Here is a 57671-nt window from a genome sequence, read left to right on the forward strand (position 1 = left end):
CCGGGACCCGCTCGAGGGCCATGACCGCGACGGCGCCGGCGTCCTCGGCGATCTTCGCCTGCTCGGCGGTGACCACGTCCATGATGACGCCGCCCTTGAGCATCTCGGCCATGCCCCGCTTCACGCGCGCGGTGCCGACCTGGGCGAGCGAAGCGACGGGGGACGATCCGGTGGGCGTGGTGTCGGCGGTGCTCACTGCAGGTTCTTCCTTCGTTGTACGGGGGTGGGGGAGTGATGCGGGTGCTAGTCGGTCGGTGCGGCCATGCCGTCGAGGAAGACGGTGATGCAGTCCTTCGACAGCTCGCTGATCGTGTAAGGGTCGTCCGGCTTGCGCCAGTAGACGGTGAACCACACCGAATCCCGGAGGAAGCGGTGGAACACCTTGGAAGGGACGTCCTTTCGGAGGACGCCGGAGTCCTTGCCGGCCTCGATGGCGTCGAGCCAGATCGTCTGGATCTCGTCCGCGATCGTGCGGGCCTCGGTGAAGTCGCGCAGGCCACGCAGGTTGGGGAACTCGGCGTGATAGACCTTGGTCGCGTCGGGGCGCGCCGCGCCTGTTGCGAGTGAGACGTCGACGATCGCCTTCAGCCGGGCGCGGGGCTCGAGCTGCTCGAGTGTCATCGCGCGATAGTTCGCGAGGAGATCCGAGAGGAACACCGTGACCAGTTCGTTGACGATGGCGCCCTTCGACCGGAAGTAGTGGTAGAGCGCGCCGGCGTTGAGGCCGACCTCGTCGCCGATCTCCCGCATCGACGTCCCCGCGATGCCGCGCGCTGCGAACAGGGTGGCCGCGGCGTCGAGGATCTCGGACTTCCTGTCGTGGGGTTCCGCCACCTCAGTCCCTTCCAATTTGAACACTCATTCAACGACATTAACCGCGAACGCGGCATCGCGTCAAAGCGGCACCGCGCCGACCTCGGGGAGGTCGCCGAACCTGCTTGTCGGCGTACGGGTTCGGTGATGCGCGCCGCGGCGGCCCTGTCCCGGCCCCGTCTTGACGGCCCGGATTCCTCGACCTATATTCGCCTTGAATGAACGTTCAATACGAGTTTATTCCGGTATGGGGGTGGCGCCGCTGGCTGATGCGGCCCCGCGACTGCTGTGACGTGGTGCCCGCACGAATGTGACGCCTGCCCATGCTCTTTCCGCCCGGTTCGTGGCGCGAGGCCCCTCGGTCCGCCTGCGAACCGCCGCCGCGGACACCTTCCCGAAATCGACGAGGAGATCCAATGACCAGGGTTGTCTACGCCCGCAGTGTTCACGACGAGCGCGAGATCGAGGCCTGCCTCGAGGTACTGCGCGGTGGTCCGTTCGCCCTGAAGATCGGCAAGAACGTCGCCGAGATGGAGCGCCGGGTCGCCGACCTGTACGGCAAGAAGCTGGGCCTGATGTGCAACTCGGGCTCGTCCGCGCTCTACCTCGCGCTCGAACTGCTCGACCTGCCCAAGGGGTCCGAGGTCATCACGTCGCCGCTCACGTTCTCGACGGACGTGTCGCCGATCGTCCGTGGCGGGTGGGTCCCGGTGTTCGTCGACGTCGAGCCCGACACCTACAACGTCGACGCGTCCAAGATCGAGGAGCTGATCACCGACAAGACCAAGGCGATCCTGGTTCCGAACCTCGCCGGCAACGCGCCCGACTGGGACGTCATCCGTGAGATCGCCGACCGGCACGACCTCAGGGTGATCGAGGACTCGTGCGACTGCATCGGAACGACGCTGCGCGGCACCAAGACCGGGTCCCGCTCGGACATCACGGTCACGAGCTTCGCGATGTCGCACATCATCACGGCCGCCGGCAACGGCGGCATGGTGTGCCTCGACGACGAGAAGCTGCGCGACAAGGGCCTGATGCTGCGCCGCTGGGGCCGTCGCTCCGAGCCGCACCTCTTCGGATCCGAGCAGGCGCGGACCGGGCGCGTCTTCCGTGAGGATCTGGACGGCATCGCCTACGACAACGACTTCATCTTCGACGTCCTGCCGTGGAACTTCGAGCCGTCCGAGCTGGGTTCGGCCTTCGGGCTGGTGCAGCTGAGCAAGCTCGAAGTCAACTACAAGCGCCGTCACGAGATCTTCGACGCGTTCAGCGCGGCCTTCGGCGCCTACCCGGAGCTGTTCCGTCTGCCCAAGCCGTTGGACGGTTTCTACACTGCGTGGCTGTGCTACCCGGTGACGATCCGTGAGGACGCCGGCTTCGAGCGTTCGGATCTGCAGGAATCGCTCGAGGGGGCGGGTATCGACACCCGCACGGTGTGGAGCGGCAACGTCACGCGCCATCCGATGATGCGGGGCGTCGAGTACCGCATTCCCGAGGGGGGCCTGCCCAACGCCGACGAGGTCTTCGAGCGCGGCATGTCGCTCGGCATGAGCCACGGCATGAGCGACGAGGAACTCGATCACGTCGTCGCGAGCATCCACGCGTTCGCCTCCAAGTTCGCGACCTCGAAGCGGTAGCGCTCCACACTGCGCACGAGCCCCCGGCCTCCCGGTCGGGGGCTCGTGGCGTTTCGGGCGCCGCACCCCGCCTCTTCGTGAAACCCGGTTCTATGCGAACTCGCGCGTCCGTCTTGACATGCCCTTGATCCGCGCTACCCTCGAACCAATCGCATAGAACACGGTTTCAATAAGTCGTCGATCAGGAGTGCCGTAGTGACGAACGAAACGCCATACATCCTCATCTCTGCCGACAGCCATGCCGGCGCCGATCACGCCACCTACCGCGAGTACCTCGATTCCGAGTGGCGCGAGGAGTTCGACGCCTGGCGCGGCAAGTACAAGAACCCCTACCGCGACCTGGTTGACGACGGCCGAACCCGCAACTGGGACAACGAGCGTCGCATGCGTGAGACGCAAGGAGACGGCACCGTCGGTGAGGTGCTCTTCCCGAACACGGTGCCGCCGTTCTTCCCGAGCGCCGCCGTGCTCGCCGGTCCTCCCCGCGCCGAGGACTTCGCGAAGCGCCTGGCCGGCATCCGCGCCCACAACCGCTGGCTCAAGGATTTCTGCGACGACGCTCCCGCGCAGCGTGCCGGCGTCGCGCAGATCTTCCTCAACGACGTCGACGAGGCCGTCGCGGACGTGAAGTGGATCAAGGAAAATGGACTGCGCGGCGGCATCCTGCTCCCCAACCTTGCGCCGGACGTCAAGTGGGTCAAGCCGCTGTACGACCCCGAGTACGACCGCCTGTGGGAGGTCTGCGAGGACCTCGGCGTGCCGGTCAACAGCCACGCCGGCACCGGGCTACCCGACTACGGCCGCTACAAGACCTCCTCGATGCTCTACATCAACGAGGTGGGCTTCTACTCGATGCGCCCGCTCGTACAGATGATCCTCTCGGGTGTGTTCGAGCGGTTCCCCAAGCTCAAGTTCGCCGTCTCCGAGCAGGGCTGCGCGTGGGCGCCGGACCTGATGCGCCAACTCGACACCGTCGACCTGCGGGTCAAGCGCACCGGCCGGATCGGTGAGCTGTTCTACAGCGAGGACGAGCAGTTGCCGCTGCGTCCGAGCGAGTACTTCCGCCGCAACGTGTGGGTCGGCGCGACGATGCCGTCCGCGCAGGACATGGCCTCGCGGGACACGCTCGGCGAGGGCAAGTTCATGTGGGGCAGCGACTACCCGCACAACGAGGGCACGTACCCGTTCACCCGCGAGTGCATCCGCCAGGTCATGCACGACGTCGAGGAGGCGGAGCTGCGGAAGCTGTTCGCCGAGAACGCGGCCGAACTGTACGACTTCGACCTCGATGCGCTGGCACCGCTCGCCGCGAAGTACGGCCCCACGCCGTCCGAGGTCGCGCGGCCGCTCACCGAGCTGCCCGAGAACCCCAACGATGTGCTGCTGAGGGAGTCGTTCGCCAAGCAACTCGAAGCCGAGTTGAGCGCGTGACGCGGCGGTTCGAAGGTCGTCGGGCGATCGTCACCGGTGCCAGCCGCGGCATCGGAGCGGCGATCGCCCAGCGGCTCGCCGCCGACGGGGCCGCGGTCGCGATCGTCGCGCGCACGGTCGACGAACCGGACCGCGGGTTCGAGGGCACCCTCGCCTCGACCGCCGACCTGATCCGCGCGGGCGGAGGCACGGTCGCGATCGTCCCGGCCGCCTTGGAGGATCCGGAGTCCCGGGCCCGGATCGTGCCGGCGGCCGAGGAGGCGCTGGGCGGCCCGATCGACATCCTCGTCAACAACGCGGCGGCGGCGATGTTCCAGCCGCTGCGGAGCTACCCGGCCAAGCGCGCGCACCTGACGTTCGAGGTGAACGTGCACGCGCCGCTCGATCTCGCGCAGCGCGTGATTCCGGGGATGCGCGAGCGGGGCGAGGGCTGGATCGTCAACATCACCAGCGGCACCGCGCGCATCCGCCCGGTCGATCCGCTGCCCGACGGCGAGACCGATCTGGACGCCGACATCCACGGCACCGCCCTCTACGGCATGAGCAAGGCCGCGCAGGACCGGATGACGGCCGGCCTGGCCGCCGAACTGAACGGCACCGGAGTCCGGGTCAACGCGGTGCGCCCGCGGTCGGCGGTCGCGACCGCCGGCGCGATGTCGGTGGCGTCGAACATGGTCGGCTCCCAGTGGTTCGTACCGGAGAAGCTCGAGGAAATGGTCGAGGCGGTGACGTGGCTGTGCGGCGCCGCACCGCACTACACCGGCAACATCGAGGCGAGCCTGGACATCCTCGAACGTGAAAGGCTCACGGTCCGGGATCTTCACGGCAGTCCTCTCGCGAAGGAGCAGAACGCATGACGCCCTACGACGGCATCCCCATCGTCGACACGCACATCGGTTTCCGGGAGGCCGGGTACGACGAGTACGCGTTCATCACGCGACAGACGAAGGACCGCGAGAGCCGCGACGAATTCAGCATGCCGGCGCAGTACATGTTCAAGGGCGTGCCAGACGATCTCGCCACCGACGATCCGATCTCGGTGACGTTGCACGAGATGGACAAGCACGGCATCGAGATCGGCATGGTCAGCATGGCCAAGGAATCGGGGCAGCGCGCGGTCCGCATGTTCCCGGACCGGTTCGTCCCGCAGGGTTCGGCGGTCGACCCCAACGACATCATGGGCACGCTGAACCGGATGACCTGCGAGTACGAGGAATTCGGGATCGTCTCGGTGAGTTCGTTTGCCGCGGGAACGTTCCCGCAGGTCGCGCTCAACGCCCCGCAGATGTATCCGATCTACGCGAAGTGCGTCGAACTCGACATCCCGATCTTCGCGTGTGCGGGAATCGCGGGACCTCGGCTCAAGTCGGCGGTGCAGCACGTCGAACTGATCGACGACGTGATGTTCGATTTCCCAGATCTGGTATTCGTCACGCGGCACGGCTGCGAACCGTGGGAGGATCTCGCCGTCAAACTAATGATCAAATGGCCCAACCTGTACTACTCGACCTCCGCGTTCGCGCCCAAGCACTATCCGAAGGCGATCGTCGACTACGCGAACACTCGCGGCGCCGACAAGATCATCTACGCCGGGTACTTCCCCGCGGGGTTGACCCTGGACCGCATCTTCGGTGACATGCCGGACGTGCCGTTCAAGGACGAGGTGTGGCCCAAGTTCCTGCACGAGAACGCCCGCAAGGTGCTCAAACTGAAAGGTTGATCGGACATGCCGATCGGTATCGGAGCAGATCACGACGCACTCGCCGACTCGCTGGCGCGGTTCGCCGCCAGGGAGACACCCGTCGAACGCACCCGCGGACAGTTCGCGGAACTCGCGCGCGGCGATCGACCCGTCTTCTGGGAACAATTGGTGAGCATGGGGATTCCGTCGCTGCACCTCGCCGAGGAGTACGACGGGGCGGGCGCGGGCCTGCTCGAACTCGCGGTGGCGCTGGAACAGTCCGGGTACGGGCTCGTTCCGGGCCCGCTGCTGCCGACGGTCACCGCGAGCGCGGTGATCCAGTCCCACGGCACCGACGCGGCGCGGAAGGCGTTGCTCCCGCGCCTGGCCGGCGGTGCCACCGGAGCGGTGGCCCTCGGGACGGGGACCGTCACCGTCGACGGTGACGGCGACGAGGTGGTCGCCACCGGAGAGACCGTGCCGGTCCTCGGAGCCGTGGGCGCCGACATCCTGGTCCTGGCCGGCCAGTGCGGTGAGCGGCCGGTGTGGTTCGCCGTGTCGGCGAGCGACGTCGGTGTCGAGACCGTCGCCGAGGAGGGCGTCGACCTCACTCGGGATATCGGACGGGTGCGTCTGTCCGACACGCGGATCCCTGCCGAGAACGTCCTGGGGGCGGGTGCGGACGAGGTCGCGGCGCTCGCCGCGGTGCTGCAGTGCGCGGAGGCCGTCGGCGTCGCGCGGTGGGCGCAGGAGACCGGTCTCGCGTACGCGAAGATCCGCGAGCAGTTCGGGCGTCCCATCGGTTCGTTCCAGGCGATCAAGCACAAGTGCGCGCAGCTGTTCATCCGGGTCGAGGTGATGACCAGTTCCGTGTGGGATGCCGCGCTGGCCGCGGACAGCGGTGACCGGCGGCAGTCGGCGCTCGCGGCGGCCCGGGCGGCGACGGCGGTGCGCCGCGAGGCGGTCGACGTGGTGCTCGAGGCGCTCACGTTGCTCGGCGGTATCGGCAACACGTGGGAGCACGACATCCACCTGTACTGGCGGCGCGTGGTGAGCCTGCTCGCGCTCGGCGGTTCGCCGGACACGTGGGCCCGCCGTGCCGGCGAGCTGGCGCTGACCACCGAACGGGAATCGGTGCTGGGTGTCCCGGACCGTCCGGAGTTCCGTGCCGGGGTGGCGGCGTCCATCGCCGAGGCCGCGGCGCTCGACGATGTGGCCGCACGGGTGCTGCTCGCCGATCGCGGGCTGGTCGCGCCGCACTACCCGGCCCCCTACGGCCTGGGGGCCGACACCGCCGCGCAGCTGATCATCGCCGAGGAGTTCGAGCGCGCCGGGATTCCCCAGCCCAGCACGGTCATCGGTGAGTGGTCGCTGCCGTCGATCCTCCAGTACGGCACCGAGGAGCAGATGGACCGTCTCGTCGCGCCCACGCTGCGCGGGGAGATCGTCTGGTGCCAGCTGTTCTCCGAGCCCGGCGCGGGATCCGATCTCGCGTCGCTGACGACGTTCGCCACCAAGGTCGACGGCGGCTGGCGTATCGACGGCAACAAGGTGTGGAACTCCAAGGCCTACGAGGCACACTGGGGCATCTGCCTCGCGCGGACCGACCGCGACGTCCCCAAGCACCGCGGGATCAGCTTCTTCCTCGTCGACATGTCGGCGCCGGGCGTCGAGGTCAGGCCGCTGCGGGAGGCCAACGGCGACAGCATGTTCAACGAGGTCGCGCTCGACGGCGTCTTCGTGCCGGACGCCGACCTGGTGGGTGCGCCGGGGGAGGGCTGGAAGGTGGCCCGCACGACGCTCGCGAACGAGCGGGTCGCGATGGGCAATACCCCTGTGGCGGGCGGGTATCGCTTCGACCCGGTGGAGGTGGCGCGGTCCCTGGACCCGGACTCCAGGTACGACGCGCTGCCGGCGCTCGGCCGGATCACCTCGACCACTGGCGCCCTCGACGCACTCGCGCACCGCGGCGTCCTCAAGCGATTGTCGGGGCTGAACCCGGGCGTCGAGGCGAGTGCGCTGAAAGCCGCGTCCGCGCAGCACATCACCGACGCCACCGCACAGGTGCTCGAATGGTTCGGGCCGGAGGCGGCCGTGGGTAGCCTCGGCGCCGACGTCACCGGCGGTGGGCGCGCGGCCAAGGCATACCTGGCGACGCCGAAGCTGCTGATCGGCGGCGGCACGCTCGAGATCCAGCTCAACGTCATCTCGGAGCAGATCCTCGGGCTGCCGCGGGAACCGCGATGACCGGTCGACTCCTGGGCGGTCGCACCGACTCGTCGCGCTCGCGGTCGAACGGTTCGGTCGGCTCGACATCCTGGTCAACAACGCCGGCATCATTCGGGATCGCATGGTGTTCAACATGTCCGCCGACGAATGGGACGACGTGCTGCGAGTCAATCTGCGCAGCACGTTCCTCACGACGCGCGCCGCGACCGACCACTGGCGGCGCCGCGCGAAGGAGGCGGGGGAGCCGGTCTACGCGCGCATCGTCAACACATCCTCGGAGGCGTATGCCTCGGGTCCGCCGGGCGCCGCCAACTACGCCGCGTCCAAAGCAGGCGTCGTCGCCCTCACCATGTCGACTGCGCGCGGATGCGCGGCGTTCGGTGTGCGGGCCAACGCCATCTGCCCCCGTGCCCGGACGGCCATGACCAGTGACGTGTTCGGACCGGGGCCGACGGCGGGGGAGGACCCGCTGTCCGTCGAACACGTTGCGCCGCTCGTCGTCTATCTCGCGTCGCCCGCCGCGGAGTCGGTCACCGGGCGGGTCCTGGTGGCGTACGGGGACCGGATCGACGTGATGTCGGCGCCCACCGTGGAGGCGAGTCTGAGGTCGGCGTCGCGGTGGAGCCAGGACGAACTGCACGATGTCCTCGGCGCGTATCTCGTGCCGTCGTCCCCGGAGCCGGAGTCGGCGGTGGCTCGTTGACGATTAGGCTGCCTGCGTGACCGAATCCGTGGCCGTGCCGATGAGCCCCGACGACATGACCGACGCGCAGCGCGCGCGTCGGCGGCACCTTCTCGACACCGTGATCGGGATGCTCGCCGAGACGAGCCCCGACCGGATGCAGATGCGCGAGGTCTCGGAGCGGTCCGGTGTGGCCCTCGGGACGCTCTACCGGTACTTCCCCGCGAAGCAGCATCTCCTCGCCGCCGCGATGGTCGCCTGGAACGACATTCTCGCCGAACGGCTCGAGGAGGAGAAGGCCACGGGGGGACGTGGGCGGGCGCACGATTCGGTCCTCGAACGGGTTGTCGACCTGTACACGCGACAGATGAAGGCGTTTCGACGGGGCCCCAACTTCGCGCGCCTCGAGGTGGAACTGCAGACCTCCGACGATCCGTACGTCCGGGACACGCTCGACGAACGATCGGCCGTCAACCGGAAGGCGTTGTTCGAACTTATGGAAGGCGTGCCCGCCGAGCGGGCACGCCTCGCATCGCTGTCGATCGGCAGCACGATGCTCAACTCGCTCGTCCTGTGGACGACCGGGAGGATCGGATTCCCCGAGGCGCTGCGCAACGTCCAGGACGTGAGCCGACTGGTTCTCGGGGACTACGCGTAACCGTCAGAGACCCAGCGGGATCGCGGCACCCGAGATCGGGGTCGAGTCGTCCGAGAGCAGGAACGCGATCACCTTGGCGATGTCGGCCGGGGCGACCCAGTTGGCTCGATCCGAGTTCGGCATCGCCGCACGGTTCGCCGGTGTGTCGATCACGCCGGGCAGCAGGGCATTCGACCGGATGTGGTCCGCCTTGTACTCCACCGCGATCGACTCCGCGAGCGCGAGGACGGCGGCCTTGGACGTGCTGTAGGCCGTCCCGCCCGGGAACGGCTTCAGGGCGGCGCCGGACGACATCGACACGACCGAGCCGCCACCGTTCGCGACGAGGTGCGGCAGTCCCTCGCGCAGAACCGCATACGTGGTCCGCACGTTGAGATCCAACTGGCGGTCGATGGCCTCCGCGTCGGCCTGGTGGGTGCGCGGACCGGACTCGAAACCGCCGACCAGATTGACCAGTGCGGTCAGCGGCGCGCCGGAATCTCCGGCGGCCACAGCGACGGCCGCGGAAAGCTCGGCCGGAACTGACACGTTGCACCGGACCAGTTCGAGCCGGTCGTGCTCGTCGAGTCGCGACGCCTCGGACGGGGTGATGAACGGGACGACGACCCGCCAGCCCAGGGACAGCAGATGGTTCGTGACGTGGACACCGAGGGCGCCCGTGCCACCGGTCACGAATGCGGTTCCTGCCATGGGAATCTCCTTTGCCGGTTCGGCTCAGCGGTTGTCGGACGTGACCCGATCGTCGTACCGGAAAGTCGACGAAACTCGTCGAATCGGAATGCCACCGTGGCCGACGCAAAGCTCTGGTCATGATTGCAGCAAAACGCATGTGCCGCAACCGGTCCGAACCCCACTCGCCGTGTCGAGCGGTAGGCATCGGACCGGCCGCGCTTCGTCCCGCGCGCGAATTCGTCTCCCGCGCGCGCAATCGTGCGCGCGTGGGGTCGATTCGCGCGCGGGACGAACGTGGCTACTCGCAGGCGATTCCGTCGTTGTCACGATCGAGGTGAGGTGCGTATCCGGCCTGGCCGCGGTGGATCGGGGTCACGCCGGCATTGCGCGTCCGATGACACGTCAGCCGTGGCCACGACAACACCAGCCATGTCGGTGGTGAGACCGGCGGAGAGTGCCGCCTCGGTCCCATTCCCGACGATTCCTGTCGAGTCGTCGGTACCGGCGCAGGCTGCAGTCCCAGCACCTGCTGACCGCAGCGGACGCTACTGGTCGTCGAAGTCGTCGAATAACGACGGCTGGATGGGTTCCTCGACCGGCGCCGGCTGCGCAGGCCGGATGTCCGACGCACTGTCCCGGTCGGGGTCGATCTTCTCCGGCGTGGTCTCCGCCGGTGGCGGCGGCGCATCGGGCGCGTCGCCGATGGTGACGGGAGGTGCGGGCGGGAAGTGCAGCTGCCCCCCGAAGTGGGTCGCGAACTCGGCGTCCACCCCGCTGAGGAAGTCGCCGAGGTGCTCGACCATGTCGGCGAGGTGCTGCGGGACGAAGGGGTCGGCGAGCATGTCGATCATGACGCGCAGCCGATCCTCGTAGAGGCCGAATCGCAGGTACGGCCAGCGCCGGTTGAGGTCGGTGATCAACTCGGACGCCCGGGTCCGGCCGCTGATGTCGCGCACCAGGGGCGCCCACAACTGCACCTCGGGGGTGCTCTCGTTCGCGATCACGAGCGCGAGGGCGGAGCCGAACCGCAGGACGATGTCGCCGTCGGAGTCCCGTTCCGGAATCTGGCCGTACATGTCGGTCAGGGTCAGCGCGATCACCTCGCGGAGGTGATCGGTGTCGCGCGGCCTGATCGCGACGTGCCGGTCGAGCGCGATCGTCGGCGGCGCTCCCGCTCCGGTCTGGGCGGGGTCGGCGTCGCCGTCGGCTCCGAGATGGTGGAGCGCCAGGAAGGCGGGGTGCGGGACGTTCCACGTGTCCCGGAACACGGACACCGTCATCGCCGCGAGTTGGTCCGCCCACCGGGGTGCCTTCTCGACGACGAGCGTGGGCTCGTCCTCGCCGAACTCCTCGAACAGGGGCGGCTCGACGACGACCGGCGGCGGGGTCCAGCCCTGCTCGAGCAGGCGTGTGCGGTCGGCGTCGGACAGCCGTCGGCGCGGGGGCAGGTGCAGGTCGGCCGGAATCTCGCAGCGGACGAGCGGGCCGGTGGGGCCGGCGACGATCTGGCACTGCACGAACGGCACGCGACCGTCGGCCTCGTCGGTCTCGCACGTCGTCTCGAGGACCAGTTGATCGTCCGCGGAGATCGCCGCGATCTTGTCGGCGAGACGCGCCCGGTAGGAGCCCCAGGCGTCTTCGATCGATCCGTCGAAGTCGCCGCTGGCGAACCTGCTCGAGAACTCGGACACGACATATACGGTATCGCGCCGGTGAAGGAGGGCCGGAACAGTGGGTCTGCGTTCCCGCGGAGACGGCAGGTTCGGGGCGAATGTCTGGTTTGTGAGGGACGTCGCCTAGGGTCGGGTCTCGAGATTCGAGACCGGGAGGTACTGGGTGCAGGCGATACGCGAGGAGGGTCGGGGGAAGGTCGGCGGGCGCGGCCCCCGGCGTGGCCGCGGCCGGGGCGTGGCCGTGATCGGCGCGGCAGCGACGGCTCTCGTCCTCGCGGCGGGGACGGCGTCGGCCGGCCCGGGCAGTCTCGGGAGCGTGGGCGCCGGCAGCACCGGCAGCCTTGGGAGTGTGGGCGCCGGCAGCACCGGCACCGGCAGCGTCGGGTCGGGCTCGTCGGTGCCGCCGGGGCTGCAGGAGGACCCGGGGCCGGTGCCTCCCACCCGTGACGACATCGTGACCCCGGCGATCGTCGGCGAGCGCGTGGTGTCCGAGCAGTTGGTCCAGTACACGGTCGCGTCACCGGCACTGCGCCGCGAGGTGACCGTGCAGGTGCTGCTGCCGGCGGACCGTTCCGCGCCGCGGCCCACGCTCTACATGCTCGACGGTGTGAGCGCGCGCAACAACAAGAGCGGCTGGATCTCCCGAGGCGGCGCCCCCGAGTTCTTCGCGGACAAGGACGTCAATGTCGTGCTCCCCAACGGTGGCCGGGGCAGCATGTACGCCGACTGGGACCAGGACGATCCGAAGCTGGGACTGAACAGGTGGGAGACGTTCCTCACGGAGGAGTTGCCGCCGCTCGTCGACGCGAAGCTGAACACCAACGGCGTCAACGCGATTGCGGGCATCTCGATGGGCGCGCAGTCGGCGATGATGCTCACCCACCGGCACCCGGATCTGTACCAGGGTGTGGCGGGGATGAGCGGGTGCTACTCGACGAGTGATCCGCTGGGGAGGCTCATCGTCCAGACCACCGTGACGTCGCAGGGCGGTGACCCGGCGAACATGTGGACCGACCCGGAGGGCCCGGAGTGGGTCGCGCACGACAGTGTCCGCAACGCGGAACGGTTGCGCGGCAAGCCGATCTACCTGTCGGTGTCGAACGGTCTGCCCGGGCAGTTCGAGGAGGGCTCGGACGACACCCGACGCCTGGTGCTCGGTGGGACGATCGAGGCGGGCTCGAACGTGTGCACCCGGATCTTCGAGTCGCGTCTGCGTCAGCTGGACATCCCGGTGACCGTGGACTACGAGGGGGCGGGCGTCCACGACTGGGAGTACTGGCAGATCCAGCTGCCCAAGGCGTGGCCGACGCTCGAACGGGCCCTGGGGCTCGCCTGACGATCAGGAGGTGACGGCCTGGACCGACAGCTGGTTCAGGCCGGCACCGGTTCCGCGCAAGCCCTTGGTCGGGTAGGGCACGAAGATCGACCCGGTGTCGTTGGGCGGGTTGACGCGCAGTCCCGGTCGACACGAGATCGTCACGCCACGTAGCCCGCACGTAACACCGTCCCACCTAGCGTATACGGCGAGGTATACACGGTTGGGCCGTTGTCCGCGGTCCATGCGAGAAAGCGGTCGACGATGACGACGACACTCGACATACCCACCCCGACCGACAGCGTGCGTGCGGCCCTCGCTCGGATCGCCGCGTCCGGTCGCCCGGAGGTCTGGATCTGCCTGCGTGCCGAGGCCGACGTGCTCGCCGACGCGGCCGACGTCGAGGCGAGACTCGCCGCGGGCGAGGTGCTGCCGCTCGCCGGAACGGTGTTCGCGGTCAAGGACAACATCGACGTCGACGGGCTGCCGACCACGGCGGCCTGTCCGGAGTTCGCCTACGTGCCCGAGATGTCCGCGCCGGCGGTGACGCGTCTGCTCGACGCCGGTGCCGTGCTGGTCGGCAAGACCAATCTCGACCAGTTCGCCACGGGGCTGGTCGGTACCCGCAGTCCGTACGGAATCGTCCGTGCGGCAGGGCATCCGGAGCGGGTGTCCGGCGGCTCCAGTTCCGGGTCCGGTGTCGCGGTCGGACTGGGACTGGTGGATTTCGCGCTCGGTACCGACACCGCCGGCTCGGGCCGGGTGCCGGCGGCGTTCAACGGCGTCGTCGGAATCAAGCCCACCGTCGGCCTGGTGCCCACCCGCGGGGTGGTGCCGGCGTGTGCCGACTACGACTGTGTCACGGTCATGGCGCCGAGCGTGGACCTCGCGGCACGCGTGATGTCGATCATGGTCGGCCCCGACGCCGCCGACCCGCGCAGCCGGGTGTGGCCGCCGGACGTGACGCTGTCCGCCCCGACCCGCCCCCGGGTCGGTATCCCGCTCGGGGCGCAGCTGGAGGTGCTCTCGGCCGGCTACCGGGACGCCTTCGCGGCGGCCGTCGTCAGGGCGGAGATGGCCGGCATGGACGTGGTGTCCGTCGACATCGCTCCGCTGCTGGAGGCCGCGCGGCTGCTGTACGACGGCGCGCTCGTCGCCGAGCGGTTCGCGGCCGTCGGCGAGTTCGTCGTCGCGCATCCGGACGCCGCGCTCGACCCGACCGTTGCCGCCATCGTCCGGGCCGCCGCCGAGAAGCCGGCGCACGAATTCGTCCAGGACACAGGCACTCTCGTGTCCGCCAAGCACTACGCTGCCAACCTGTTCGCGGAGGTGGACGCGCTTCTGCTGCCCACGACGACCGAGCATCCACTCGTCTCCGACGTGGTCGCCGACCCGGTGGAGATCAACCGTCGTCTGGGCACGTTCACGAACTTCTGCAACCTGCTCGACATGGCCTCCGTCGCTGTGCCCGCCGCGGGCGCGGCCGGTGAGTCGTTCGGGGTCATGACCGTGACCCCGGCGTTCGATGACCAGGTCGCGCTCGACGTCGCGGCCCGGGTGGCGGGGAGCGAGACCGCCGTCCTGGCTCCCGGCGCCGGGGTGCTGCTCGCGGTGTTCGGGGCGCACCTGCGTGGTCAGCCGCTGCACCACCAGCTGGAGACGCTGGGCGCGCGGTTCGAGCGGGCGGTGTCGACCACGGACGACTACCTCATGGTGCGCCTGGACTCGACGCCGCCCAAGCCGGGCCTGGTGCACGTGCCGGGTGGCGGGGGACGATCCCTGCCGGGGGAGTTGTACCGCATCTCGCCGGCCGGCCTCGGTACCTTCCTGGCCGCGCTACCGGAGCCGATGGCGCTCACCGCCATGACCCTGGCCGACGGCACCGCCGCGGTCGGGTTCACCTGCACCCCGGCGGCGGCGGCATCCGGAGTCGACATCACCGAATTCGGCGGCTGGCGTTCGTTTCTCGCCGGGGCGAACGCGTGACATGACCCACGGCACGCCACGCCCGGGGAAGGAGACCACGAGATGACCACCGCCGGTGAAGGATCCGGTGTCGGGCTGGGGGAGAAGGTCTACCTGGAGCTGCGGGAGCGGATCATGAGCGGGCAGGTCCCAGCGCACGCGAGGCTGGTGGAGGGGCGGCTGTGCGAGGCGCTGGGCGTGTCGCGGACTCCGCTGCGGGAGGCCCTGGTCCGGTTGCACTCGGATGGCATCGTCACCCGCCGCGAGGACGGGTACTACCCGATGTTCCCGGACCTGGACAGTATCCGGGATCTGTACGAGCTGCGGATCACTCTGGAGTTGCGCGGTATCGCGCGGCACGTGGAGAACCCCGCGCTGGGGTTCGATCGGACACTGCTCGAATCGGTGCGGTTGCGGTGGCTCGATCTGAAGTCCGATCCGCCGCTGCCGTCGCCCGACATCGTCCAGTTGGACCAGCAGTTCCACCTGGACCTGTCGACTGCGGCCGGAAATCCCGCCCTGACGCGTGCGCTGGCGACCGTCAACAGTCAGATCCGCCTCGTCCGGATGTACGACTACCAGACACCCGAGCGCGTGGAGGCGACCGTGATCGAGCACCTCGCGATCGTCGAGCAGGTGCTCGACGGTGAACTCGCGGGTGCACTCGCGGCGTTGCACGCGCACGTCGGCGAGTCGCTGGAGGTCGTCGAGCAGCGGGCGGTGCAGGCGCTCACGGCGCACGCTCTGCGCGGGCGCCGCTGACCCGTCGCGGACCCCGGAACGGTCGAGCCGCCTCCGTTCACGTGACGGATGTCACGGAGCGGAGGCGGCTCGATGCGTCCGGGTGTGTGACCGGCTACACCGACTCGGCAGCACCGAGGCGGGTGAGCATGCGGTCGAAGGCCGGGCCGTCGGCGCCCAGGTCGTCGTAACGCGACGCGGTCGTGTCGGAGCCGATCGACTCCGCCGCCCCCAGGCTCCGGGCCAGGTCGCTGCGTCGGCGCACGGCGGCCAGGATCAGCGCGTCCAGGTCGACGATCTCCTGCTCGAGTCGGTCGAGCGTGGCTGCATCGGCATCCCGGGACGATCCGGCGGCGTGGACGGCGAACGATTCGGTCTGAACGGTCACATCGTCTCCTCGAGTCTCGGGCGGCGACGCCGCGGTTGCGACGCCGTCGCATGGTTAGTCGCAGCAGCGGGCTACACGTTACTTCCGGTACGCGAAACGCGCCGATTTCGTCCGGCGGCGTATAGTTGCACTGTGCAACACGAACAAGCGGTCGACCAGGTGGCGGCGGTGCACGCCGAGTTGGTCCAGTTGGCGCGCGAGTTGGTCGCCGGAGGTCGCGACGCCCAGGGCGGGCCGTCGTTCGCCCAGCATTCGGTGCTCTCGTTCGTCGCGCGGAACCCGGGGTGCCGGGCCACCGACATCTCCGACGCGTTCGGAGTCAACCGGTCGACCGTTTCCCGACAGCTGCGGGGGTGCCTCGAGGCCGGCTGGGTGCGCTCCGAGCCGGGCTCGGTGCGGACCGGATACCCGCTGCGGCTGACCGCGGAGGGCGCGGCGGTGCTCGCGGACGCGGACCGGATGCGGTTCGACGAGGTCCGTGCCCGGGTGCGTGGCTGGTCGCCCGCCGAGATCGCTCAGTTCGCTCGCACGCTCCGGCGGTTCCGTGACGCATCGGTTCCGGCGGACGAACACGACGCCACAGTTCGAGTTGGAGATGACGCACATGCGTGAGTACGGCACCCCCGCCCGCTTCACCGTCGCCGAGGACGACGCGATCGTCCACACCGTGTTCGCGCACGCGCGCCGCAGTCCCGACCTGGTGCTGTTCTCGCGGCCGCGTGGCGGCGCGTGGGTGGACGTCACCGCGACAGAGTTCGCGGACCTGGTGACCGGCGTCGCGAAGGGGCTCGTCGCGGCGGGGGTGCAGCCCGGAGATCGCGTCGCGCTGCTCTCGGCCACCAGGTTCGAGTGGTCGCTTTTCGACTTCGCGATCTGGGCGGCCGGGGCCGCCTCGGTGCCCATCTACGACTCCTCGTCGCCCGAGCAGATCCAATGGATCATGGAGGACTCCGGGGCGAAGATCGCCATCGTCGAGACCGCCACGCACGCGGCGGGATTCGACGGTGTGGGCCCGCAGCTCTCGCGGCTGCTGCAGATCGAGGACCGGGCCGTCGAGAAGCTCGTCGCGGAGGGCGCCGGGGTCGACGACGACGTGATCCGGGAACGGCTGTCCGGGATCCGGGTCGACGATCTGGCCTCGCTGGTCTACACGTCCGGTACGACCGGACGGCCCAAGGGCTGCATCCTCACGCATCGGAACTTCCTGTCCGAGGTCCGCGGAATCCTCTCCGCGTCGGTCGGTGAGGTGGCCCGCCCGGGTCACCGGATGCTGACGTTCCTGCCGCTCGCGCACGTGCTGGCTCGTGCGGTTTCGCTCGCGATGTTCGAGGCCGGTGGGACACAGGCGCACTGGTCGAACTTCGGCACGGTGGCCGCGCAGTTCCAGCGGTTCCGCCCCCACGTGATCCTCGGTGTACCGCGCGTGTTCGAGAAGGTGCGCGACAGCGCCGCGCACTCGGCGGAGAAGGGCGGCCGAATCCCGCAGGCCGTCTTCGCGTTCGCCGAGGCCACCGCGGTCGCCTACAGCGAGGCACTCGACGCGGGTGGTCCGTCGTTGCGGTTGAAGCTGTACCACGCCGTCGCGGACCGCCTCGTCTACAAGAAGTTGCGCGCCGCGATCGGCAACGAGTGCTGGTGGGCGATCTCCGGTGGCGGCGCGCTCATGCCGCGACTCGGGCACTTCTTCCGCGGCGCAGGCATCCCCATCTACGAGGGCTACGGACTGACGGAATCGACTGCCGCCCACTGCGTCAACATTCCCGGGCAGACGAAGATCGGGTCGGTCGGTCGGCCCATGGGGGGCAACGGCGTCAGGATCGCCGAGGACGGCGAGATCGAACTGCGCGGTGGCGTCGTCTTCGGCGGCTACTGGAACAACGAGAATGCCACTGCCGCAACACTTCACGACGGTTGGCTCCGGACCGGTGACCTCGGTGAACTGGACGACGACGGATACCTGACGATTACGGGTCGCAAGAAGGACCTGCTCGTCACCGCCGGCGGCAAGAACGTCTCGCCGGGTCCGCTCGAGGACCGGTTGCGCTCACACGTCCTGATCTCGCAGGCGGTGGTGGTCGGCGACGGTCGACCGTTCATCGGGGCGTTGCTCACCCTCGATGCCGAGCCTTTCGAGAACTGGAAGGCGGCGAACGGCAAGCCCGCGTCGGCCACCGTGGCCGACCTCGCCGTCGACCCCGATCTCCGCGCCGCTCTGCAGACCGTGATCGACGACGCGAACTCGACGGTGTCCCATGCCGAGGCGATCAAGCGCTTCGAGATCCTGCCCATCGATCTCACCGAGGAGGCGGGCGAGCTCACCGCGACGCTGAAGATCAAGCGGAACGTGGTGTCCGAACACTTCGCGGACCAGATCGAGTCGATCTACCGCGGGCGCTGAACCTGCCCGGACCTGGTCGGATCCGACCATGTCCGGCGCGTCCCGACACCGTCCGGGCCGGGTTCGACCACGGCCCCTGAACTACGCATAACGCGCATTTCACCCAGTCCGAGCATTCGCGCTGAGTGGACGCTCCCGACGCGATACTCTCACGTCCGGCATTGGAGAACTTCCGCTCTTCGGTCGCTTGTTTGTGCTCTCTGAGGTTGGACGTGAAGGGTCGTTTTGCGTGGGGTCGGAAGGAATTTCTGCGAACTCGGTTTTCGCGGAATCGGGTGGAACTAATATCGGATCCGTGACCGGAGCCGCGGCTTCGGCCACCGGTGTCACCGCCTCCGACGGCGAAGTGCTACCACTGTCCGCGGCGCAACGTGGAATCTGGTTCGCGCAGCACCTGATCGAGAACGTTCCGATCGCGATCGCGCAGTACGTCGAGATCGTCGGCGACCTCGACGTCCACGCGCTCTCCGACGCCTGCGCGGCCGCCGCCCGCGAGTTGGGCACCGGCATGTTGCGGATCGTCGAGATCGACGGTGAGCCGTACCAGGCGATCGACTACGCGGTGAGCGATCGGACGACGCACCTCGATTTCCGCGCCGAGTCCGATCCTGTTGCGGCAGCGCAGGCGTGGATGCGGCGCGAGTACAGCACCCCCCGGAACCTGCTGGCGGACAGGCTCGTGGAGTCGGCCACACTGCGGATCGGCGAGTCGCACTACTACTGGTACGCCAGGATCCACCACATCGCCCTCGACGGCTTCGGCGCCATGACGTTCGTGAACCGGACCGCGGAACAGTACACCGCCGCAGTCACGGGCGCGGCACTTCCCGACTGGAAGGCCTACGGCCTCCGCGAAATCAGCGAAGACGAGGCGCGATACCGGACGTCGTCGCGGTTCGAGACGGACCGTCGGTACTGGGGTGAGCGCACCCGGGACCTGCCGCACCCGATCAGTCTGGCCGGCCGCTCCGCGGACGTCGGACCGCACTCCCAGCGGGCGACGGGCCCGCTGCCCGCGGACGTGGAATCCGCGATGCGTCGGATGGTCGCCGAAGCCGACGGAATCACGTTCGCGGCGATCGTGGTCGCCGCGGTCGGGGCATTCCTGTCCCGGCTGACCGGCGAGGACGACGTGGTCCTGAGTCTGCCCGTGTCGGCTCGGACCACCGCGAAACTGCGCCGCTCGGGTGGAATGGTCTCCAACGTCGTGCCGATCCGCCTCGACACCGGCGGAGGCGTCACCTGTGCGGAGCTGGCCCGCCGCGTCCAGGTGGAACTGACCGGCGTCCTGCGGCATCAGCGGTACCGGCACGAAGACATCAGGCGTGACGCCGGCGTGGGCGGTGGCCGCCGAGGATTCTTCGGTCCCGCCGTCAACATCATGATGTTCCACGGCGAGATCCGCCTGGGGCACGACATCGGCACGTTGCACGTCCTCACCACCGGCCCCGTCGAGGACCTCGCGGTGAACATCTACCCCGCGCTCGAGGGCGAGGGAGCGCACGTCGACTTCGAGGCGAATCCCAATCTCTACACCCCCGAGGAACTGCGTGCCCACCACGCGCGATTCCTCGAGTTCCTCGCGGCCTTCGCCGAGTCGGCGGACACGGCGGTGGCCGACCTCGACGTGATGCACGCCGACGAGCGGGCCGAGCTGGTGCCGCTCCGCGGTCCGGCCGCCTGCCCGCCGCAGCTGCTGCCCGACCTGCTGCGGCGCGGTGCCGAGATCCATCCCGACAACGTCGCGATCTCGTCGGACACCGGCGATCTCACCTATCGCGACCTCGATGCGACGTCGAATCGATTGGCGCGGTTGCTCATCGATCGTGGTGCCGGCCCGGAGACTTTCGTCGCCATCAGCATGCCGCGCTCGACGGACGCGCTGATCGCGGTGTGGGCCGTGGCCAAGACCGGTGCGGCCTTCGTGCCGATCGATCCCGGGCTGCCGACCGACCGCATCGTCCACATGCTCACCGATTCGCGGTCCGCCATCGGCCTCACGTGTGTCTCGGAACGACCGGGACTGCCCGACGGTGCCGACTGGGTCGTCGTGGACGACGACGCGACCCGCGCTGCCGCGGAACGCTTTTCGCAGGATGCTGTCACGGATGCGGATCGGATCGCGCCCGTCGGAATCGCGAACTCCGCCTACATGATCTACACCTCGGGCTCGACGGGACTCCCGAAGGGCGTCCTGGTGACTCACGAGGGGCTGTCCGCGTTCGCCTCCGGTGCGCGGTCGGAACTGAACATCGGCCCGCAGTCCCGAGTGCTGCGGTTCTCGTCGGCGAGTTTCGACGCATCGGTGTTCGAGATGCTCCAGGCCTTCAGCTCCGGAGCGGCGATGGTCGTGGCACCGCCCGGCGTCTACGGTGGCCTGGACCTCGTGGATCTGCTTCGTCGGCAGCGTGTTTCGCACATCATCTCGGCACCCACCCTGATGAACACCGTCGATCCGCGGGGCCTGACCGATCTCGAGGCCGTCGTCGTCGGCGGCGACGTGTGCACGCCGGACCTCGTCGAGCGATTCGGTGACGTGTGCCGGTTCACCAACAGCTACGGTCCCACCGAGACGACGATCGTCATCACCGCCGGCGATCCGCTCGCTCCCGGCGACCCGATCACGATCGGTCGTCCGATCCAGGGCGCCGGAGCACTCGTCCTGGACCGCAAGCTGCGTCCGGTCCCCGTCGGTGTCGTGGGCGAGCTGTATCTCACCGGACCCGGCCTGGCCCGGGGGTACCACCGCCGCGGCGCGCTCACGGCCGACCGGTTCGTCGCGGATCCCTTCGGCGAACCCGGAACCCGTATGTACCGCACCGGAGACGAGGTGCGGTGGACGGCCACCAACGAACTCGAGTACGTGGGCCGGTCCGACTTCCAGGTCAAGATTCGCGGTTTCCGAATCGAACTGGGGGAGATCGACGCGGCACTGCTCGAGCAGGACGGCGTGAACTTCGCGGCGACGGTCGCCCACGAGCGCGCGGCCGGTCCGGTGCTCGTCTCCTACGTCCGGATGGACGCCGCCGCGGAGTTCGACGCGGCCGCCGTCGTCGCGGGTGTGGCGCGAATCGTGCCGTCGCACATGGTGCCGGCCGCCGTGGTGCGCCTCGACCACGTTCCCGTCACTCCCGCGGGAAAGTTGGACCGTCGCGCGCTGCCGGTGCCCGAGTTCGGCGGCGACGCCGAGGAGTACCGCGCACCGTCGACGCCGGTGGAACAGGCCATCGCCGACATCGTCGCCGAGGTGCTCGGCCTCGACCGCGTCGGCGTGCACGACTCGCTGTTCGCGCTGGGCGGCGACAGCATCGTGGCGATGCAATTGGTGTCCCGGGCGCGCGCCGCCGGGATCGGATTCACCGCGCGGGAAGTGTTCGAGCACAAGACCGTGGCCGAGATCGCACGGGTGTCCGTGCCGATCGACAGCGTGCCGCAGGACCTGCTGGAAGAGCTTCCGGGCGGCGGCATCGGACCGGTTCCGCTGACACCGGTCATGTACGAGATGACGGCCCGCGGGCCGTTCGACGACTTCCACCAGTCGGTGCTTCTCACGGCGCCGGGCGAACTCGACGACCGGCGCCTGACGGACACCGTGCGCGCGGTCGTGGACCGCCACGACATGCTGCGCAGCCGTCTCGACACGGACCCGCAGGGGGAGTCGACGCTCACCGTCGCGGCCTCCGGCACCGTCGACCCGTCTCACCTCGTCACCCGGGTCGCGGTGACGAGCGCGCCGGGCACCCGGGCCTTCGATTCCGCAGTGCTCGACGAATGTGACCGTGCCGCACAACGTCTCGATCCCCGAGCCGGGGTGATGCTGCAGGTGGTGTGGCTCGACGCCGGCGACTTCGGCGGCAGGCTGCTCGTCGTGGCACACCACCTCGTCGTCGACGGGGTCTCGTGGCGCGTCCTCGTGCCGGACTTCGTGGTCGCGTGGATGCAGGTCTGTGCGGACGGTGCGGTCGAGCTTCCCGCGGTGGGTACCTCGTTCCGGCGCTGGGCCCACGGTCTGCGGGACGCGGGGGTCGAAGGCGCCTACAGCGACGAACTCGACCGATGGCGCGAGATCCTCACCGGCCCCGACCGCCTCGTCGGTGCCCGGCCGCTCGACCCGCGCATCGACACCGTAGCCACGACGGCGCGCGTCCACGTCGAACTCGGTGCAGCGGTGACGGATACAGTGCTCGGACGGCTTCCCGACGTGTTCGGGTGCGGCGCCGCCGACGGACTCCTCGCGGCTCTGACGATGGCGGTCGTGCACTGGCGCCACGAGCACGGCTTCCCCGAACGGTCGGTCCTGCTCACCCTCGAAGGGCACGGGCGCGAGGAGGACGCGGTTCCGGGCGCGGACCTGGCCCGCACGGTGGGCTGGTTCACCAGCACGTTCCCGGTGCGGCTGGCGCTTCCCGACGTGGATCTCGGCGACGCCTTCGCGGGCGGACCGGACGCCGGCGCGGTGATCAAGGCGGTCAAGGAGCAGACGCTCGCCGTGCCCAGCCGCGGCATGGGTTTCGGTGTGCTGCGGCACCTCGATCCGCGCACCCGCACCGAACTCGCCGACCAGCCTCGCCCGCAGATCAGCTTCAACTACCTGGGCCGGTTGGGCGTCGGGCAGTCGATGGACGCGACGACCGGTTGGCTGCCGGACCCGGCGGCCCCGGACCTCGTCGCCCGCAGCGGGTCCGCGATGGCAGTGGCCGCCGCCGTCGACATCAACGCGATGGTGACCGACGGCCCCCACGGTCCGCGCCTGACGGCGACGTTCGCTTATCCGACGGCGGTTCTCGGCGATGCGGACGTGGCCGAGCTGGCAGACCTGTGGCGCCGCGCCCTCGAGGGCCTGGCGGCGCACGCCGACCTACCCGGTGCCGGCGGGCTCACGCCGTCCGACGTCCCGTTGGTCACGGTGTCCCAGACCGAGATCGACCGGTGGGAGCACCGCTACCCGGCGGTACGCGACGTGTGGTCGCTCTCGCCGTTGCAGGCGGGACTGCTGTTCCATGCGCGTCTGGTCGCGGACGGGGTGGACGTGTACACCGCGCAACTGCGGATGGACCTGGTCGGCCGGGTCGACTCGGCCCGCCTGCGGGCGGCGCTCGATGCTGTGGTCGAGCGGCATGCGAACCTGCGTACCGCGTTCGTCTACGACGACTCCGGTACACCCGCCCAGCTGGTGCTCGAGCACGGCGAGGTTCCCTGGAACGAGATCGACCTCCGACAGACGACGGGCGCAGACCGCGACCGCGAGCTGTCCCGGATCCTCGACGAGGATCGGGTGACCCGATTCGAACTCGACCGTCCGCCGCTGGTGCGGGCGACGCTGGTCCGACTCGCCGACGACGGGTACGCGTTCGCGGTGACCAACCATCACATCGTTCTCGATGGCTGGTCGATGCCGCTGCTGGTGCGCGAACTGCTGGTCCGCTACGCGGCCGGCGAGGCGGCCACCGTGCCGGAACCGCGGCCGTACCGCGACTTCCTGCAGTGGCTCGCGGCGCGGGACGGGGAGCGGTCCCGGCAGGCGTGGCGCACCGCGCTCGACGGGCTCACCGAAGCCACCCTGCTCGGCGGCGCAACCGCGGAGGGGGTCGCGGACGACGCCCCGATCGAGGTCGACGTCCCGGCGGCGCCGTCGCTGATCGACACGATCACCGACCTCGCCCACACTCTCGGCGTCACGGTCAACACGGTGGTCCAGGCGGCGTGGGGAATCCTTCTGTCCCGCAGCACGTCCCGATCCGATGTCGTGTTCGGTGCCACCGTCTCGGGGCGACCCCCGCAGCTGGCAGGAGTCGAGGAGACGCTCGGGTTGTTCATCAACACGATTCCGGTGCGCCTGCGCACCGACCCGGCAGAGTCGATCGGGGCGATGCTGTCCCGGCTGCAGGGTGAGCAGGCCGAGTTGCTCGACCACCACCACGTCGGGCTCGCCGAGATCCAGGCGATCGCGGGGATCGGCAACCTGTTCGACACGCTGACGGTGTTCGAGTCGTACCCGATCGAGCGGGCCGGACTCGACGAGGACACCGACATCGCCGGGATGCGGGTGCGCGGTCTGCAGGGCCTCGACGCCACGCACTACCCGATCACGCTGATGACGCTGCCGGACATGCGCATGACCCTGCGGTACCGGCCGTCGTCGTTCACGGCGGCCGAGGCGACCACCCTGGCCGCGAGGCTCGTGCAGATCCTGGGCGCGATCGTCGCCGACCCGTCGATGCCCGTGGGCGACATCGACGCCCTGACCGCGGACGAGCGGGCCACTGTCGTCGAGTCCTGGAACGCGACTCGGCATCCGGTGCCCACGACGACCCTGGTCGAGTTGTTCGGTGCCCAGGTCGCACGCACCCCGGACGCGCCGGCGGTCTCCTTCGGGGACGTCACGCTGTCCTATGCGGATTTCGATGCGCGGGTGAACCGTCTGGCCCGGTACCTCGCCGCGGCCGGCGTCGGCCCGGAGACGTCGGTGGGCATCGCGATGCCGCGTTCGATCGACCTGCTCGTCTCGATCCACGCGGTGGTCGCCGCCGGCGGCGCGTACGTGCCGATCGATCCGACGCAGCCGGAGGAACGCGTCGGGTACGTGATTTTCCAGGCGGAACCCGTTCTGGTCCTGACGGATTCGACGACCGCGGGGGTGCTTCCGGCCGCCGCGCCGGTGATCGCCGTCGACACCCTCGTGCTCGACCACCTCGATTCGGCACCGCTGACCGCGGAGGAACGGGGTGGGCTGCGCGCCCGGAACACCGCGTACGTGATCTTCACGTCCGGCTCGACCGGCCGGCCCAAGGGCGTCGCGGTCCCGCACGGCGGCATCGTGAACCGGTTGCTGTGGATGCAGGACGAGTACCCGCTGGACGGGTCGGACGTGGTGCTCCAGAAGACCCCGGTCACCTTCGACGTGTCGGTGTGGGAACTGTTCTGGCCGTTGCAGGTCGGCGCCCACCTGGTGATCGCCGAGCCCGACGGGCACCGTGATCCGCAGTACCTCGAGCGGGTGGTGCGCGACCACGGGGTCACGACGATGCACTTCGTCCCGTCGATGCTCGACGCGTTCCTCGCGGGCGCGAACCCGGCGCGATGCGCGTCGCTGCGCCGAGTCTTCACCAGCGGCGAAGCGTTGCAGGCCAACACCGTCCGGCGCGTGCACGAGAGCACCGCGGTGGAACTGCACAACCTGTACGGGCCCACCGAGGCGTCCGTGGACGTCACCTACCACCGGACCCGGCCCGACGCGACGTCGGTGCCGATCGGCGCGCCGGTGTGGAACACCGCTCTCTACGTTCTCGACTCGCGTCTGCGTCCGGTCCCGGTGGGTGTCGACGGCGAGCTGTACCTCGCCGGCGCCCAACTGGCGCGTGGCTACGTCGGCCGGCCGGACCTGAGCGCCGACCGCTTCGTGGCCTCGCCGTACGGCGAGGCCGGTAGCCGCATGTACCGGACCGGCGACGTGGTGCGCTGGACCCCGGGCGGGGAGCTGGAGTACATCGGCCGCAGCGACTTCCAGGTGAAGCTGCGCGGACAGCGCATCGAACTCGGCGAGATCGAGGCGGCGCTGCTCGCGCAGCCCGGTGTCGCGCAGGCCGTCGTGGTGCTGCTCGTCCACGAGATCGCGGGGGAGTACCTCGCCGGGTACGTCGTGCCGCACGAGGGCGCGGGCGTGCGCGAGGCCGACCTGCTCGACGCCGCCGCGGCCGTCCTGCCCCGGTACATGGTGCCGTCCACCGTGGTCGTGCTCGACGCGCTGCCGGTGACGGCGAACGGCAAGCTCGATCGCCGGGCCCTGCCCGTCCCCGAGTTCGCGAGCACGTCCGAGTACCTCGCCCCCGGCACCCCGACCGAGTACACGCTCGTCGCGGTGTTCGGGGAGGTCCTCGGGCGCGAGACGCCGATCGGCGTCTCCGACAACTTCTTCGACCTCGGCGGCAACTCGCTGGTGGCCACCCGGCTGCTGGCGCGGGTCAATGCGGAGTTCGGGGTGCAACTCGGCGTGCGGGAGCTGTTCGACGCCCCCACCGTTACGGGGCTTGCGGCGGCGGTCGACGCGTCCCGGGCGGGCGGTCCCGTTCCGGCGCTCGAGGCGGGGCCGCGCCCCGCGCGGATCCCGTTGTCCCCGGCACAGTCCCGCATGTGGTTCCTCAACCGGTTCGACCCCGGATCCCCCGCGTACAACGTGGCGGTGGCCCTGCGGATGACCGGTGCGCTCGACCGTGAGGCGCTCGCCTCGGCGGTCGCCGACATCCTCGACCGGCACGAGTCGCTGCGCACGGTGTACCCCGACTCGGTGGACGGTCCGCACCAGCGGATCCTGCCGACGGGTGAGGCGCTCGACGAGCTGGCCCTCGACGAGTTGGGGCTCGGCGAGCCGGTCGGGACCGACCTCGCCGACCGGATCCGTGAGGCCGTGTCCTCGGGGTTCGACGTCACCGCGGAGCTCCCGATCGAGGTGACGCTGCTGCGGGAGAACGCGGACAGTCACGTGCTGGTCGTGGTGGTGCACCACATCAGCATCGACGGGTGGTCGATGGACGTGCTCGCCGCCGACCTGGTGCAGGCGTACTCGGCGCGGGTCCGCGGCGAGGCGCCGGCGTGGGAGCCGCTGTCGGTGCAGTACGCCGACTACGCGTTGTGGAAGCGCCGGGTGCTCGGCGCGGAGGACGATCCGGAGGCGATGGCGGCTCGGCAGATCTCCTACTGGTCCGCCGAACTGGCCGGTGCGCCCGAGGTGCTCGAGCTGCCCGCCGACCGGATCCGGCCCGCGACCCCGAGCCACCTCGGCGGCAAGGTCGACACGGCGATCGGCTCGGATGTCTACGACGCGGTGTGCGCCCTCGCCCGCGCCGCCCACGCCACACCGTTCATGGTGCTGCATGCGGCGCTCTCGGTGCTCCTCGCGCGGCTCGGAGGCGTCGACGACGTCTCGATCGGCACTCCGGTCGCCGGCCGTGGCGAGCGGGAACTGGACGACGTGGTGGGCATGTTCGTCAACACCCTCGTGCTGCGCACCGAGATCGACCCGTCGACGTCGTTCGCCGACCTGGTCGGCCAGGTTCGGGGCACCGACCTGGCCGCGTATGCACACGCGGACGTGCCGTTCGAGCAACTGGTCGAGGTGATCAGTCCGGCGCGCTCGACCGCGCATCACCCGCTGTTCCAGGTGGTCCTCGCGTTCGAGGGCCCCAAGCCGCAGTCGATCTCGCTTCCCGACGTCGAGATCTCCTCGGAGGAACTCGATTTCGGGATTGCCAAGTTCGACCTCCAGGTCGAGGTCGCCGAACGCGTGGACGCCGACGGTGCCGCTGCCGGGGCACGGGTGACCTTCACCTACGCGTGCGACCTGTTCGACGCGTCGACCGCCAGGGGATTCGCGGATCGGTTCGTGCGACTACTCGCGGCCGCGGTCGCGGACCCCGGCGTCGCGGTCGGCGACATCGAACTGCTCGACGCCACGGAGCGAGCGGCGCGGCTGTCCGCGGCGGCGGACCCGGTACCGGCGCGGCTGCTACCGGACCTGCTCGCCGATTCCGCCGCCGACCGCACCGCGATCGCCCTGATCGACGGTGACCGGGCGGTGAGCTACGGCGAACTCGACGAGCGCTCGAACCGGTGGGCGCGGACGCTGATCGATCGGGGCGTCGGACCCGAGTCGTTCGTCGCGCTCGCACTGACGCGTTCGATCGAATCGGTGTGCGCGGTGTGGGCGGTCGCCAAGACCGGTGCGGCCTTCCTGCCGGTCGACCCCACCTATCCCGCCGAGCGAATCGCGCACATGCTCACCGACTCCGGTGTACGCGTGGGCATCACCGTCGGCGAACACCTGGCCGTGCTGCCCGACACGGTGGCGTGGACGGTCCTCGACGGCGACGACACGACCGCCGAGGACGGGCCGTCCGGCCACTGCTCGGCGCCGATCGCCGACACCGACCGGCTGCGGCCGCTGCGCCCCGAGCATCCGGCGTACATGATCTACACGTCCGGTTCCACCGGTGTGCCCAAGGGCGTGGTGGTCACGCACTCCGGACTGGCTGCCTTCGTCGCCGAACAGCAGCGCCACTACCGGGTCGATTCCTCTTCGCGGGTGCTGCATTTCGCGTCCCCGAGCTTCGACGCCTCGATCCTCGAGCTGCTCATGGCGGTGGGGGGCGCGGCGACGACCGTCGTGGTCCCGGTCGGCGTGTACGGCGGCGAGGAACTCGCGCAGGTCCTCCGCACGCAGCGGGTCACCCACGCGTTCGTGACGCCCGGTGCGCTGGCGACCGTCGAACCGGCGGGGCTCGAGCACGTCCGGGTGGTCGTCGTCGGTGGTGACGCGTGCGACGCTGCGCTGGTGCGCCGGTGGGCGCCCGGACGAGCGATGTTCAACGCGTACGGGCCCACCGAGTCGACGATCATGGCCACCCATCACGGCCCGATGGCTCCGGGCGAGACCGTGTCGATCGGAGCACCCGTCCGCGGTACCGGCGTCCGGGTCCTCGACCGGCGGCTGCACCCGGTCCCGGTCGGGGTCGCGGGAGAGTTGTACGTGACGGGGCAGGGGCTCGCGCGGGGCTACCACGATCGTGCGGCGCTCACGGCCGAGCGGTTCGTCGCCGATCCGTACGCGTCCGACGGCCGCCGGATGTACCGCACCGGCGATCTGGTGCGCTGGACGGCGAACGGTGAGCCCGAGTACTCGCTCGAATACCTGGGCCGCACCGACTTCCAGGTCAAGGTGCGCGGACACCGGATCGAGCTGCGCGAGGTCGACGCGGTCCTGGCGTCGCATCCGGCCGTCGACGTCGCCGTCACGGTCGGGCACCGCGGCGGTGGCGCCGACGCGCTGGTCTCGTACGTCGTGCCGGCGGCCGGGCAGGCCGTCGACCCGCGGGACGTCGTCGTCCATGCGCGTGGCCTGCTCCCCGAGTACATGGTGCCGTCCGTCGTCACGGTGGTCGACGCCCTCCCGCTCACGCCGTCGGGCAAGGTGGACACGCGGGCGCTGCCCGAACCGGTGTTCCCGACCCGGGAGTTCGTCCAGCCGCGCACCCGGACCGAGGCGGTCGTCGCCGACGTGTTCGCGGACGTCCTCGGCATCGTCGGCGTCGGAGCCGAGGACGACTTCTTCGACCTCGGCGGCAACTCGCTCAGCGCGACCCGTGTCGTCGCCCGGGTGAACGAACTGCGCCGCACCAGGATCGGCGTCCGGGAACTGTTCGATGCGTCCACCGTCGCCGCCCTGTCGGTGCGGGTGGACCGGGCCGGGCTCGAGGACGATCGTCCCGCGCTGACGGCTGGCCCCCGACCGGCGGAGCTGCCGCTCTCGCTGGCGCAGCAGCGCATGTGGTTCCTCAACCAGTTCGACCCGGCGTCACCGGCGTACAACATCCCGCTCGTGGTGCGACTGACCGGACGCCTCGACGTCCCCGCGCTGCGGGCCGCGATCGGCGACGTGCTCGGCCGCCACGAGTCGCTGCGCACCGTCTTCCCGCAGTCGGAGGACGGGCCGCACCAGGTGATCGTGCCGGCGGACCGGGTCCCGCTCGACCTCGACCCGGTCACCGTGCCGGGAGAGGCCGCGCTGCAGGCCGCGGTCGCCGCGGTCGTCGCCGGCGGGTTCGACGTCACCGCCGCCGTCCCGGTGCGTGGACGGCTGCTGCGGGTCGCGGACGACGACGTCGTGCTCGTCCTCGTCGTGCACCACATCAGCGCCGACGGCGTGTCGACGCTGCCGCTCGCCCGGGACGTGATGACCGCGTACACCCGGCGCGTGCGCGGCGAGGAGCCCGACTGGGCGCCCCTCGCGGTGCAGTACGCGGACTTCGCGCTGTGGCAGCGGCGGGTGCTGGGCGACGAGGCCGATCCGCGGTCGCTCGCCGCGCAGCAACTCGGCTACTGGCAGGAGCGGCTCGACGGAGCGCCGGCGGTGCTCGAACTGCCGCTGGACCGTCCACGACCGCCGGTGGCGTCGTATCGTGCCGCGCGCGTGGACTTCACGATCGACCCGGACGTCACCCGGCGTCTCGAGGCGCTCGCCGCGGAACACACCGCGACGCTGTTCATGGTGCTGCACGCGGGACTGGCGGCGGTGCTCGCACGGCTCGGTGCCACGTCCGACGTGTCGGTGGGGACCCCAGTCGCCGGGCGCGGGGAACGCGCGCTCGACGACCTGGTGGGCATGTTCGTCAACACGCTCGTCCTCCGCACCGAGGTCGATCCGGCGGAGTCGTGGGACCGGCTGCTGCGGCGGGTCCGCTCGGTGGATCTCGCGGCCTTCGCCCAGTCCGACGTGCCGTTCGAGCGCGTCGTGGAGGTGGTCGATCCGCCTCGGTCGCAGGCGTACTCGCCGCTGTTCCAGGTCGCGTTGTCGTTGCAGAACCACGGGGAGGCCGTCCTCGAGCTTCCCGGCGTGACCGCCACCGTCGTCGACCCGGGCGCCGACGTCGCCAAGTTCGACCTCGAGTTCACGCTCCGGGGCTCCGGTTCCGCGGGACTCCTCGGCTCGCTCACCTACGCGACCGACCTGTTCGACCCGGAGACCGCGGCCGCCATCGCGGACAAGCTGGTGCGCGCGCTCGCACAGGTCGCCACCGATCCGGCCCTGCCGGTCGGCGACCTCGACCTGCTCGACGACCACGACCGGGCCCTGGTGTCCCGGGCCCCGGTGCCGTCACCCGTCGCCCCGCGGACGATGGCCGAGATCCTCACCGCCGGTGCGGCGTCGGATCCGGGCGCGGTGGCGATCCGCGGCGACGGCGTCGCCCTCACCTACGCCGAACTCGACGCACGGTCGAACCGCCTGGCGCGGGTGCTCCTCGACCGGGGGGTCGGCCGCGAGGGATTCGTCGCGCTGTCGTTCCCGCGGTCCGTGGATTCGATCGTCGCGATGTGGGCGGTCGTGAAGACCGGCGCCGCGTTCGTGCCCGTCGACCCCGCACACCCCGCGGACCGGATCCGGCACATGCTCACCGACTCCGGCGCGGACGTCGGGCTCACGACCGCGGCCGTCGTCGACCGACTGCCGGACTCGACGCGGTGGTTGGTGCTCGACTCCGACGACCTCGAGCGCGACTGCGCGCGACGCCCGGATTCCGCCGTCACCGACCGGGACCGCGGCGGGCCGATCCTGCTCACCAACGCCGCCTACATGATCTACACGTCCGGGTCCACCGGACTGCCCAAGGGCGTGGTCGTCGAGCACACCGGCCTGGCGTCCTTCTGTGCCGACGCCCGCACCGAACTGGTGCTGTCGCGGCGCTCCCGGGTGCTGCGGTTCTCGTCGTCGAGCTTCGACGCGTCGGTGTTCGAGATGCTCGCCGGCTTCAGCGTGGGCGCCACCCTCGTGGTGGTCCCGCCCGCGGTGATCGGCGGTCACGAACTCGCCGAGCTGATCCGGGACCAGCAGGTGACCCACATCCTCACCGCGCCGGCGGCGCTGGGCACGGTCGACACCGACGGCCTGGACTCCCTCGAGACGGTGATCGTCGGTGGCGACGTGTGCCCGCCGGAGCTCGTCGAGCGGTTCGCGCCCGGACGCCGGTTCTTCAACAGCTACGGTCCCACCGAGACCACGATCATCATCACGATGACCGAGCCGCTGTCGGTGGGCGAGCGGATCACGATCGGCACCCCGATCGCGGGCGCCCGCGCGACGATCCTCGACTCGCGGCTGCGCCCGGTGCCCGTCGGCGTGATCGGCGAGCTGTACCTGTCGGGTCCCGGCGTCGCCCGCGGCTACCACAAGCGTGCGGGGCTGACGGCGTCCCGGTTCGTGGCCGACCCGTACGGCGGCGGCCGCATGTACCGCACGGGCGATCTCGTCCGGCGCACACGTGACGGGCTGCTCGACTTCGTCGGCCGTATCGACTCGCAGGTCCAGCTGCGGGGCCTGCGCATCGAACTCGGCGAGATCGAGGCGGCGCTCGTGGGCTGCCCGGACGTCGCGCAGTCGGTGGTGGTGCTGCACAGCGACACCCGCACCGGCGATCATCTCGTCGGTTACGTGGTGCCCGAGCGGGAGGCGGTCCTCGACCCGGAGGACCTGCGCGAGCGGGTCGGTTCGTCCCTGCCGGCGTACATGGTGCCGACCCAGGTCGTCGTGCTCGACCGATTGCCGGTGACGGCGGGCGGCAAGCTCGACCGCCGGGCGCTCCCGGTTCCCGAGTTCGTCTCGACCCGGGAGTTCCGGGCCGCGTCGAATCCGCTGGAGGAGAAGGTGGTCGGCGTGTTCGCCGAACTGCTCGGGCTGGAGCAGGTGTCGGTGGACGACAGCTTCTTCGACCTGGGCGGCAATTCGCTGCTCGCGACGCGACTCATCGCCCGCGTCAACGCCGTACTCGGCACCGCGCTGGGCATCCGCGAACTGTTCGAGTACCCCACCGCGGCGGCGCTCGCCGCGCGGGCCGAGTCGGCCCGGACCGACTCCGGGCCGGAACTGGGCACGCTCGAGCGGCCGGAGCGGATCCCGCTCTCGCCGGCGCAGCAGCGCATGTGGTTCCTCAACCGGTTCGATCCCACGTCGGGTGCCGAGAACATCCCGATGGCGTTGCGGCTGTCCGGGGCGCTCGACGTCGACGCGCTGCACGCCGCGATCGCCGCGACCGTCGACCGGCACGAGGCGCTGCGCACGGTGTACCCGGACTCGCCGAGCGGCCCGCACCAGGTGATCGTGACAGCGGCGCACGTGGTTCCGTCGCTCGATCCGGTGGCGGTCGACGAGCACGAGATCCTGCCGATGGTCGTCGGCCTGGCGGGCACGGGATTCGACGTCACCGCCGAGGCCCCGCTGCGGGTGGCACTCCTGCGGGTCGGGCCCGACGAACACGTGCTCGTGCTGGTCGTGCACCACATCTCGGCGGACGGGTTCTCGGTGGCCCCGCTCGCCCGGGACGTCATGGTCGCGTACGCCGCGTTCCGCCAGGGCCTCGAACCGTCGTGGGCGCCGCTGTCCGTCCAGTACGCCGACTACAGCCTGTGGCAGCGGGCGGTGCTCGGCGACGAGGACGACGGCGGGTCCGTCGCCGCCCGTCAGATCGCCTACTGGTCGGACACCCTCGCGGACCTGCCCGATCAGCTGGACCTGCCGACCGACCGGCCGCGTCCGGCCGTGCAGACGTTCCGCGGGCAGACGCACGCGTTCACCCTGGACGCGTCGCTGCACCGGGCGCTGCTCGCGCTCGCACGCAGGCAGGGCGCCACACTGTTCATGGTCGTGCACGCGGCGTTCGCGGCCCTGCTGAGCAGGCTCAGCGGAGCCGGCGACATCACGATCGGCACCCCGATCGCGGGTCGCGGTGAACAGGCACTCGACGGTCTGGTCGGCATGTTCGTCAACACCCTCGCGCTGCGGACCGACGTGCGCGCCGACGCCACGTTCGCGGATCTGTTGGACCGGGTGCGCGGCACCGACCTGACGGCGTTCGCCCACGCGGACGTGCCGTTCGAGCGGATCGTCGAGGTCCTCGATCCGGAGCGCTCCACCGCGCGCCACCCGCTGTTCCAGGTGGCGCTGTCGCTGCAGAACCTCGGCCGCACCCGGTTCGAACTCCCCGGTCTCGACATCGACGTCGTCGACGCGGGATTCGAGCCCGCGAAGTTCGATCTGCACCTCACGCTCGTCGATCATCGTCACGACGACGGCGAGCCGGCCGACATCGCAGCATCGTTCACCTACGCCGCGGATCTGTTCGACGGGGCGACCGTCGCGCGGTTCGCGAACCGGTTCGAGCGGCTGCTGCGTGCCGTCGTCGCCGACCGCCGCGCGGTGATCGGCGACATCGACCTGCAGGGCGAGGCGGAGCGGCGTGCGGTCCTGGTCGAGTGGAACGCGACCCGGCACGAGGTGCCGAGCGCCACGTTGGCCGATCTGTTCGCGGAGCGGGTGCGTGCCACCCCGGACACGGTGGCAGTGGTCGTCGAGGAACAAGAACTCACCTACGCCGAGTTCGACGGTCTCGCGAATCGTCTCGCCCGGGAGCTGATCTCGCGGGGTGTCGGGCCCGAGACCCGGGTCGCCCTCGCGATCCGGCGGTCGCTCGAACTACTGGTGGCGATGTACGCGGTCGCCAAGGCGGGCGGCGCGTACGTCCCGATCGACCCGGATCATCCCGCCGAGCGGACCGAGTACGTTCTCGAATCCGCCTCGCCGGTGGTCGTTCTCACCTCCAGCGGCGAGACGGTCCCGGTTCCGGAGGGCGCCGAGCGGCTGGACGTCGACACCGTCGACCTCGGCGGGCGGCGGTCCGATCCGATCACCGACGCCGAACGATGCGCCCCGCTGCGCGCGGAGAACACGGCGTACGTGATCTACACGTCGGGCTCGACGGGCCGCCCCAAGGGCGTCGCGGTTTCACACGCGGCGATCGTCAACCAGTTGCTCTGGAAGCAGGCGCAGTTCGGACTCGACGGCACCGACGCGGTGCTGCTGCGGACGGCGGCGACGTTCGACCTCTCGGTGTGGGAGTTCTGGTGGGCACTGACCGCCGGCGCCCGACTGGTGGTCGCGAAGGCCGGGGGCGAGCAGGACCCGGCGTACCTGGAGCGGCTGATCCGCGACCACCGGGTCACCACGGTGCATTTCGTGCCGTCGCTGCTGACCGCGTTCCTCGCGTCGGTGGGCGACGAACCGCTCGACGCGTTGCGCCGCGTGATCTGCATCGGCGAGGCGCTGCCCGCCGAGGTGGTCCGCAGGTTCGCCGCGGTGAGCGACGCCCCGGTGTTCAACCTGTACGGGCCGACCGAGGCCGCGGTGAGCGTCACCCATCACGCGTGCGGACCCGACGACGGCCCGTCCGTCCCGATCGGTGTGCCCGAGTGGAACACCCGCGTGTACGTGCTCGACGCCCGTCTGCAGCCGGTGCCGATCGGGGTCCCCGGCGAGCTGTATCTCGCGGGTGCCCAGCTCGCACGCGGGTACGTGGGACGGACCGACCTGACGTCCGACCGGTTCGTGGCCGACCCGTTCGGCGCCGCCGGCACCCGCATGTACCGCACCGGCGACCTGGTTCGCTGGGTGCCGCGGGAGTCGGGCGCCGTCCTGGACTACCTGGGCCGCACCGATTTCCAGGTGAAGCTGCGGGGCTTCCGGATCGAGCTCGGGGAGATCGAGACGGCACTGTCCGCGCACCTCGATGTCGATCGGTCGGTCGTGACGGTGCACCGGGCGCCCGGTGGTGCCGAACACCTCGTCGGCTACGCGGTGCCGCGGCCCGGCACCTCGCCCGACGTCACCGCGCTGCTCGCGTTCGTCGCCGAACGCGTGCCCAGCTACATGGTGCCGACGACGGTCGTGCTGCTCGACGAGCTTCCGCTCGGTGTCACCGGCAAGCTCGACCGCCGGGCGCTGCCGACACCGGAGTTCGCGAGCAGCAGCGGTTTCCGTGAGCCGGTCACCGCCACCGAGGAGATCGTCGCGGGCATCTTCGCCGACCTGACCGGCGGTGCCCGGGTGGGCGCCGACGACAGCTTCTTCGAGGTCGGCGGCAACTCGCTGTCGGCGACCCGGGCGACGGCGCGGATCAACGAGGCGTTCGGGACCGCGCTGACGGTCCGCGAGTTCTTCGAGGTGCCGACGGTGTCGGCCCTGGCGTCGCGAGTGGATGCGCACGCCGGGCTCGACCGTCCGAGGCTGACGCAGTCGCAGCGGCCGGCACGGCTTCCGTTGGCGCCGGCGCAGGAGCGGATCTGGTTCGACAACCAGCGCACCCGGGGCGGTGAGTGGAACATCCCGTTCGCGCTGCGGTTGCGCGGCGCGATCGACGTCGAGGTGCTGCGTGCCGCGGCCGGCGACGTCGTCGCGCGGCACGAATCGCTGCGGACCGTGTACCCGGCCACCACGGACGGTCCGGTGCAGGTGATCGTGCCCGCGGCGGACGCGATTCCGCAGGTGGAGGCCGTCGAGACGGATCCGGTGTCCCTCGAGGCCGAGCTGAATGCGTTCCTGTGGGCCGACTTCGACGTCGCCACCCAGTTGCCGATGCGGATGCGGCTGTTCCGGATCGGACCGGACGATCATGTGCTCGCGGTGGTGGTGCACCACATCTCGGCCGACGGCTTCAGCGTCGGGCCGCTCACCCGCGACGTCGTGGTGGCGTACGCGGCGCGTGCGGTCGGCGTCGCACCGCAGTGGGATCCGCTGCCCGTGCAGTTCGCCGACTACGCGGTGTGGAAGCACACACTGCTCGGCGAGTTCGACGATCCGGCGAGCGAGGCACACCGCCAGATGGACTACTGGGCCCGCACGCTCGCGGAGCGGCCCGAGTTCCTGGACTTCCCGACCGATCGGCCCCGCCCCGCGGTGCGTCCGACGGCCGGGGCGGCCGTGCCGGTCCACCTCGACGCCGACACCCACGCGGCCCTCGTCGCGCTGGCCCGCGAGTGCGGGGCCAGCCTGTTCATGGTGCTGCAGGCGGCGTTCGCGTTGTGCGTCAGTCGGTTCGCGAACGAGAAGGACGTCACGGTCGCCACGTCGATCGCGGGCCGCGGCGAGCCCGAACTCGACGACCTGATCGGCAACTTCTCCGACGACGTCCTGATGCGGGTGGTCGTCGACGAAGGGGATTCGGTCGCGGACCTCGTCGCCGCCGTTCGCGCGGCGGCGCTGGGTGCGTACGCGCACCCGGACGTGTCGAACCCGCGACTCGAGCGGGCGCTCGGCCTCGACCCGGGCGCGCCGTACAACCCGCTGTTCCAGGTCACGCTGATCCTGCAGCGGGCCGTGGACGGGCTGGCGGCGGAGTTCCCGGGGCTGTCGATCGAACAGCATCCGGTGCCGACGACCGTCGCCAAGCACGAACTCGAGTTCAGCCTGAACGACCGCTACGACTCGCTCGGCGTGCCGATGGGAGTCACGGGTGGTTTGCTGTACCAGACGGCGCTGTTCGACGAGTCGACCGCGCAGGGCTTCGTGGATCGGTTCGTGTCGGTGCTGCGAACGATGGCGGCCGATGCGTCCCGCTCCGATCGTGACAACCGACGATGCGAGGAGTGTAGGTGACCGACCGGGAGCGCACGCTGGCGAAGAAGACGTTCGGACCACCGACAGAGGTTTCGGTGGTCGTCGCCGCGTACAACGCGCTCCCGGAGATCGACGCCCAACTCGAGGCGCTCGCGCGCCAGGACTACGACGGCGAGTTCGAGGTCGTCGTGAGCGACAACCAGGGCAGTGCGGCGCTGCGAAGCCACGTCGAACAGCACCCGCTGCGCGACCGTCTCGGGCTGCGGTGGGTGGATTCGAGTGCCGTTGCAGGGACGTCGCACGCGCGCAACGTCGGCACCCGGGCCGCGCGGTACGACTTCGTCGCCTACTGCGACCAGGACGACGCCGTCTACCCGGGATGGCTCACCGCGTTGACCGTCACCGCCAAGGATCACGGCATCGTCGGTGGACTCCTCGAACGGGACACCCTCAACGACCCCGTGATCGCGCAGTGGCGGGCGCTCCCGCCACCGGACAAGCTGCCGCTGATGGCGCACTTCCTGCCGAGCACGTTCGGCTGCAACCTGGGCATCTGGCGTTCGGTGTTCGACGAGATCGGTGGATGGGACGACACGTACCCGACCGCGGGCGGCGACGTCGACTTCTGCTGGCGTGCCCAGTTGCGCGGGTACGACCTCGGCTACAACCCGGAAGCCCTTGTCGCATACCGCTACCGGACCACCCGCCGGGAAATGTTCGATCAGGCGGTCGAATACAACATGGCGGAGGCTCGGCTGGCGAAGCAGTACGCGGCCCAGGGTGCCCGCGGAACCAATCCGCTGATCCTGTTCGGCTACCTCGGGTGGCTGTTGCTCCGGCTGCCGGCCTTGCCGTGGAACTGGCCGGCCGGGCGCCGGGGCCAGTGGTACTGGGTGGCCGGCGCCGTCACGGGCCGGATCCGGGGCAGCATCGAGCAGCGCCACCTGTACCTGTAGTCGTCACACGTAGAGGACCCGGTGCCGGATGCTGCCGCGGATGCGACCGGCGAACCCGGCGAGGTAGCAGATCCACGTTCCGGTCGGCAGCTTGGTGACGGACTGGGGGAGTAGCGGATTCCGGAGCACCAGCAGCACCGGCATGGCCAGGGCGAGCAGCGGATTCCGGCGCCGGTGGCCGCGGTCGCGGTAGCGCACGTAGGTGTCGACGTCCGACTGGGCCCACGCGTACTGCTGACGCCACAGCGCGGGGTAGGAACTCTTCACGCGGTAGGCCATCATCGCCTCGGGTTCGTGGCCCAACGTGAGACCCGCGAGTTGGATCCGCAGGCAGTAGTCGACGTCCTCGCCGCCGCGGAGGCAGTCGACGTCCCACGGCCCGACCTTGTCGATCGTGCTGCGCCACATCGCCAGATTGCAGCTGCCGGCGACCGGGAACAGGCCCGGAACCTCGGTGCGGGCCTCGGGCGCATTGACCGGTGTCCATTCGGCGGCGCGTGGGGAGTTGAGGGTGGTCGTCTCCACGGGTCCGCTGACGGCGTCGAAATCGGCGGCACGGGCGACGAGACGTCGGAGCCATTGCGGGTGGGCCTGGTCGTCGGCGTCGCAGAACGCGATGAAGTCACCGCGGGCGGCCTCGACCCCGACGTTGCGCGCGTGCGCGGCACCGGGCGCCGCTCCGGCGTCCACGCGGCGCAGCCGCAGCCGCTCGGCCAGAGGATGGTCGGACAGGTGTCGGGCCAGTCCGTCCGTCGATCCGTTGTCGGCGACGATCACCTCGAACTCGCCCGGGTAGTCCTGTGCCGCCAACGCAGTGAGCTGCACGTCGACGACCGGGGTCGCGTTCACGGCGGGAACGACCACCGAGACGAGAACAGGCGTGCGTGACATGAGACCTCCTGGTTGTCTACACGTAGAAGACGTTGAACTCGCGACTGCCGGCGACCCGTCCCGTGAGGGCGCTCACATGCCAGAGCCATTGTCCGCGTGGCAGTCTCGTCAGCGTGGTCGGGAGCAGCGGATTGCGTATGACGATGAGGACGAGCATGAGGACGAGGTATGCAACGGGGCGCCCCGACATGCACGTCGCGCGGTGGTCCCGGTACAACTGCACCTCGCCGCGGCCGTACGCGAACGACTGACGCCAGAGCGAACGGAGGTCGTCGCGGAGCCGGTAGTCCACCACTGCGCGTGGTTCCCAGCCCAGCGAGTAGCCCCGCAACTGCAGGCGCCAACTGAACTCCATGTCCTCGAGCGCGTACACGTATGTGGTGTCCCACCCGCCGATCTCGTCGAACACCTCGCGCCAGATGCCCATGTTCCCGCCTCCGCCCCACGGGAACCGGGCATTCGCCGATTTGGGCTGGGCGGTCACGTCCGAGAGCGGGCGCCAGGCCACAGCACGCTCACTCGACAGTGGGCGGCCGTCGAGGCCGCCGGCCACCGCGTCGAATCGCATTGCGGCGGCAGCCAGGTGGCGCAGCCAGTCCGGGCGGACGCGGTCGTCGGCGTCGCAGAACGCAACGAATTCGCCTGCGGAACGGGCGACGCCGACGTTCCGGGCGTGACTGACGCCTGGCGCGTCCGACGCATCCACGCACGACAACCGCAGCCTGTCTCGGAGCGGGTGGTGCCGCAGGAACTGCTCGAGGCCGTCGGTCGATCCGTTGTCCGCGACCACGACCTCGAAGGCGCCGTCGTAGTCCTGCTGTGCGAGCGCGGTCAACTGGACGTCGATGATTCCCTTGACGTCGAGGGCCGCGATCACAATCGAGATCAGTGCGGGGGCCGGCCGCGTCGCATCAGACATAGAAGACCCGGTGCTTCCACGCGGTGCGGAGCCTGCTGCTCAGGAATCCGGCTTCGGAGACCCACAGTCCCCGCGGGGCACGCGCGACGAACCGCGGTACGAGCGGATTGAACAGCACCAGTCCCAACAGGGACAGTCCGAACGCGTACATCGACCGACGCGTGTGCCCGTATTCACGGAAGGCGAGATGGAGCAGAACCGAGTTTCGGCCGTAACGATTCGACTGGTCCCAGACGCCACGGTAGGTGTCGCGGAATCTGTACGCTACCAATGCATCCGGGGTATGACCCAAGGTCAGCCCGGCAAGCTGCAGTCGCCACGATGTCGCGACGTCGTCGGCGCCTCCGGTGAAGGTCTCGTCGAATCCTCCGATCTTCTCTAGGCTCGAACGCCAGGCCCCGAAGTTGCAGCCGATCGCGTACGGCAGGAATTCGTCGGCGCCGAACCGCTCGTGTCCCTGTGGCAGGACCCGCCACGATGCGACTTCTGCGGAGTTCAGTGTCGTGGTGTCGACCGCGCCACCGACCGCGTCGTAGTCGTCCGAGGCGCGCACGAGTTCGGTTAACCAGTCGGAGTGCACGCGGTCGTCGCCGTCGCAGAAGGCGAGGAAGTCGCCCTGTGCGGCGGCGATGCCCACATTGCGCGCGTATGCCATGCCGGTGCCTCCGGCGCTGTCGACGCAGCGGAGCCCCAGCCGGTCGGTGAGGGGATGGTTGGCAAGGTGCTCGGCGAGTCCGTCGGTGGAACCGTTGTCGCTGACGATGGTTTCGAACTCGCCCGCGTAGTCCTGTGCGGCGAGAGCCTCCAACTGTCCGTCTATCAGTTCGACTGTGTTGCGTGCGGGAATGATCACCGACACGAGGCGGGCTGGCACCGCGCAATCGTATTGCAAACGTGCGTGCTTCGGGCGGAATGCGACAATGCTGGAATTGGACGGTTGTCCATGTCGCAGCGTGGTTTTGGGCGGCGGCGGTGCGTGCTCAGCGCCCGCCGCCGAGCGCGGCGACGAGGGCGGGCAGTCCAACGGCCGCGGTGGTGCGCCAGTAGTGATGGACCAGTGCGCTCAGGTCCGTCGCTTCCGGGTTGATCTCGACCACCGTGGCACCCGACTCGACCGCACGCAGCGGCAGCCCCGCAGCCGGATACACCACCGCGGACGTGCCGACGACCACCATCAGGTCGCAGGCGTCGACGGCGTCGGCGGCCCGCGTCCAGGCCTCCTCGGGCAGCGGCTCACCGAACCACACCGCGCCCGGACGCACGTCGCCACCGCAACTCGCACACGTCGGCGGTGTCACCGGGCCGCCGGGTTCGACGTCGAGACCGCCGTCCGACGGGTACGGCGCCGCGCAGACGCTGCAGCGTGGGGTGAAGAGGCTGCCGTGCAGGTGGGCCGCGACCTCGCTGCCGGCCCGTTCGTGCAGATCGTCGACGTTCTGGGTCACGAGCGTCAGCGGCACCTGCTGCGCCCACGTCGCCAGTGCCCGGTGGCCGGCGTTCGGTTGCACACGCCGGACCAGCCCCGTCCGCCACTGGTACCACGCCCACACCAGGGCCCGGTTGCTCTCCCACGCCTGCGGTGTCGCGAGTTCGGCGGGGTCGTAGCGTTCCCACAGCCCGGTCTGTGCGTCTCGGAACGTCGGAACCCCGCTCTCGGCGGACATTCCGGCCCCGCTGAACACCACCACACGGCGTGCGGCGCGGGCCGCCTCGACGAGAGCCGGATCTACTGCGAACTGGTCCATGTCGTCGATTGTGCGCGGGGGGCTTCCGGTGGGCCGCACCCGCGTGGGCCCGGTGGCCCCGATCGGGTTGAATTGACACATGCCAACGTGTGCGCGGATCCGATGACCGGCGAACTGCTGCCGCACCCCGGCACGGGGGAGTCGTTCCCGTCCCCGGTGCCGCCGGGGACCGGGTGGCCCGGCGATCCCGCGACGGCGGAGACGCCCGTCGCGCGCTCCGCGCAGGACGTCGTCGACGGGGCAGCGGCGGCGGCGAACCTGGCCGAACTCGACGCCCGGATCAGCGTGTGCCGTGCCTGCCCCCGGCTGGTGGACTGGCGTGAGCAGGCCGCGGACGTCAAGCGCCGCTCGTTCGCCGATCAGCCCTACTGGGGCCGGCCGCTCGTGGGATTCGGCGACATCCTGCCCAAGCTCCTGATCATGGGTCTGGCGCCGGCCGCCAACGGCGGCAACCGAACGGGCCGGATGTTCACCGGCGATCAGGCCGGCGACTGGCTGTTCCGCTCGCTGCACCGCGCGGGCATCGCGAACAAGCCGACCGCCGAGTACGCCGGGGACGGGCAGAAACTGTTCGGCGCGCGGATGATCTCGGCGGTCCGATGTGCCCCGCCGGACAACAAGCCGAGTACCGGAGAGCGGGACTGCTGCGCGGGCTGGCTGGATGCCGAGCTCGCCGACCTGCTGCCGTGGGTGGGCGCCGTCATCGCCCTCGGGTCGTTCGGCTGGGACGCCACACTGAATGCCGTTCGCCGGCTGGGGGGCTCCGTGCCCATGCCGAAGCCCAAGTTCGGGCACGGCGAGGTCGCCGTCCTCCACACCGCGGCGGGACGACCGATCAGCGTGATCGGCTGCTACCACCCGAGTCAGCAGAACACATTCACCGGCAAGCTGACCGAGGAGATGCTCGACGACGTCGTCGCCCGCGGAAAGGACCTCGCCGGGCTCGGGTGGGGGTGCGGCGGCTCGGGGCGCTGACCGCCGGGCACATCGACGTCCGGACCGTCTGCTGAGTGGGACGGACGCTTGAGAACCCACCACCGACCGTGCCTACCATCACACCCACGTCTACTGCCGTTGGAGGTGTGCATGAGCCGCGAGGTCCCTGAACCCGCTGTCCAGATGGGCTATGTCGTGGCGGACCTCGATGCCGCCATCGACCATTGGGTGACCCGCGCCGGGGTCGGACCGTGGACCGTGTTCCGTGGTGTCACGCTGACCGGACGCTACGCGGGCGGCGACACCGTGGTGACCATGGACGTCGCGATGGGCTACACCGGCGAACTCCAGATCGAGCTCATGCAGATCACCTCGTCGACCCCGTCGCCGTACACGGACGCCGCCGGTGAGCCGCTCGTCGGACCCCACCACATCGCCTGGATCGCAGACGATCTCGACGAAGCCCTCGCCGCCGCACGCAGCCGGGGGCTCGAGGAACTGTTCGTCGCCGAGGGCCCCGGCACCCGGGTCGCGTACGTGCACTCGCCCGCCCAGCCGGGTGTCGTGTTCGAGTACATCCAGAGCGCCGGCATGCGCGCGATGCTCGAGTACGGCATCGAACAGGCCCGCACCTGGGACGGATCCGATCCCGTCCGCCCGATCGCCTGATCGCGGCGAACCCCTGAGACAACAAGTCCCACTGTCCTCCTCGACGAGGTGGAGCACCCAATCCGGCGTGGCCGGGAAAGGCTGAACGATGGTCAACTGGAACGAAGAATGTGACGTATTGGTGGCCGGGTCGGGCGCCGGTGGCGTCACCGGCGCGTACACCGCGGCCCGCGAGGGCCTCGACGTGATCCTGGTGGAGGCGACGGACAAGTTCGGTGGCACCACCGCCTACTCCGGTGGCGGCGGCTTCTGGTTCCCGTGCAACCCGGTGCTGCAGCGTGCCGGCGTCGACGACACGATCGAGGACGCGCTCGAGTACTACCACGCGGTCGTCGGTGACCGGACCCCGCGCGAACTGCAGGACACCTACGTCCGCGGCGGCGGCCCGCTGATCGAGTACCTCGAGCAGGACGAGAACCTCGAGTTCGCCACCTACCCGTGGCCCGACTACTACGGCAAGGCGCCCAAGGCCCGCAACGACGGCCAGCGTCACACCATCCCCAGCCCGCTGCCGATCTCCGAGGTCGGCGACCTGCACAAGCTGGTTCGTGGCCCGCTCGACTTCGACCGTCTCGGCGCGGAGCTTCCCGACGTGCTGATCGGTGGCCGCGCCCTGATCGGCCGCTTCCTCAAGGCGATCGGGAACTACCCCAACGCCAAGCTGAACCTCAACACCCCGCTCGTCGAACTGGTCGTCGAGGACGGCGCCGTCGCCGGTGCGATCGTCGAGCGTGACGGCGAGCAGGTTGCGATCCGCGCCCGCAAGGGCGTCATCCTCGCGGCCGGTGGCTTCGAGGGCAACGACGAGCTGCGCCAGAAGTACGGCGTCCCGGGAGTCGCCCGCGACACGATGGGACCGTGGGGCAACATCGGCCAGGCGCACCAGGCCGGTATCGCCGTCGGCGCCGACACCGACCTGATGGGCGAGGCCTGGTGGTCGCCCGGCCTGACGCATCCGGACGGACGCTCGGCGTTCGCGCTGTGCTTCACCGGCGGCATCTTCGTCAACAACGACGGCAAGCGCTTCGTCAACGAGTACGCGCCCTACGACCGTCTCGGCCGCGACATCATCGCGGGCATGGAGGACGGCTCGGTCACGCTGCCGTACTGGATGATCTACGACGACCGCGCGGGCGAGCGGCCCCCGGTGGCCGCGTCGAACGTCTCGATGGTCGAGACGGAGAAGTACGTCGACGCCGGTCTGTGGCACACCGCGGACACGCTCGAGGAGCTGGCCGCGAAGATCGGTGTCCCGGCCGACAACCTGCTGGCGACCGTCGAGCGCTTCAACGCGATGGCAGCCAACGACGTCGACGAGGACTTCGGTCGCGGCGAGGAGGCGTACGACCGCGCGTTCACCGGTGGCGGCCCGGCCCTCATCCCGATCGAGCAGGGTCCGTTCCACGCCGCCGCGTTCGGTATCTCCGATCTCGGCACCAAGGGCGGCCTGCGTACCGACACCGCGGCGCGAGTGCTCGACACCTCGGGCAACCCGATCCCGGGTCTGTACGCGGCCGGCAACACGATGGCGGCTCCGAGCGGCACCACCTACCCGGGTGGCGGCAACCCGATCGGCACCAGCATGCTGTTCAGCCACATCGCTGCGCTGAACATCGCCGGCAAGTAAGCGGTCCCGCACTGCTGCGCCCCGCCGCCCGAGTCCGGGCGGCGGGGCGCTGTGCGTGGTCGGCCCGGTGGTGGCATGCGGGTGGGCACTGCCGACTTGCGCCCGCGTCCCGACCGCGCCTGCTAACTTGAACAACATGATCCGAAACGTCCGGTTTGTTCCGGTGGTGCTCCTGCTCGCTGCCGCGGTCACCGCCTGCGGTTCGTCCGACGACGCCGACGCGCCCGCTCCGGACGTCACCGCCGACGCGGTCGCGGTCGCCGACGAGGATGCGGCGAGCGCCTCCGGCGCGGAGGTGTTGGCGCGGTTCTCGAGCTGTGACGACGTCGCGCCGGCCGTCGCGCAGTACATCGCGGGACTGCAGGAGGGCGAGTCCAACGCGGTCGACGAGTACGGCGTGATCTGCAACTGGGACACCCCGGACGGCGCGACCGACCTCAGCGAGGTCCGCGGTGTCGAGGTGCTCATCGAGCCGGGAACGGGCGAGGTCCCGACGGTGCAGGACCTCGAGGCCGGAAAGCTAGTGGTCCTGCCGGACGCCGACCTCGAGCGGATCGGCGGCGTCGCCTACACGCTGCCGGTGACGACCGCGGTCGCCGGGGTGATCGTCACCAGGGTCGAGACGCCCGACGTCAGCGTGTCGATCACCGGCGGGCAGTGGGCCGACATGCCGTCGCTGGACGGGCCGGCCGCCGTGTCCGCCGCCAAGGTGTTGATCGGCGCGTAGGGCTAGTTGTTCGTGACCGCGAAGCCCTTGCCGACCGGGTTGGGCTGCGCGTCGATGCTGTCGAGGACCGCGGCGATGTCGACGAACTCGAACGGCCCCCGGGTCATGCCCACCAGCTGGGAACCGTTGACGAACGCCGGGCCGCCGGAGTCGCCGCCGTTGGCGGTGGCGAACGAGTTGATCCGGAGTGCGGGCTGCCCGTAGATCGGCCCGCAGGTGAGGCCCGTCCGCACCCCGGCCTTGCACAGCATGCCGTCGGGGTGGGCCGGTCCGATGCTGTCGATCCGGGCCTCCGGGCCGTTCGAGGAGAGGACCGCGTCCGGATTCAGTTCGATCACGACGTAGTCGATGCGCGGGTCGCGGTAGGCGATGGTTCCGATCGGATCGCCGGTCCCGGACGGCCCGAAGCGGTACACCGTCGCTCCGTCGGGGAACTCGGTCGCTCCGCCCGCGGCGGCGGACACGCAGTGTCCCGCAGAGATCGCGATCTTGTTGCCGAGTGCGTCGGTGCCGACGGCGCCGAGGGTGCAGTACTCCTGGTTCTGCATCGGGTTCGACGGGCCGGCATCCGGCTTCGCCGTCCAGCCGATGCCGTTGGAGACCGTTCCGGTTGCCGCCGAAGCGGCCGGGGTGATCGCCAGCGCCGGCGCGAGAGCCGCGAAAGCGGCGAGGGCGGTGAGTAGAACGCGTTTCGTCATCGTGAACTTCCTGGCGGGTGGCGAACACCCGGGAGACGGAGCGGAGATCGGAGCGAGGTCCGACCGGTGGCCGAGTCGCCGTTTCCGGCGCGCCATAACAGAAGGGTAACGAGGATGTCTCGATCCGTCGAGGGTTGATTCGAAGTTCGTCTCGATTGCGCATGAACCGACCAGTTCCCTTGGTCGGTAGGCGATTTCGCGGATGGAGAGGGGAGACCGTCCGGTACCGGATCAGCCGGCGGTCTCCTGCTCCGCCAGCGCCCGGCGGGACTCCTCGTGCAGGACCTCGATGAGTTCGCCCTCGATGGCAGCGAACTCGGGGGACGTGACGACCGAGAGTTCCCGCGGCCGGGGCAGATCCACGACCACCTCCCGGCGCACGGTCGCGGGTCGCGCCGACAGCACGACCACGCGGTCCGACAGGAACACCGCCTCCCGGACGTCGTGCGTGATCATCAGGACCGTCCAGCGGTACTGCTGCCACACGTCCTGCAGCCAGGTCTGCATCTCGGTCCGGGTGAGCGAGTCCAGCGCACCGAACGGTTCGTCGAGCAGCAGGACGCTGCGGTCCTGGACGACGGTCCGCAGCAGGGCGGCCCGCTGGCGCATCCCGCCCGACAGTTGGTGGGGTCGGGCGTCCTCGAAGCCGGCGAGCCCGAACCTCGGGAACAACTCGGCGGCGCGTGCACGGGCCTGCGCCCGGGGCACCCGCTGGACCTCGAGTCCGAGGGTGGTGTTGTCGAGGACCGACCGCCACGGGAAGAGCAGATCCTTCTGCGGCATGTGCGCGCAGGTCGGTGCCGAAACGCTGCCCGAGTCCGGCGCCTCGAGGCCCGCGACGATCCCGAACACGGTGCTCTTGCCGCACCCACTCGGCCCGATCACGGACACGAACTCACCCGGACGGACCGCGAGGTCGACCCCGTCGAGAACCTGCCGGGTGCCGAACGACTTGCTCACCGCCGACAGTTCGACGACGGACTCGGCGTGGTGGTCAGTCATGACGCCGCTCCTGTCGGGGCTGTTGGATCCACGGCGCGACGACCCGTTCGATCGCGAACGTGCACAGGTACAGCGCGACGCTGATCGCGGCGGTCACCACGACCGCGGCCAGCACCAGGTCGGTCCGGAACGAGTTCTTCTGGACACTCATGTAGATGCCGAGTCCGGAACTGGCGCCGACGTATTCGGCGAACACCGCGCCCACCACCGCGTAGGTGATGCCGATCCGCAGCGCAGTGAAGAAGCGGGGGAGCGCGGACGGCAGGCGCACGTACCGGAACTCCTGCCACCGCGACGCGCCCATGCTGCGCAACAGGGCGCCGGCCTCCCGATCCGTGGCCGCGAACCCCTCGATCAGGCCGATCGCCATCGGGAAGAAGGTCGCGAGCGCGATCACCAGCACCTTCGGCAGCAGACCGAACCCGAACCAGATGATCATCAGCGGTGCGATCGCGATGATCGGCAGCGTCTGCGACACCACGAACAGCGGGACGAACGCCCGTCGCAGCCAGGGGGAGAAGTCGACGGCGATCGCGAGCGCCCACGCGACCACCAGTGACACCGCGAACCCGACGAGCGTCACCTGGAGCGTGGCCCACGCGTGGACCGCGATGTCGTCGCGGTGCGCCCACCCCTGCTCGACCACCCGGGCCGGGGACGGCAGCACCTGCGGGCGGATCCCGCTCGCCGCGACGTAGACCTGCCACGCCGCGACGAGCGCGATCACCACGATCACCGCCGGGAGCAACCGGCGGACCGGTCCGTGTGTTGCGGGCGCTCCGCGCCTACGGCGCTGCGAGGTACTCATCGGTGAAGTACGTCGACCAATCCGGTTCGGCGGTCAGCGGTTTGCCGTCGGGGCCGGCGAGCAGTCCGTGCTCGTACAGGAAGCCCGAGTAGCCCGCCCACTGCTCGCGCGTCTGGGTTCCGACGCGTCCGGCGGCGTCCTTCATGTAGTCCGCGGACAGCATCCGCTGACTCTCGAACACCAACTCCTCGTCGCTGAACACGCCCGGGTTCGCGTCGATCAGCGCCTTGGCGCCGCGGTTCGGATCGTCGGCGGCCACCTGGTAGCCGCGCTGCAGCGCCTGGACGAACTTGCGTGCCTGCTCCGGGTGCTCGGCGAGCCACTTCTCGTTGCCGTTGACGACGATCGCGTACGCGTCGGGGAACCCGAAGTCGGTGTAGTGGAAGTAGCGCATGGGGGTGCCGCGCCGGGCCGCCTCGATGCCCTCCCACGCGAAGTAGGACACCGTGAAGTCGGCCTGCCCGCCGTACACCGCCTCGTACGCGGAGGTGCCGAGCACCACCGTCTCGAAATCGCCGGTGCCACCGTCGTTCCGGATGACCTGGCGGAGGATCTCCTTCTCGCCGGGGTCGCCGAAGCCGGCGTACGTCTTGCCGTCCAGGTCCTTGGGGCTCGCGAGGTCGGCCCGGTCGGCCTTCACCCCGATGCCGGTGGCCCAGTGCTGCAGCGGCGCCAGGACCGAGACGGTCTGCGCCCCCGCGGCACGGGAGAACGTGGCGGAATCCTGGAAGCTGGTGCCGAATTCGGCGTTGCCGGCGTCGACGAGCGTGTCCGGCGACGTGTTGTTGTACGGCAGCACTTCGACGTCCAGCCCGGCGTCCGCGAAGTAGCCCTCCTGCAGGGCCACGTACAACCCGGTGTGGTTGGTGTTCGGCGTCCAGTCGAGGGCGAAGCGGATCGTGTCCCCGGAATCGTCGGAACTCGCGCATCCGGTGAGGACACTCAGGGCCGAAGCAACGATCGCGGACGTGGCCAGGACGCGGCGCAGCCGCGACATCGACGTCACGACGCGGGCCAGGGCTGCGGGTTCAGGGCGGTGTCCCAGAACATGAACTCGTAGCGCGTCGCGACGACGAACGCGCGGACCATCGCGTCGCGCTGCTCGGCCGTCGCGGCCTCGGCGGCAGCGTCGACGAGCCGTCGGGCCGTTGCCGTGGACTCGTGGAACGCCGGGTCGTCGTACGTGGTGACCCACTGCGCGTAGGGGTGCGTCGGGTCGGCCGCGAGCACGTCGTGCGCGTCGGCGGCGAGGCGGCGTCCGACCTCGGCGTAGATCCAGAAGCACGGCAGGACGGCCGCGGCCGCCACCGGGTACGGCTCGGTGGACGCGGTCGCGGTCAGGTACGACACGTACCCCAGGCACGCCTGCGAATGCTCGGGCTCACCCACGCGTTCGGGCAGCACCCCGCTGCCCAGCAGCCCGTCGTGCAACTCCGTCTCGACGACGGCGGCCGCCGCGGCCGACGTCGCCCAGAACGCCGCTGTCTGCGGGTCCGGCGCCTTGGTCGCCAGCAGCGCGAGCGCCTTCGCGTACTCGGCGAGGTAGAGCGAGTCCTGCTCGATGTAGGCGCGGAACACGTCGAGCGGCAGAGTGCCGTCACCGAGGCGGCGCAGGAACTCCATGTCGTCGATCGCCGCGCGCAGGACGGCGCTTCGTTCCCACAGCAGATCGGTGAAGCGTGATCCTGCCGGGGCAGTTTGGACAGATGTGTCGTGGACAGGCGTCGTCATCGCCTTGACATCCCTTCGTCAGCATTACCTGATGCAGGTTCCCGGGTGTGATCTCAGCCCCGCCCGTGCGGAGCACCCCGTGTCAGTGAACGAGCCGACCTTAGCACCGCAGGATTGGTACCTTGGCAATCGGCTGTCCGTCGTGCGGGGGACCGACCGACAGACGGCGCCGACCACGTGTCGGAGGTGAGGAGGGTCGCGTCATGGAAGCAGTCGAAGTCCTGGAGACGGGGGCGTCACGAGGCCCCGAGACACTCGTCGTCGAGACCTCGCTCGGCCCGGTCCGTGGATACGGCGGAGGGTTCTCCGGCCAGGTGTTCTCGTGGAAGGGCATCCCGTACGCCGCGCCCCCGACCGGCGACCTGCGCTTCCGAGCCCCGGTGCCGCCCGCACGGTGGGGCGAGGTGCTCGACGGCGTCGCGTTCGGGGCGATGGCGCCGCAGGGCCACGACACCTCCGTCCCGCTCGATCCGTCGATGCGCATCGACGAGGACTGCCTGACGATCAACGTGTGGGCCCCGCGCCCCGACGGCACACCTCGGCCGGTCATGGTCTGGATCCACGGTGGCGCGTACTGCCTGGGTTCGTCTGCGCAGCAGATCTACGACGGGAGACTGCTCGCCCAGCGGGGCGATGTCGTGCTGGTGACCTTCAACTACCGGCTCGGGGCGCTCGGCTTCCTGGATCTGTCGTCGTTCTCGACCGCGGACCGCACGTTCGAGTCCAACCTGGGCCTGCGGGACCAGATCGCGGCCCTCGAATGGGTCCGGGACAACATCGCGGCGTTCGGCGGTGACCCCGACGAGGTGACGCTGTTCGGTGAGTCGTCCGGCGGCGGGGCGATCACCACGCTCATGACCGTGCCGCGGGCGGAGGGGCTGTTCCAGCGCGCGATCGCGCAGAGCCCGCCCGCGACGTCGGTGTACGGCGCCGAGCGGGCCGCGACCGTCGCCGGGCGGTACCTCGAGATCCTGGACGTGCCCGTCGGCCGGATCGCGGACCTCGTCGACATGCCAGCCGAACGTTTGGTGAAGGCCGGTGACATCCTGATCGACGAGGTGCCGACGAGGGTGCCCGGCACGCTCGCGATGGCCCCGGTCGTCGACCGCGACCTGGTGCCGCACTACCCGGTGGCGGCGTTCCAGAAGGGGTACTCGCACCGCATCCCGCTGATCATCGGCTCCAACAAGGACGAGGCGTCGATCTTCAAGTTCATGCGGTCGCCGCTGCTGCCGGTGAGCGCCGAGGCCGTCCAGCAGATGTTCGCCGGGCTCGCCGAGGACAACCCCGGACTGTCGGCGGTGCGGCTCGCCGAGATCGTCGCCGCGTACCCGGACTCGACGAAAGCCCGAGGGGTGCTCGCGATTTCGCGCGATGCGGCGTTCCGGATGCCGGCGCTGTGGGTGGCCGACGCGCACAGCCGACACTCGCCGACGTGGGTGTACCGCTTCGACCACTCCACCCCGCTGCTGAAGGCGGCCCGCGTCGGAGCCGGGCATGCCACCGAATTGCCTTACGTGTTCGGCAATTTCGGGACCCTCAACCCGGACCCCACATTCTGGCTGGGGGGACGCAAGAGCGCGTTCGAGGTGTCGGGCCGGGTGCAGCGGCGGTGGCTGGCGTTCGCGCGGCACTCGGTGCCGGCCGCGCTCGACGGCTCCAAGCACTGGGCGCCGTACACCGAGGGGGAGCGGTCGACGCTCCTGATCGACAACCACGACAGCCTGGTGCCCGACCCCGATCACGCGATGCGCGTCGCCTGGGGCGACGAGGTGATGGGCTTCAGCTAGGGGCGGTCAGGCCTTCTTGACGACGCTCGACTTGAGCTGCATGGGGCCGATTCCGTCTACCTTGCAGTCGATGTCGTGGTCGCCGACGCCCTGGACCAGCCGGATGTTGCGTACCTTCGTGCCGGCCTTGATGCCGGTCGGGCTGCCCTTGACCTTGAGTGTCTTGACCACGGTGACGGTGTCCCCGTCGGCGAGGACGTTTCCGACGGAGTCCCTGATGACCCCGTCATCGGAGTCCGCTCCGTGGTCGGAGGGTGCCCATTCGTGCGCACACTCCGGGCAGACCAGTAGCGCTCCCATCTCGTAGGTGTACTCGCACGAGCAGTTGGGGCAGGGCGGCAGGGCGTTTTCCACGGGGAGAGCGTAGCGGGAGGGGGAGGCTCAGTGCTCGGACGGAGCGACCCCGAGCTTGTCGCACGCCGCCTTGTACAGCGCGACGACCTCGGTGCGGATCGAGGCCCGGTCGGTGACCGGGCCGAGCCACGGCACCCGCACCGTGCGCTCGCTGCCGTCGACCTCGGCCACCCACTCGCCGGACTCCCCGTCGAGACCGGTCATCCGGGCACCGGTGGCGGCCGGTTCGGCGAAAGCCCGCACGATCAGCAGGTTGTCGGCGGCATGGTCGCCGTTCATGTGGCCGGTCACCGCGGCGATCACAGGAGCATCGAAGGAAGTCACGACGACGAGCCTAGAACCCCGCGCCGAGCAGCTGCGCCGCCCGTGCGCCTTTTGCGTGGTCCCAGCTACCAAAAAGGCGCACGGGTGCGGAGCGCCTAGGCGAGTTGGATGAGCTCGAGGTACTCCTGCGACCAGTGGTCCTCGGTGCCGTCCGGCAGCAGGATCACCCGCTCCGGGTTGAGGGCCTCCGCGGCGCCGGGGTCGTGGGTGACCAGGACGACGGCGCCGGTGTAGCTGCGCAGCGCGTCGAGGACCTGTTCGCGGGAGATGGGGTCGAGGTTGTTGGTCGGCTCGTCGAGCAGCAGCACGTTCGCGGCCGAGGACACCAGCCCCGCCAACGCGAGGCGGGTCTTCTCGCCGCCGGAGAGGGTGCCGGCGGGCTGGTCGAGCTGGGGGCCGGTGAACATGAACGCGCCCAACAACTCCCGCAGCTCCTGTTCCCCGGCGTCGGGGGCGGCGTGCCGGATGTTCTCCCACACGCTGGCCTCGCCGTCGAGGGTGTCGTGTTCCTGCGCGAAGTAGCCGATCTTCAGCCCGTGCCCGGGCACCAGCTCGCCGAGGTCGGGCCGTTCGACGCCGCCGAGCAGGCGCAACAGCGTCGTCTTGCCGGTGCCGTTCAGACCCAGGATGACGACGCGGGAGCCGCGGTCGATCGCCAGGTCGACGCCGGTGAAGATCTCCAGCGATCCGTAGACCTTGGTGAGTTCGCGCGCCGTGAGCGGGGTCTTGCCGCAGGGGGCGGGTTCGGGGAACCGGATGTGGGCGACCTTGTCCGCGACCCGGACGTCGTCGAGGTCGCCCATCATCTTGTCGGCGCGCTTGGCCATGTTCTGCGCGGCGGTCGCCTTGGTGGCCTTCGCGCCGAGCTTGGCGGCCTGCGCCCGCAGCGCGGACGCCTTCTTCTCGGCGTTGGCGCGTTCGCGGCGGCGGCGCTGCTCGTCGGTGGCGCGGGCGTCGAGGTACTTCTTCCAGCCCATGTTGTAGAGGTCGGCCTCGCCGCGGACGGCGTCGAGGAACCACACCTTGTTGACGACGTCGGCCAGCAGGTCCACGTCGTGGCTGATCACGATCAGGCCGCCGTCGTGGTTTTGCAGGAAGCCGCGCAGCCAGGTGATCGAGTCGGCGTCGAGGTGGTTGGTGGGCTCGTCGAGCAGCAGCGTGGTGTTCGACTTGCCGCCGGACCCGTCGGAGGCGGCGAACAGGATGCGGGCGAGTTCGACGCGGCGGCGCTGACCGCCCGAGAGGGTCTTGAGCTGCTGGTTCAGCACGCGGTCGGGCAGACCGAGGCTGTTGCAGATGCGGGCGGCCTCGGACTCGGCGACGTACCCGCCGAGCGCGGAGAAGCGGTCCTCCAGGTTGCCGAACTTGCGGACGGCCTTGTCGCGGACGGCGTCGTCGACAGCCTCGGCCATGATGGCCTGCTGCTTCTCCATCTTCTTGATGATCTCGTCGAGACCCCGCGCCGACAGCACCCGGTCCTTCGCCAGGACCTCGAGGTCGCCCTCCTTCGGGTCCTGCGGCAGATACCCGAGGTCCCCGCTGCGCACCACCGCGCCCGCGTAGGGTTCGCCCTCCCCGGCCAGGATCCGCAGCGTCGTGGTCTTCCCGGCACCGTTGCGGCCGACCAGCCCGATCCGGTCACCGGCCTGCACGCGAAGCGCCGACCCCGGCGCTGAGAGCAGGGTCCGCACACCGGCACGAACTTCCAAATCGGAAGCGGTAATCACAGTTTTCTCCCAATGGTCAAAGCGGTAATCAAAGAAAATGGACAGAGCGGTTCCACGCCACGGACATTGCTGCGAGTCGTGAATGACGATCGGGGCAATGCCGAATGGAATCCGAATGGAACGGCCCGATGGTTCGACTCGCGCAGTGGTGGTCGATCCGAAAAGCTGCACGTCAGGACCGATCCTGATGTGGATGACGGACACGTCGAACGTCACGGCCACGAAGCTGAGTCCGTGGCGGGAAGCCGGAGCCGAAGCGGCGGAGGAGTCTAGATTCTCTCGATCCAGATCAAGCCAGCATGCAGCCGCTCACGGGCTTTCTTGGCAGGCTGGGCACGCATGGCAGAGCACTCTAGCGCAGTTCACCGGCACTGCCAACCTCACCGGGGCCCTCCACGCGATCACGGTCGTTCGATCACCGCCGGCTGCGAGTCGCCGCGCGAGGCGTTCTCCCGGGGGAAGCAGGGCGACACCCCGGACACCGACAGACCGCCGCGGCCGTTGTCGTGCACGTTGATCCGATATCCGTCGGGCAGGGTGGCGACGGTGGTCCGACTGCCGCCCGCGGATCTGTCGGTGAGCGGCCAGCCCCGCCCGTCCCAGTACGTCGCGATCGTGTCGAACGAGGTGGCCGTCGGCGCACCGGCGGCGTCGACCCAGTAACCGAGGGTCAGGAAGACGGGACCCGTTGCGGTGGTGTCGTTGTCGTCGCACGGCGTGACCCCACCGGGCAGCGGCGCACCCGTCGGCGACTGCGGATGTGTCCGGCTCAGCACGGCACCCTCGGGCAGCGCGGACAACGTCTCGGTGAAGTATCCGACCAGGTGGTCCGAGGCTGCCGCCTCGGTCAACGTCTCGTTCACGTTCGCCTCCTCCGGTGAACTGCAGGCTGCGCACAGGGCGACGGCCGCCGCGGCAACGGCCGCACGCACCGTCTTCGGGGCGATCACGGCCGCCCCACCCCGGCGATGATCCGGCCCATGCCTTCCAGCGCGGGGTTGTTGATGTCCCAGTACTGACTGTGGACCTCCGGATTGGTTCCGAGGACGATGCCGGGCTCACCGGGGTTGCTGTCGAACACCTGGCCTCCGAAGTCCGGGTCGGTGGGATCGAGTCCGTGCACGTGTCGGCCGGCGAGCGTGACGTCGCCGATGTACGGCACCGGATCCCACGTGGCGGCCGTCGAGTGCACGCGCCGGCCCACCTCGCCGGCGTCCACACCGTCGAGGTGCAGATCGGACACGTGCTCGGCGTTGACGCCGGGGCTGCCGACGAACACCAGATCGTCGGCGTCGAGCGAGCCACCGCCCACGGCCGCCGTCCCGATCACGGTGCTGCCGTAGCTGTGGCCGACGACGACCTGGTGCGCGGCCAGGCCGACGTGGGCGGCGCGCAGGCCGTCCTGGAAGCGGTCGAGGCGCGGCGCGCCCGCCTCTGCGAACCGGTCGAAGCCCGCCTCGGGGATGGTCTGCGGCGCGTTGTAGCCGTACCAGGTGACGACCGACGTCGTGGCCGACTGGTCGGCGCGTTGGGCCGCGCCCAGCATGCGGGCCGATCGGTCGACGTCGTTCTCGATGCCGGTGAGCCTGGACCCGGTACCTGGCACGAAGGTGGCCACGTTGTCCGCGCGGTCGGGGTCGCCGAGCGCGACGGCGGCCCGCCCCTGGTCGTCGACCGACAGGAGGTAACGGGGCGGCGTGACGGAGTCGTCGACGGCCCGGCCGACCGCCGCGTACCCGTCGCGGGCGGCGACGGCCTTGTCCCGCTCGCCCGTCCAGACGTTGTACTCGGCCCAGGCCTTCCACGCCTTCTCGTCGCGGGAGTTGCCCGGCGGGCGTTCGGGGAGGCCGTCGCCGCGGGCCCAGTCCGGATGTCGGGCGTCGACGGCATCGACCGCCGCATGCGCGTGGGTCCGCAGGGTCTCCAGGTTCATCCGGTTGTAGCGGTCCTTGTCGACGGCCGGAATGCCGTCGCGGTTGCCGACCGTGGGGTCGTGCGCGAAGAGCGCGTCCTTCTCCTCGGCGCTCAGCCCCGTCCAGAACTCGTGCAGTCGCGCAGGGTCGTCCGGCAGGTCCGCGCGCCCGTCGACGATGCTGCGCACCTGCTCGCCGAGAGTCGACTCACGATGTGCCAGAGCGAATTCCGCGAGAACTGCGTTCAAGGAATCCGCGGCGGCGCGGTCGGCGGCGTCGACGGCGTCGAGGGCGCGGCCGACGTCGCCGGCCAGTTCGCGGGCCCGGATGTCGAGGACCTCCCGTGCCAGGACCGGATTGCCGCCCACCATGATGGTCGCGAAGGGGTCGGGTGCGGGAGCGGTGACGGACCCGTCGTCGGCGACGGTGAACCCCTCGGACAAGGCTCCGTCGATCACCGAGAGGGCGTGTGCCCGAGCGGATTCGATGATCCCGGCGCCGCGTCGCATCGACGACGTGGTCTCCAGCAGGGCCATGGCCACCCGGTTGGCGGCGGAACGCTCGGCATCCGCGCGGTCCCACGCGCCGCGCGCGGCGTCGCCGTGCCAGGTGTCGAGCGCGTCGTCCATGCCGCGCACCATCAGATCGGTCTGCGCATCCAGTTCGTCGGTGGCGCGGGAGAGAGTGTCGGCGGCCGCGTCGAGTGCGCGTGCGTCCCAGGTCCGCAGGACCGTCACCGTGGGACGCATCAGATGCTGCCTGTCGATGCGAACCGATCGGCGTTGGTCGCCTCGGCGTCGTCGTACCAGGCCGTGTTGGAGGCGGCGATCCCGGACATGGCCCGGATCCGCGCGGCGACCGTGCGAACCGCATCTGCGACCGACGCGGCCCCCGCGGTGCACACGGCCGCGGTGTCCGAGGAGGGCAGCCCCCCGGTGGCCGTCGTGAATGCCGTGCCCGTGTCGATCTGCTCCACGGCCCCCGCGATCGCCTCCAACGACCTCGCGAGCTGTGACAATTCGGCGGTTTCGACCGCCACCCCACCCGATGTCATCAAACGACCCCCCGTCGTTCCCCACCTGACGCGGCAGCATAGCGCACGGCCGGGGCGACTCACCCGGTCTCGCGCGCCGGCCGATCCGCGTCCAATTCGTGCAGCACGGGCAGCATGAAACACACGGCCGCGACGGCCACCACCGGGATGGCGAGGGCGAAGAACGTCGCCCGGATACCCACCTGGTCGATGAGCGGTCCGGCGAGCAGGTAGCCGAGCGGCCCGGCGGCGTACGCGGTGGACGTCATGACGCCGACGACGCGTCCGCGCATGTGCTCGGGACTGCGGGTCTGCATGGCCCAGTTGGCGATCGGGCCCACAGGCCCGTACACCAGGCCGATCACGACCGCGAGGGCGAGCAGCACCCACAGCGGCGGCAGGAACGCCATGCCGATCATCGACAGGCCCAGCCCGGTCACCGCGATCAGCATGAGGTTCCGGCGCCGCAGGTACGGGGCGAGCACGCCGTAGGCGAGCGCGCCGACCAGGCCGCCGACGCTCATCGCCATGAGCACCCAGCCCAACTGGGCGGGCTCGCCGAGGTCGGTGAAGTACTTGGGGAACAGCACCGACTCGATCGGCA

The 57671-nt window shown here is 70.1% G+C and carries 39 protein-coding genes, 3 pseudogenes and 1 riboswitch (1 of these 43 running past the window's edge); of the genes and pseudogenes, 19 read left to right on the top strand and 23 right to left on the bottom strand.

What is annotated here, in order from left to right; translation table 11 throughout:
• Positions 1-196 (bottom strand): annotated as a pseudogene (locus EGT67_RS17085) (pyridoxal 5'-phosphate synthase lyase subunit PdxS); the annotation flags it as partial.
• Between the two features lie 47 nt (positions 197-243).
• Complete coding sequence (locus EGT67_RS17090) at positions 244-834, bottom strand: TetR/AcrR family transcriptional regulator (RefSeq protein ID WP_127917291.1); 591 nt, start codon at positions 832-834, stop codon at positions 244-246.
• Between the two features lie 395 nt (positions 835-1229).
• Here EGT67_RS17090 and EGT67_RS17095 point away from each other — a divergent pair, with 395 nt between their 5' ends.
• The 7 genes and pseudogenes from EGT67_RS17095 to EGT67_RS17125 all read left to right on the top strand — a co-directional run bounded on the left by EGT67_RS17095 (position 1230) and on the right by EGT67_RS17125 (position 9134).
• On the top strand, positions 1230-2453 hold the full coding sequence (locus tag EGT67_RS17095; protein WP_127917292.1) for a DegT/DnrJ/EryC1/StrS family aminotransferase: 1224 nt from the start codon (positions 1230-1232) through the stop codon (positions 2451-2453).
• Between the two features lie 195 nt (positions 2454-2648).
• Positions 2649-3884 carry an amidohydrolase family protein gene (locus tag EGT67_RS17100; RefSeq protein WP_127917293.1) on the top strand — a complete coding sequence of 412 codons (1236 nt, stop codon included), beginning with the start codon at positions 2649-2651 and terminating at the stop codon, positions 3882-3884.
• Entirely contained in the window at positions 3881-4741 is an 861-nt protein-coding gene (locus EGT67_RS17105; protein ID WP_127917294.1) for an SDR family NAD(P)-dependent oxidoreductase, read from the top strand. Before EGT67_RS17100 ends, EGT67_RS17105 begins: the two co-directional genes overlap by 4 nt.
• Positions 4738-5604: an amidohydrolase family protein gene (locus tag EGT67_RS17110; RefSeq protein WP_127917295.1), complete on the top strand. Its 867-nt coding sequence runs from the start codon at positions 4738-4740 to the stop codon at positions 5602-5604. Before EGT67_RS17105 ends, EGT67_RS17110 begins: the two co-directional genes overlap by 4 nt.
• A 6-nt stretch (positions 5605-5610) precedes the next feature.
• Positions 5611-7812, top strand: a complete 2202-nt coding sequence (locus tag EGT67_RS17115) for an acyl-CoA dehydrogenase family protein (RefSeq protein ID WP_127917296.1) — start codon at positions 5611-5613, stop codon at positions 7810-7812.
• A gap of 22 nt (positions 7813-7834) precedes the next feature.
• A pseudogene (locus tag EGT67_RS17120) lies at positions 7835-8497 on the top strand (SDR family NAD(P)-dependent oxidoreductase); the annotation flags it as partial.
• Positions 8498-8537: 40 nt separating this feature from the next.
• Complete coding sequence (locus EGT67_RS17125; RefSeq protein ID WP_127917500.1) at positions 8538-9134, top strand: TetR family transcriptional regulator; 597 nt, start codon at positions 8538-8540, stop codon at positions 9132-9134.
• Positions 9135-9137: 3 nt separating this feature from the next.
• Here EGT67_RS17125 and EGT67_RS17130 read toward each other — a convergent pair whose 3' ends face one another.
• The 3 genes and pseudogenes from EGT67_RS17130 to EGT67_RS17140 form a co-directional block, all read right to left on the bottom strand.
• Positions 9138-9824: an SDR family NAD(P)-dependent oxidoreductase gene (locus EGT67_RS17130; protein WP_127917297.1), complete on the bottom strand. Its 687-nt coding sequence runs from the start codon at positions 9822-9824 to the stop codon at positions 9138-9140.
• A 280-nt stretch (positions 9825-10104) separates the two neighbouring features.
• Positions 10105-10206: pseudogene (locus tag EGT67_RS17135) on the bottom strand (excalibur calcium-binding domain-containing protein); the annotation flags it as partial.
• A 145-nt stretch (positions 10207-10351) separates the two neighbouring features.
• Entirely contained in the window at positions 10352-11497 is a 1146-nt protein-coding gene (locus EGT67_RS17140) for a T3SS (YopN, CesT) and YbjN peptide-binding chaperone 1 (RefSeq protein ID WP_127917298.1), read from the bottom strand.
• Positions 11498-11720: 223 nt separating this feature from the next.
• On the opposite strand from EGT67_RS17140, the gene EGT67_RS17145 reads away from it, so the two are divergent.
• Entirely contained in the window at positions 11721-12815 is a 1095-nt protein-coding gene (locus tag EGT67_RS17145; RefSeq protein ID WP_421958145.1) for an alpha/beta hydrolase, read from the top strand.
• A gap of 3 nt (positions 12816-12818) precedes the next feature.
• On the opposite strand, the gene EGT67_RS17150 is transcribed toward EGT67_RS17145, so the two are convergent.
• Positions 12819-12959, bottom strand: a complete 141-nt coding sequence (locus EGT67_RS17150; RefSeq protein WP_241566087.1) for a hypothetical protein — start codon at positions 12957-12959, stop codon at positions 12819-12821.
• Positions 12960-13058: 99 nt separating this feature from the next.
• Here EGT67_RS17150 and atzF point away from each other — a divergent pair, with 99 nt between their 5' ends.
• Positions 13059-14780: an allophanate hydrolase gene (gene atzF / locus EGT67_RS17155; protein ID WP_127917299.1), complete on the top strand. Its 1722-nt coding sequence runs from the start codon at positions 13059-13061 to the stop codon at positions 14778-14780.
• A 42-nt stretch (positions 14781-14822) separates the two neighbouring features.
• Entirely contained in the window at positions 14823-15521 is a 699-nt protein-coding gene (locus EGT67_RS17160) for a GntR family transcriptional regulator (protein ID WP_127917300.1), read from the top strand.
• Between the two features lie 94 nt (positions 15522-15615).
• Here EGT67_RS17160 and EGT67_RS17165 read toward each other — a convergent pair whose 3' ends face one another.
• Positions 15616-15888, bottom strand: a complete 273-nt coding sequence (locus EGT67_RS17165; RefSeq protein WP_127917301.1) for a chorismate mutase family protein — start codon at positions 15886-15888, stop codon at positions 15616-15618.
• A gap of 132 nt (positions 15889-16020) precedes the next feature.
• Here EGT67_RS17165 and EGT67_RS17170 point away from each other — a divergent pair, with 132 nt between their 5' ends.
• The 4 genes from EGT67_RS17170 to EGT67_RS17185 all read left to right on the top strand — a co-directional run bounded on the left by EGT67_RS17170 (position 16021) and on the right by EGT67_RS17185 (position 38173).
• On the top strand, positions 16021-16500 hold the full coding sequence (locus EGT67_RS17170) for a MarR family winged helix-turn-helix transcriptional regulator (protein ID WP_127917302.1): 480 nt from the start codon (positions 16021-16023) through the stop codon (positions 16498-16500).
• The gene (locus tag EGT67_RS17175; RefSeq protein ID WP_127917502.1) at positions 16493-18286 is read left to right on the top strand and encodes an AMP-dependent synthetase/ligase; all 1794 of its coding nucleotides are present in this window, start codon (positions 16493-16495) and stop codon (positions 18284-18286) included. Before EGT67_RS17170 ends, EGT67_RS17175 begins: the two co-directional genes overlap by 8 nt.
• 295 nt (positions 18287-18581) lie before the next feature.
• A complete protein-coding gene (locus EGT67_RS17180; protein WP_127917303.1) occupies positions 18582-37256 on the top strand; it encodes a non-ribosomal peptide synthase/polyketide synthase in 18675 nt (6224 codons plus the stop codon).
• Entirely contained in the window at positions 37253-38173 is a 921-nt protein-coding gene (locus tag EGT67_RS17185) for a glycosyltransferase family 2 protein (protein WP_241566088.1), read from the top strand. The genes EGT67_RS17180 and EGT67_RS17185 overlap by 4 nt, the downstream gene beginning before the upstream one ends.
• Before the next feature lie 3 nt (positions 38174-38176).
• Here EGT67_RS17185 and EGT67_RS17190 read toward each other — a convergent pair whose 3' ends face one another.
• From EGT67_RS17190 to EGT67_RS17205, 4 genes are read right to left on the bottom strand one after another with little or no spacing between them, the layout of a single operon-like run.
• On the bottom strand, positions 38177-39064 hold the full coding sequence (locus EGT67_RS17190; protein WP_127917304.1) for a glycosyltransferase family 2 protein: 888 nt from the start codon (positions 39062-39064) through the stop codon (positions 38177-38179).
• Positions 39065-39080: 16 nt separating this feature from the next.
• The gene (locus EGT67_RS17195; RefSeq protein ID WP_127917305.1) at positions 39081-39983 is read right to left on the bottom strand and encodes a glycosyltransferase family 2 protein; all 903 of its coding nucleotides are present in this window, start codon (positions 39981-39983) and stop codon (positions 39081-39083) included.
• A complete protein-coding gene (locus tag EGT67_RS17200) occupies positions 39976-41007 on the bottom strand; it encodes a glycosyltransferase family 2 protein (protein ID WP_164877592.1) in 1032 nt (343 codons plus the stop codon). Before EGT67_RS17200 ends, EGT67_RS17195 begins: the two co-directional genes overlap by 8 nt.
• Positions 40964-41728 (bottom strand): SIR2 family NAD-dependent protein deacylase, encoded by a 765-nt coding sequence (locus tag EGT67_RS17205; protein WP_241566089.1) that lies wholly within the window; start codon positions 41726-41728, stop codon positions 40964-40966. Before EGT67_RS17205 ends, EGT67_RS17200 begins: the two co-directional genes overlap by 44 nt.
• A gap of 102 nt (positions 41729-41830) precedes the next feature.
• On the opposite strand from EGT67_RS17205, the gene EGT67_RS17210 reads away from it, so the two are divergent.
• The 4 genes from EGT67_RS17210 to EGT67_RS17225 all read left to right on the top strand — a co-directional run bounded on the left by EGT67_RS17210 (position 41831) and on the right by EGT67_RS17225 (position 45687).
• Positions 41831-42703: a uracil-DNA glycosylase gene (locus tag EGT67_RS17210; RefSeq protein WP_127917308.1), complete on the top strand. Its 873-nt coding sequence runs from the start codon at positions 41831-41833 to the stop codon at positions 42701-42703.
• A gap of 111 nt (positions 42704-42814) precedes the next feature.
• The gene (locus tag EGT67_RS17215; protein ID WP_164877593.1) at positions 42815-43333 is read left to right on the top strand and encodes a VOC family protein; all 519 of its coding nucleotides are present in this window, start codon (positions 42815-42817) and stop codon (positions 43331-43333) included.
• Positions 43334-43421: 88 nt separating this feature from the next.
• Positions 43422-44960 carry an FAD-binding protein gene (locus EGT67_RS17220; RefSeq protein WP_127917309.1) on the top strand — a complete coding sequence of 513 codons (1539 nt, stop codon included), beginning with the start codon at positions 43422-43424 and terminating at the stop codon, positions 44958-44960.
• Positions 44961-45096: 136 nt separating this feature from the next.
• Positions 45097-45687: a hypothetical protein gene (locus tag EGT67_RS17225; RefSeq protein ID WP_127917310.1), complete on the top strand. Its 591-nt coding sequence runs from the start codon at positions 45097-45099 to the stop codon at positions 45685-45687.
• A gap of 2 nt (positions 45688-45689) precedes the next feature.
• Here EGT67_RS17225 and EGT67_RS17230 read toward each other — a convergent pair whose 3' ends face one another.
• The 5 genes from EGT67_RS17230 to EGT67_RS17250 form a co-directional block, all read right to left on the bottom strand.
• Entirely contained in the window at positions 45690-46385 is a 696-nt protein-coding gene (locus EGT67_RS17230; protein ID WP_127917311.1) for a chymotrypsin family serine protease, read from the bottom strand.
• 231 nt (positions 46386-46616) lie between these two features.
• Positions 46617-47387: an ABC transporter ATP-binding protein gene (locus EGT67_RS17235; RefSeq protein ID WP_127917312.1), complete on the bottom strand. Its 771-nt coding sequence runs from the start codon at positions 47385-47387 to the stop codon at positions 46617-46619.
• Positions 47380-48195, bottom strand: coding sequence for an ABC transporter permease (locus EGT67_RS17240; RefSeq protein ID WP_127917313.1), 816 nt, complete (start codon positions 48193-48195; stop codon positions 47380-47382). Before EGT67_RS17240 ends, EGT67_RS17235 begins: the two co-directional genes overlap by 8 nt.
• Entirely contained in the window at positions 48173-49201 is a 1029-nt protein-coding gene (locus EGT67_RS17245) for an ABC transporter substrate-binding protein (protein WP_127917314.1), read from the bottom strand. The genes EGT67_RS17240 and EGT67_RS17245 overlap by 23 nt, the downstream gene beginning before the upstream one ends.
• On the bottom strand, positions 49198-49926 hold the full coding sequence (locus EGT67_RS17250; RefSeq protein ID WP_127917315.1) for a TenA family protein: 729 nt from the start codon (positions 49924-49926) through the stop codon (positions 49198-49200). Before EGT67_RS17250 ends, EGT67_RS17245 begins: the two co-directional genes overlap by 4 nt.
• Positions 49920-50016: riboswitch (TPP riboswitch) on the bottom strand. (Overlaps the previous gene by 7 nt.)
• 113 nt (positions 50017-50129) lie before the next feature.
• Between EGT67_RS17250 and EGT67_RS17255 the strand changes: the two genes are divergently transcribed.
• A complete protein-coding gene (locus EGT67_RS17255) occupies positions 50130-51716 on the top strand; it encodes a carboxylesterase/lipase family protein (protein WP_127917316.1) in 1587 nt (528 codons plus the stop codon).
• A gap of 6 nt (positions 51717-51722) precedes the next feature.
• On the opposite strand, the gene EGT67_RS17260 is transcribed toward EGT67_RS17255, so the two are convergent.
• The 7 genes from EGT67_RS17260 to EGT67_RS17290 all read right to left on the bottom strand — a co-directional run.
• Complete coding sequence (locus tag EGT67_RS17260; RefSeq protein ID WP_127917317.1) at positions 51723-52070, bottom strand: zinc ribbon domain-containing protein YjdM; 348 nt, start codon at positions 52068-52070, stop codon at positions 51723-51725.
• A gap of 27 nt (positions 52071-52097) precedes the next feature.
• Complete coding sequence (locus EGT67_RS17265; RefSeq protein ID WP_127917318.1) at positions 52098-52394, bottom strand: DUF2470 domain-containing protein; 297 nt, start codon at positions 52392-52394, stop codon at positions 52098-52100.
• Positions 52395-52489: 95 nt separating this feature from the next.
• Positions 52490-54121: an ABC-F family ATP-binding cassette domain-containing protein gene (locus tag EGT67_RS17270; RefSeq protein ID WP_127917319.1), complete on the bottom strand. Its 1632-nt coding sequence runs from the start codon at positions 54119-54121 to the stop codon at positions 52490-52492.
• A gap of 401 nt (positions 54122-54522) precedes the next feature.
• The gene (locus tag EGT67_RS17275; RefSeq protein ID WP_127917320.1) at positions 54523-55071 is read right to left on the bottom strand and encodes a hypothetical protein; all 549 of its coding nucleotides are present in this window, start codon (positions 55069-55071) and stop codon (positions 54523-54525) included.
• Complete coding sequence (locus tag EGT67_RS17280) at positions 55068-56783, bottom strand: alpha/beta hydrolase (protein ID WP_127917321.1); 1716 nt, start codon at positions 56781-56783, stop codon at positions 55068-55070. Before EGT67_RS17280 ends, EGT67_RS17275 begins: the two co-directional genes overlap by 4 nt.
• Entirely contained in the window at positions 56783-57088 is a 306-nt protein-coding gene (locus tag EGT67_RS17285) for a hypothetical protein (RefSeq protein WP_127917322.1), read from the bottom strand. The genes EGT67_RS17280 and EGT67_RS17285 overlap by 1 nt, the downstream gene beginning before the upstream one ends.
• A gap of 59 nt (positions 57089-57147) precedes the next feature.
• A protein-coding gene (locus EGT67_RS17290; protein WP_127917323.1) for an MFS transporter crosses the window boundary here: on the bottom strand, positions 57148-57671 show its final stretch. Its footprint extends 727 nt past the window's final position; the window shows 524 of its 1251 coding nt (coding positions 728-1251); its start codon lies beyond the right edge, outside the window; it ends in the stop codon at positions 57148-57150.

This window comes from Prescottella agglutinans (genome assembly GCF_004011865.1).
Classification (GTDB): Bacteria; Actinomycetota; Actinomycetes; order Mycobacteriales; family Mycobacteriaceae; genus Prescottella; species Prescottella agglutinans.

Coding starts and splice junctions, on each gene's coding strand:
- EGT67_RS17125 (WP_127917500.1), top strand. CDS start 8,538: ATGAGCCCCGACGACATGACCGACGCGCAGCGCGCGCGTCGGCGGCAC.
- EGT67_RS17230 (WP_127917311.1), bottom strand. CDS start 46,385: ATGACGAAACGCGTTCTACTCACCGCCCTCGCCGCTTTCGCGGCTCTC.
- EGT67_RS17130 (WP_127917297.1), bottom strand. CDS start 9,824: ATGGCAGGAACCGCATTCGTGACCGGTGGCACGGGCGCCCTCGGTGTC.
- EGT67_RS17210 (WP_127917308.1), top strand. CDS start 41,831: ATGACCGGCGAACTGCTGCCGCACCCCGGCACGGGGGAGTCGTTCCCG.
- EGT67_RS17205 (WP_241566089.1), bottom strand. CDS start 41,728: ATGGACCAGTTCGCAGTAGATCCGGCTCTCGTCGAGGCGGCCCGCGCC.
- EGT67_RS17175 (WP_127917502.1), top strand. CDS start 16,493: ATGCGTGAGTACGGCACCCCCGCCCGCTTCACCGTCGCCGAGGACGAC.
- EGT67_RS17190 (WP_127917304.1), bottom strand. CDS start 39,064: ATGTCACGCACGCCTGTTCTCGTCTCGGTGGTCGTTCCCGCCGTGAAC.
- EGT67_RS17095 (WP_127917292.1), top strand. CDS start 1,230: ATGACCAGGGTTGTCTACGCCCGCAGTGTTCACGACGAGCGCGAGATC.
- EGT67_RS17285 (WP_127917322.1), bottom strand. CDS start 57,088: ATGACATCGGGTGGGGTGGCGGTCGAAACCGCCGAATTGTCACAGCTC.
- EGT67_RS17250 (WP_127917315.1), bottom strand. CDS start 49,926: ATGACGACGCCTGTCCACGACACATCTGTCCAAACTGCCCCGGCAGGA.
- EGT67_RS17240 (WP_127917313.1), bottom strand. CDS start 48,195: ATGAGTACCTCGCAGCGCCGTAGGCGCGGAGCGCCCGCAACACACGGA.
- EGT67_RS17160 (WP_127917300.1), top strand. CDS start 14,823: ATGACCACCGCCGGTGAAGGATCCGGTGTCGGGCTGGGGGAGAAGGTC.
- EGT67_RS17215 (WP_164877593.1), top strand. CDS start 42,815: ATGAGCCGCGAGGTCCCTGAACCCGCTGTCCAGATGGGCTATGTCGTG.
- EGT67_RS17255 (WP_127917316.1), top strand. CDS start 50,130: ATGGAAGCAGTCGAAGTCCTGGAGACGGGGGCGTCACGAGGCCCCGAG.
- EGT67_RS17195 (WP_127917305.1), bottom strand. CDS start 39,983: ATGTCTGATGCGACGCGGCCGGCCCCCGCACTGATCTCGATTGTGATC.
- EGT67_RS17115 (WP_127917296.1), top strand. CDS start 5,611: ATGCCGATCGGTATCGGAGCAGATCACGACGCACTCGCCGACTCGCTG.
- EGT67_RS17220 (WP_127917309.1), top strand. CDS start 43,422: ATGGTCAACTGGAACGAAGAATGTGACGTATTGGTGGCCGGGTCGGGC.
- EGT67_RS17110 (WP_127917295.1), top strand. CDS start 4,738: ATGACGCCCTACGACGGCATCCCCATCGTCGACACGCACATCGGTTTC.
- EGT67_RS17280 (WP_127917321.1), bottom strand. CDS start 56,783: ATGCGTCCCACGGTGACGGTCCTGCGGACCTGGGACGCACGCGCACTC.
- EGT67_RS17225 (WP_127917310.1), top strand. CDS start 45,097: ATGATCCGAAACGTCCGGTTTGTTCCGGTGGTGCTCCTGCTCGCTGCC.
- atzF (WP_127917299.1), top strand. CDS start 13,059: ATGACGACGACACTCGACATACCCACCCCGACCGACAGCGTGCGTGCG.
- EGT67_RS17235 (WP_127917312.1), bottom strand. CDS start 47,387: ATGACTGACCACCACGCCGAGTCCGTCGTCGAACTGTCGGCGGTGAGC.